Origin of the sequence: Parafilimonas sp. (genome assembly GCF_047606085.1) — a bacterium.
Lineage (GTDB): Bacteria > Bacteroidota > Bacteroidia > Chitinophagales > Chitinophagaceae > Parafilimonas.
Window position 1 is genome coordinate 1 of the sequence record NZ_JASGEX010000220.1, and the last position, 55,585, is coordinate 55,585.

Annotated in this window: 49 protein-coding genes, 1 tRNA gene and 2 pseudogenes; 44 read left to right on the forward strand and 8 right to left on the reverse strand. The window is 41.7% G+C overall.

All coding sequences use genetic code 11. From position 1 onward, the window contains the following. The first annotated feature begins 167 nt into the window (after positions 1-167). The 6 genes from QM629_RS19360 to QM629_RS19385 all read left to right on the forward strand — a co-directional run bounded on the left by QM629_RS19360 (position 168) and on the right by QM629_RS19385 (position 6,406). Entirely contained in the window at positions 168-767 is a 600-nt protein-coding gene (locus QM629_RS19360) for a hypothetical protein (protein WP_415161557.1), read from the forward strand. A gap of 191 nt (positions 768-958) precedes the next feature. Next, positions 959-1,639 (forward strand): hypothetical protein, encoded by a 681-nt coding sequence (locus tag QM629_RS19365; protein ID WP_415161558.1) that lies wholly within the window; start codon positions 959-961, stop codon positions 1,637-1,639. A 114-nt stretch (positions 1,640-1,753) separates the two neighbouring features. After that, positions 1,754-2,593, forward strand: coding sequence for a neutral zinc metallopeptidase (locus tag QM629_RS19370; protein ID WP_415161559.1), 840 nt, complete (start codon positions 1,754-1,756; stop codon positions 2,591-2,593). Between the two features lie 112 nt (positions 2,594-2,705). Next, on the forward strand, positions 2,706-4,082 hold the full coding sequence (locus tag QM629_RS19375; protein WP_415161560.1) for a Mur ligase family protein: 1,377 nt from the start codon (positions 2,706-2,708) through the stop codon (positions 4,080-4,082). A 122-nt stretch (positions 4,083-4,204) separates the two neighbouring features. Then, complete coding sequence (locus QM629_RS19380) at positions 4,205-5,338, forward strand: lactonase family protein (protein WP_415161561.1); 1,134 nt, start codon at positions 4,205-4,207, stop codon at positions 5,336-5,338. A 189-nt stretch (positions 5,339-5,527) separates the two neighbouring features. Continuing rightward, positions 5,528-6,406, forward strand: a complete 879-nt coding sequence (locus QM629_RS19385) for an inositol oxygenase family protein (RefSeq protein WP_415161562.1) — start codon at positions 5,528-5,530, stop codon at positions 6,404-6,406. Between the two features lie 72 nt (positions 6,407-6,478). Here the strand turns inward: QM629_RS19385 and QM629_RS19390 are convergent, their stop codons facing one another. Both QM629_RS19390 and QM629_RS19395 read right to left on the reverse strand, forming a co-directional pair. Continuing rightward, positions 6,479-6,673, reverse strand: coding sequence for a hypothetical protein (locus QM629_RS19390; protein ID WP_415161563.1), 195 nt, complete (start codon positions 6,671-6,673; stop codon positions 6,479-6,481). Positions 6,674-6,704: 31 nt separating this feature from the next. Then, positions 6,705-6,893, reverse strand: coding sequence for a hypothetical protein (locus QM629_RS19395; protein ID WP_415161564.1), 189 nt, complete (start codon positions 6,891-6,893; stop codon positions 6,705-6,707). Positions 6,894-7,301: 408 nt separating this feature from the next. Here QM629_RS19395 and QM629_RS19400 point away from each other — a divergent pair, with 408 nt between their 5' ends. The 3 genes from QM629_RS19400 to QM629_RS19410 all read left to right on the forward strand — a co-directional run bounded on the left by QM629_RS19400 (position 7,302) and on the right by QM629_RS19410 (position 9,989). Beyond that, positions 7,302-7,724: an FKBP-type peptidyl-prolyl cis-trans isomerase gene (locus tag QM629_RS19400; RefSeq protein WP_415161565.1), complete on the forward strand. Its 423-nt coding sequence runs from the start codon at positions 7,302-7,304 to the stop codon at positions 7,722-7,724. Positions 7,725-7,782: 58 nt separating this feature from the next. Further along, positions 7,783-9,096 carry a D-alanyl-D-alanine carboxypeptidase/D-alanyl-D-alanine-endopeptidase gene (locus tag QM629_RS19405; protein WP_415161566.1) on the forward strand — a complete coding sequence of 438 codons (1,314 nt, stop codon included), beginning with the start codon at positions 7,783-7,785 and terminating at the stop codon, positions 9,094-9,096. A gap of 203 nt (positions 9,097-9,299) precedes the next feature. Beyond that, complete coding sequence (locus tag QM629_RS19410; protein WP_415161567.1) at positions 9,300-9,989, forward strand: hypothetical protein; 690 nt, start codon at positions 9,300-9,302, stop codon at positions 9,987-9,989. Between the two features lie 7 nt (positions 9,990-9,996). On the opposite strand, the gene QM629_RS19415 is transcribed toward QM629_RS19410, so the two are convergent. Further along, entirely contained in the window at positions 9,997-11,025 is a 1,029-nt protein-coding gene (locus tag QM629_RS19415) for a 6-bladed beta-propeller (protein WP_415161568.1), read from the reverse strand. A gap of 191 nt (positions 11,026-11,216) precedes the next feature. Next, the gene (locus QM629_RS19420) at positions 11,217-11,381 is read right to left on the reverse strand and encodes a hypothetical protein (protein ID WP_415161569.1); all 165 of its coding nucleotides are present in this window, start codon (positions 11,379-11,381) and stop codon (positions 11,217-11,219) included. Positions 11,382-11,711: 330 nt separating this feature from the next. Here QM629_RS19420 and QM629_RS19425 point away from each other — a divergent pair, with 330 nt between their 5' ends. Beyond that, a complete protein-coding gene (locus QM629_RS19425) occupies positions 11,712-13,619 on the forward strand; it encodes an OmpA family protein (RefSeq protein ID WP_415161570.1) in 1,908 nt (635 codons plus the stop codon). A gap of 105 nt (positions 13,620-13,724) precedes the next feature. After that, on the forward strand, positions 13,725-13,964 hold the full coding sequence (locus QM629_RS19430; RefSeq protein ID WP_415161571.1) for a hypothetical protein: 240 nt from the start codon (positions 13,725-13,727) through the stop codon (positions 13,962-13,964). On the opposite strand, the gene QM629_RS19435 is transcribed toward QM629_RS19430, so the two are convergent. Then, a complete protein-coding gene (locus QM629_RS19435) occupies positions 13,957-15,522 on the reverse strand; it encodes a hypothetical protein (protein ID WP_415161572.1) in 1,566 nt (521 codons plus the stop codon). The two genes, QM629_RS19430 and QM629_RS19435, sit on opposite strands and share 8 nt — an antisense overlap. A 185-nt stretch (positions 15,523-15,707) precedes the next feature. Here QM629_RS19435 and QM629_RS19440 point away from each other — a divergent pair, with 185 nt between their 5' ends. The 25 genes and pseudogenes from QM629_RS19440 to QM629_RS19560 all read left to right on the forward strand — a co-directional run bounded on the left by QM629_RS19440 (position 15,708) and on the right by QM629_RS19560 (position 40,526). Continuing rightward, the gene (locus QM629_RS19440) at positions 15,708-16,889 is read left to right on the forward strand and encodes a 2-isopropylmalate synthase (RefSeq protein ID WP_415161573.1); all 1,182 of its coding nucleotides are present in this window, start codon (positions 15,708-15,710) and stop codon (positions 16,887-16,889) included. A gap of 24 nt (positions 16,890-16,913) precedes the next feature. Continuing rightward, complete coding sequence (locus QM629_RS19445) at positions 16,914-17,111, forward strand: hypothetical protein (protein ID WP_415161574.1); 198 nt, start codon at positions 16,914-16,916, stop codon at positions 17,109-17,111. Positions 17,112-17,266: 155 nt separating this feature from the next. Then, complete coding sequence (gene leuC, locus QM629_RS19450; protein WP_415161603.1) at positions 17,267-18,673, forward strand: 3-isopropylmalate dehydratase large subunit; 1,407 nt, start codon at positions 17,267-17,269, stop codon at positions 18,671-18,673. 69 nt (positions 18,674-18,742) lie between these two features. Then, complete coding sequence (locus QM629_RS19455; RefSeq protein ID WP_415161575.1) at positions 18,743-19,546, forward strand: class I SAM-dependent methyltransferase; 804 nt, start codon at positions 18,743-18,745, stop codon at positions 19,544-19,546. A 92-nt stretch (positions 19,547-19,638) separates the two neighbouring features. After that, a complete protein-coding gene (gene leuD, locus QM629_RS19460) occupies positions 19,639-20,259 on the forward strand; it encodes a 3-isopropylmalate dehydratase small subunit (RefSeq protein WP_415161576.1) in 621 nt (206 codons plus the stop codon). A 118-nt stretch (positions 20,260-20,377) separates the two neighbouring features. Continuing rightward, entirely contained in the window at positions 20,378-21,844 is a 1,467-nt protein-coding gene (locus tag QM629_RS19465) for an ATP-binding cassette domain-containing protein (RefSeq protein ID WP_415161604.1), read from the forward strand. Next, entirely contained in the window at positions 21,832-22,251 is a 420-nt protein-coding gene (locus tag QM629_RS19470; RefSeq protein WP_415161577.1) for a GxxExxY protein, read from the forward strand. The genes QM629_RS19465 and QM629_RS19470 overlap by 13 nt, the downstream gene beginning before the upstream one ends. 81 nt (positions 22,252-22,332) lie before the next feature. Then, positions 22,333-23,454: a 3-isopropylmalate dehydrogenase gene (leuB, locus tag QM629_RS19475; protein WP_415161578.1), complete on the forward strand. Its 1,122-nt coding sequence runs from the start codon at positions 22,333-22,335 to the stop codon at positions 23,452-23,454. A gap of 287 nt (positions 23,455-23,741) precedes the next feature. Then, positions 23,742-24,638: a branched-chain amino acid transaminase gene (locus tag QM629_RS19480; RefSeq protein WP_415161579.1), complete on the forward strand. Its 897-nt coding sequence runs from the start codon at positions 23,742-23,744 to the stop codon at positions 24,636-24,638. A 55-nt stretch (positions 24,639-24,693) separates the two neighbouring features. Beyond that, complete coding sequence (ilvD, locus tag QM629_RS19485) at positions 24,694-26,436, forward strand: dihydroxy-acid dehydratase (protein WP_415161580.1); 1,743 nt, start codon at positions 24,694-24,696, stop codon at positions 26,434-26,436. A 190-nt stretch (positions 26,437-26,626) separates the two neighbouring features. Further along, positions 26,627-27,202 (forward strand): ORF6N domain-containing protein, encoded by a 576-nt coding sequence (locus QM629_RS19490; protein ID WP_415161581.1) that lies wholly within the window; start codon positions 26,627-26,629, stop codon positions 27,200-27,202. A 66-nt stretch (positions 27,203-27,268) separates the two neighbouring features. After that, positions 27,269-27,757, forward strand: coding sequence for a DinB family protein (locus QM629_RS19495; protein ID WP_415161582.1), 489 nt, complete (start codon positions 27,269-27,271; stop codon positions 27,755-27,757). A 106-nt stretch (positions 27,758-27,863) separates the two neighbouring features. Continuing rightward, positions 27,864-29,600: a biosynthetic-type acetolactate synthase large subunit gene (ilvB, locus tag QM629_RS19500; protein WP_415161583.1), complete on the forward strand. Its 1,737-nt coding sequence runs from the start codon at positions 27,864-27,866 to the stop codon at positions 29,598-29,600. 93 nt (positions 29,601-29,693) lie between these two features. Beyond that, the gene (locus QM629_RS19505; RefSeq protein ID WP_415161584.1) at positions 29,694-30,251 is read left to right on the forward strand and encodes an REP-associated tyrosine transposase; all 558 of its coding nucleotides are present in this window, start codon (positions 29,694-29,696) and stop codon (positions 30,249-30,251) included. A 100-nt stretch (positions 30,252-30,351) separates the two neighbouring features. Then, positions 30,352-30,993, forward strand: a complete 642-nt coding sequence (gene ilvN, locus QM629_RS19510) for an acetolactate synthase small subunit (RefSeq protein ID WP_415161585.1) — start codon at positions 30,352-30,354, stop codon at positions 30,991-30,993. Between the two features lie 65 nt (positions 30,994-31,058). After that, on the forward strand, positions 31,059-31,577 hold the full coding sequence (locus QM629_RS19515; protein ID WP_415161586.1) for a DinB family protein: 519 nt from the start codon (positions 31,059-31,061) through the stop codon (positions 31,575-31,577). 6 nt (positions 31,578-31,583) lie between these two features. Beyond that, positions 31,584-31,751: a glyoxalase superfamily protein gene (locus tag QM629_RS19520; protein ID WP_415161587.1), complete on the forward strand. Its 168-nt coding sequence runs from the start codon at positions 31,584-31,586 to the stop codon at positions 31,749-31,751. After that, on the forward strand, positions 31,744-33,921 hold the full coding sequence (locus tag QM629_RS19525) for an alpha-galactosidase (protein ID WP_415161588.1): 2,178 nt from the start codon (positions 31,744-31,746) through the stop codon (positions 33,919-33,921). Before QM629_RS19520 ends, QM629_RS19525 begins: the two co-directional genes overlap by 8 nt. 115 nt (positions 33,922-34,036) lie before the next feature. Beyond that, a complete protein-coding gene (gene ilvC, locus QM629_RS19530) occupies positions 34,037-35,089 on the forward strand; it encodes a ketol-acid reductoisomerase (RefSeq protein WP_415161589.1) in 1,053 nt (350 codons plus the stop codon). A gap of 82 nt (positions 35,090-35,171) precedes the next feature. Further along, positions 35,172-35,414, forward strand: coding sequence for a hypothetical protein (locus QM629_RS19535; RefSeq protein ID WP_415161590.1), 243 nt, complete (start codon positions 35,172-35,174; stop codon positions 35,412-35,414). Between the two features lie 201 nt (positions 35,415-35,615). Further along, a pseudogene (locus QM629_RS19540) lies at positions 35,616-35,828 on the forward strand (type II toxin-antitoxin system RelE/ParE family toxin); the annotation flags it as partial. A 15-nt stretch (positions 35,829-35,843) separates the two neighbouring features. Further along, positions 35,844-36,545, forward strand: a complete 702-nt coding sequence (locus QM629_RS19545) for a hypothetical protein (RefSeq protein ID WP_415161591.1) — start codon at positions 35,844-35,846, stop codon at positions 36,543-36,545. A 20-nt stretch (positions 36,546-36,565) separates the two neighbouring features. Next, the gene (gene ilvA, locus QM629_RS19550) at positions 36,566-37,843 is read left to right on the forward strand and encodes a threonine ammonia-lyase IlvA (protein ID WP_415161605.1); all 1,278 of its coding nucleotides are present in this window, start codon (positions 36,566-36,568) and stop codon (positions 37,841-37,843) included. 214 nt (positions 37,844-38,057) lie between these two features. Then, positions 38,058-39,545 (forward strand): trypsin-like peptidase domain-containing protein, encoded by a 1,488-nt coding sequence (locus tag QM629_RS19555; protein WP_415161592.1) that lies wholly within the window; start codon positions 38,058-38,060, stop codon positions 39,543-39,545. Between the two features lie 198 nt (positions 39,546-39,743). After that, on the forward strand, positions 39,744-40,526 hold the full coding sequence (locus tag QM629_RS19560) for an SDR family oxidoreductase (protein WP_415161593.1): 783 nt from the start codon (positions 39,744-39,746) through the stop codon (positions 40,524-40,526). Here the strand turns inward: QM629_RS19560 and QM629_RS19565 are convergent. From QM629_RS19565 to QM629_RS19575, 3 genes are all read right to left on the reverse strand, one after another. Further along, complete coding sequence (locus tag QM629_RS19565) at positions 40,523-43,918, reverse strand: VCBS repeat-containing protein (RefSeq protein ID WP_415161594.1); 3,396 nt, start codon at positions 43,916-43,918, stop codon at positions 40,523-40,525. The two genes, QM629_RS19560 and QM629_RS19565, sit on opposite strands and share 4 nt — an antisense overlap. 90 nt (positions 43,919-44,008) lie before the next feature. Beyond that, a complete protein-coding gene (locus QM629_RS19570; RefSeq protein WP_415161595.1) occupies positions 44,009-45,886 on the reverse strand; it encodes a RagB/SusD family nutrient uptake outer membrane protein in 1,878 nt (625 codons plus the stop codon). A gap of 10 nt (positions 45,887-45,896) precedes the next feature. After that, a complete protein-coding gene (locus tag QM629_RS19575) occupies positions 45,897-49,130 on the reverse strand; it encodes a SusC/RagA family TonB-linked outer membrane protein (protein WP_415161596.1) in 3,234 nt (1,077 codons plus the stop codon). Positions 49,131-49,593: 463 nt separating this feature from the next. Here QM629_RS19575 and QM629_RS19580 point away from each other — a divergent pair, with 463 nt between their 5' ends. From QM629_RS19580 to QM629_RS19615, 8 genes and pseudogenes are all read left to right on the forward strand, one after another. Further along, entirely contained in the window at positions 49,594-50,541 is a 948-nt protein-coding gene (locus QM629_RS19580; RefSeq protein WP_415161597.1) for a formylglycine-generating enzyme family protein, read from the forward strand. Between the two features lie 11 nt (positions 50,542-50,552). Further along, a complete protein-coding gene (locus QM629_RS19585; RefSeq protein ID WP_415161598.1) occupies positions 50,553-51,884 on the forward strand; it encodes a Gfo/Idh/MocA family protein in 1,332 nt (443 codons plus the stop codon). 56 nt (positions 51,885-51,940) lie between these two features. Beyond that, positions 51,941-52,465, forward strand: a complete 525-nt coding sequence (locus QM629_RS19590; RefSeq protein WP_415161599.1) for a GNAT family N-acetyltransferase — start codon at positions 51,941-51,943, stop codon at positions 52,463-52,465. 164 nt (positions 52,466-52,629) lie between these two features. Beyond that, positions 52,630-53,541: a hydroxypyruvate isomerase family protein gene (locus tag QM629_RS19595; RefSeq protein ID WP_415161600.1), complete on the forward strand. Its 912-nt coding sequence runs from the start codon at positions 52,630-52,632 to the stop codon at positions 53,539-53,541. Positions 53,542-53,668: 127 nt separating this feature from the next. Then, positions 53,669-53,757, forward strand: a tRNA-Ser gene (locus QM629_RS19600). 322 nt (positions 53,758-54,079) lie between these two features. After that, positions 54,080-54,721: pseudogene (locus QM629_RS19605) on the forward strand (phage integrase SAM-like domain and Arm DNA-binding domain-containing protein); the annotation flags it as partial. Positions 54,722-54,760: 39 nt separating this feature from the next. Continuing rightward, entirely contained in the window at positions 54,761-55,249 is a 489-nt protein-coding gene (locus QM629_RS19610) for a site-specific integrase (RefSeq protein ID WP_415161601.1), read from the forward strand. 124 nt (positions 55,250-55,373) lie between these two features. Next, on the forward strand, positions 55,374-55,487 hold the full coding sequence (locus QM629_RS19615; protein ID WP_415161602.1) for a DUF4172 domain-containing protein: 114 nt from the start codon (positions 55,374-55,376) through the stop codon (positions 55,485-55,487). Positions 55,488-55,585: the final 98 nt, after the last annotated feature.

A 55,585-nucleotide genomic window follows, 5' to 3' on the forward strand; every position in this document is an offset into this window, starting at 1 on the left:
GCACACACCCACTAAAAAAACATTCAGAGAAACTGTAGAAGACACCATGAAAGAAATTCAAAGAAAAATAACACTTGTGAAAGCCTTTTTTAATGAACCAAATGTCGCCTATCCTAAGTAATAGTTAATATCATGCTGCACACATCAAATCATTTTATGTTTGCAGCATGATATTATCCGGCAAAATTTCGTTTAAAGACCTGCAACTCACAGATACAAAAACCTTATTCGTTTTCGCATTGGCTTCAGAAGCAGCGGAAGAATTTGAGCATGTAAACAAGCTTATCTGCGGTATTGGAAAGGCCGCCGCTGCCTATGAACTAACCAGGGCCATTTATACAAATAAACCTTCGCTTATCATTAATCTTGGTTCTGCGGGCAGCAATGTTTTTCCTACGGGCGAAGTTGTTTGCTGCACACAATTTATCCAGCGTGATATGGATGTTCAGGCCTTGGGTTTTGCACAATACGAAACACCGCTCGCCGGCATCCCCCCTTTATTGAATTATGGAATGGACATAGAAGGACTGCCTCAGGGCATTTGCGGCTCTGGCGATAATTTCGAAGTCAATCATTCAAACACCCATTACAATGTGATAGATATGGAAGCCTATCCACTCGCTTTAATTGCCATGAAAGAAAAAATACCTTTTCTCTGCTTAAAATACATTTCTGATGGAGCCGATGGAGCAGCGGCAGAAAGCTGGACAGTGCAAGTGCACAGGGCGGCCGAAGCCTTTAAAAAAATATTATTCCGTTACGAGTAACAATTGTTTTTAACCCTGTACAAACCCGGCAAGCCAATGGCTCATCATCAGTTTACTGGCTTCCCTGCGTTTTTTCTTTGAATAACACCAGGCGGGGCTTCGCGCAAGACTGCACCAGATTTTCAAACATGGCACAGGCATTAATTGAATTGGGAATGATGTTTGAATAAAACAATATATTTTCTGTCTATATGAAATATCTTTTATTTATAACCGCATTGGTTTTTTCAGGTGCATGTAACCGGCAAAACCATGCAGAAGAACAGGCAACCGGCACTCCCGGTGAAGCGAATAATATACCAAATGAAAGAGATAGCGCCGCATTAAACAATAAAATGAATAATGACACTGTTAAAAACGAAATATCTGCCAATAAATTAATCATTCCGGGCAAAAGTTTGGGCAATATTGAAATAGGCATGGATAACAGCAGGCTTGAAGCGTTTGGAAACCCGGATATGAGTGATGCCGCAATGGGTAAGGCCTGGCTTACCTGGTATGGCAAAAAGCCCGATGAGCATAACAATAAAACACAGCTCAATGTTTATACCGCATATAAAGACACAGCTATGCTTGCCAAAACAGTGCAGCAGATTCGCAGCACATCATCTTTTTTCGAAACAGCTGGCGGGTTGCATGTTTATACTTCTTTGAATGATATACAGCAACAGTTTCCCGGCTTGAAAAAGGTTGCTGCCTATACAGATGACGGAAGAAAAGTTGATATATACGATGCGCAGCGGCAAGGTATTGCATTCGAAATTGCAACCGCAGATGCGCAGCAAATATGCACAGGCATTATCGTGCACAAAAGTGGCATTAAAGTAACGCAGGTTTATATGTCGCTGCATCCCGGCATGCACATTTTATAATTGAGAAATTTTATTCATACAATGATTATTTACAAGAATAACAATGCCCTGAAAAATTCTGCAACATTTAATATTTACCAATTTTCAAATAACTTCATTTAAAAAATTTTTTCTATGCAATGGAGAGGCCGCCGCGAAAGCGGCAATATAGAAGACCGTCGCGGCATGTCGGGTGGCACTTTAGCTTTTGGCGGGATTGGCGGTTTAATTATAGCTGCCATAGTTTATTTTTTGGGCGGAGACCCAAGCCAGATAACCCAGCAGGACACTGCCCAGCAAACACAAAGCGGCTACCAGGATCCGGATGATCCTAATGACACACTAAAACAATACATGGATGTGGTGTTAACTTCTGCCAATGAAGTGTGGGCGGATCAATTCAATAAAATGGGCAGGCAATATACTGACCCAACGCTTGTTTTATTTACAGGCCAAACACAGGCCGGTTGCGGTATGGCCAGTTCGGCAACCGGGCCTTTTTATTGCCCTGCCGACCAGAAAGTATATATTGACCTTTCTTTTTTTAATGAATTAACCAATCGCTTCGGCGCAGAAAAAGGCGATTTTGCCATGGCTTACGTTTTGGCGCATGAATTAGGCCATCACGTTCAGCACCTGCTGGGCATTACTGATAAAGTTGATGCCATGCGGCAGCGTTTAAGCGAAACAGGTTATAATAAGCTAAGTGTGAAGCTTGAATTACAGGCCGATTTTCTTGCAGGCGTTTGGGCCCATTATAATCAGTCTTATCTTGAGCGGGGAGATATAGAAGAAGCTTTAAGCGCAGCCAGTGCCGTGGGCGACGACCGTTTGCAAAAAGCAGCGCAGGGCCGTGTGGTGCCCGACGCTTTCACGCATGGCACATCACAGCAAAGAATGTATTGGTTTAAAAAAGGCTATCAAACAGGCGATATAAGCCAGGGCGACACGTTTAACGATCCTTCACTTAATTAGCGGCAGCAAGGTTTTTATCTCTCTGTCATCATAATAGCTGTATCTTATTGCAGTCATACTTATCAGCAGTAATCATACCTAATGTTGTTATATTGCCGCGCTTAAATAAATTATGATCACTTCCATAAACGATTTTCAAAACATTTTCTTTATAGGCATTGCAGGCACAGGCATGAGCGCTTTGGCACAGTATTTAAAGGCAGTCAATAAAAATGTAAGCGGCAGCGACCGCTTTTTTAAGCCGGGAGAATTTAATGAAACAAAAAGCAAATTAGAAGCCGAAGGCATTACCTGTTTTCTTCAAAATGGGGAAGGTATTAACAGCAATGTTGAGCTTGTAATTGTTTCAGCAGCCGTTGAAGATACCGTTCCGGAACTGCAAAAAGCAAGGGAATTACATATTCCTGTTATCAGGCGCAGCGAACTGCTGGCTTTAATCACCAAAACAAAAAGAACAATTGCCGTAGGCGGTACATCCGGCAAAAGCACAACGGTGGCCATGCTGTTTGAAATACTGGAATATGCAGGCCTGCAGCCGGGCCTTATAAGCGGCGCAGGTTTAACACGGCTGATAAAGCAGGGCAGCATAGGCAATGCAAAAGCCGGCCATGGCGAATGGCTTATTATAGAAGCAGATGAAAGCGATGGCAGCATTGTGCAGTATCATCCATCCATTGGCATATTGCTGAATATTGATAAAGACCATAAAGATTATCCTGAACTGGTAAAGCTTTTTACACAGTTTAAAAATAACAGCGAAACATTTATTGTTAATCAGAATAACAGGCTTGCGGCAGAACTGTCTCAAAACATTGAATATGATTTTTCTGCGGATGAAAAGATGAAGGCCGGTTATACCGCAATAAATTTTCAGCAGCAGGGTTTTGAAATAAATTTTGATCTTCATCAAACATCATTCAGCCTGCATGCGATTGGAAAGCATAATGCAGAAAATGCATTGGCAGCTATTGCAGCCGCTAACATAGCGGGTGTTGAATTAAATGTTTGTGCTGGGGCATTGCAGCGTTATGAAGGCATTTATCGCCGCCACCAGGTTATAGGCCATAAGCGTGGTGTGTGGCTGGTGGATGATTATGCGCATAACCCCACCAAGTGCGCTGCCAGCATTAAAGCCTGCCAGCCGGTGGCAGAAAAATTAATTGCCTGGTTTCAGCCGCATGGCTATGCACCCACGAAATTTTTACGGGCAGATTATGTAAAAGAAATTGCTGCTGCCCTGCGGCCACAGGATGAGATATGGATGAGTGAGATTTTTTATGCAGGCGGCGCTGCAGTAAAAGATATTTCAGCCAATGACTTAATTAATGGTATAAAAATTTTACATAAAAATGCATTCTTTATTGAACACAGAAATGATTTTCCTGCTGCCATTCAATCGCATTTAACTGATGACTGCATAGTGCTGCTGATGGGCGCCAGAGATCCATCGCTGGAAACATTTGCCAACTTTGTGTGGAATAATATTTAAGGGAAGAGACTGGCTCAGTCTTTTTAGACTGAGCCAGTCTTATAACGCATTCTTCTAAATTAACAACTCAATTTTCTGATCTTCTTTTACATTTACAATCATTAAAAATTTATAGTTATTATATGAAAAAGTTGTTGTTAATACTAATTGCTGCATTTGCCATGATGAATGTAAAAGCGCAAAACCCAATCCAGTATTTATTTGTGGGCACTTATACGGATGGCGGTGCAAACGATGGTATTTACGTTTATAAATTTAACCCGAACAAAGGTGAGGCAACGCTGGTGAGCAAAACAAGCGGCGTGCAAAACCCTTCATGGCTATGCGTTACAAAAGACGCCAGATTTGTATATGCAGTAAACGAGAATGGAGGCGATAAACCCGGTGAACTGAGTGCTTTTTCCTTTGATAAAAAAACCGGGCAGCTTACTTTTTTAAATAAGCAACCTACTGCTGGTTATGCGCCCTGTTATGTAACGGTGGATGAATCAGGCAAAAATGTAATTACAGCCAATTATGCCGGCGGTAATATAACAGTGTTTAAAACAAATGATGATGGTTCGCTTAAACCGTATGTGCAGCTGGTGGCGCACGAAGGATATGGCGTAAATGTTACCCGCCAGGAAATGCCGCACCCGCACCAGGTTATTTTCTCTCCTGATCAGAAATTTGTTTTTTGTCCCGATCTTGGCACAGACAGGATATATCAATACAATTTTAATGGCAGTGAGGAAAAGAATGTGCTTACGCCGGCAAATGATCCCGGGTATATTACGGTGGATGATGGCACCGGCCCCAGGCATATAACATTCAGCCCGGATGGCAAAACCGCTTATTTAATAAACGAATTAGCAGGCAATGTGATTGTATTCAGCTATGCGGATGGCAGGTTCACGCCAAAGCAAACCATTGTTTCCACAACTGCCGGCGATAAGAACGAACGTGGCAGCGGCGAAATCGTTATTACGCCTAATGGAAAATTCCTCTACACATCCAACCGCCTTGCAGCCAACGATGTGGCTTTATTTAAGGTACAAACAGATGGCAGTTTGCTCGAAAATGGCAAACAACCTGTAAATGCAAATCCGCGCGGTATGATGGTGGATCCTTCCGGGCGGTTTTTATTGGTTGCCAGCCAGAACAACAATACCATCCAGATATTCGTCATCAATAAAAACTTTGGCCTGCTGCAGGACACGAATGTGAAGATAGATGTGCAGAAACCGGTTTGCCTGGTAATGACGCCGGTGAATTAATACACGGTATTCAGGCATACAATCATTGGCCGCATTTTATGAATGAGATGCGGCTTTTTATTTGCCGCAACTGGTCGGTGTCTCACCGAACGGAAAGGTGTATATGGAGCGAAAAATTGAAATACACCCATTAATCATCAGGGCATTTTTTAAAAAAAGCTATTTTTATGCAACTAAAAACATCAAATAATGAATGCTGCCACTTTCACAAAAGAAGAAATTAACCCATTGCACAGCATAGAACAATGGGAGGATGATGTGCTTGAACGTTATCCCCAAACTGATGCGCCGGCAAAGGCAAAAGAAGAATTTCGCAATTACGATAATCCCGGCAGGGATACCGTGCGGGAGTTTTACCGCCTGAACCATACCTACCAGACGTATGATTTTGTGATGGAAAAGCGAAAGGATTTTTTGCAGTTCAACCGTAAGAGGCTGAAAGTATGGGAAGCCATGGAATTTTTAAATACACTGGTTGATGATTCAGACCCTGATATTGAGCTTGACCAGTTGCAGCATTTGCTGCAAACAGCAGAAGCCATAAGGGCAGACGGCCATCCCGACTGGTTTATACTAACCGGATTTATTCACGACATGGGCAAGGTGCTTTGCCTGTTTGGCGAGCCGCAATGGGCTGTGGTTGGCGACACGTTCCCGGTGGGTTGTGCACACTCTGATAAAATTGTTTATCCTGAATTTTTTAATGCTAATCCCGACAGCAAAGATGAGCGTTATAACACCAGGTACGGCGTTTATGAACATGGCTGCGGCCTGGATAATGTGCACATGAGCTGGGGTCACGATGAATATTTATACCAGGTTGTAAAAGATTATATGCCAGAACCGTCTTTATACATGATCCGTTATCATTCTTTCTATTCCCAGCACCGCGAAAATGCATACAACCATTTGCTGAATGACCACGACCGGAAAATGTTTGACTGGGTACGAAAATTTAATCCTTATGACCTGTATTCAAAAAGCCCAAAACCGCCAGTGGTTTCAGAATTAAGGCCTTATTACGAGGAGCTCATTGCCAGGTATCTTCCTGAAGAAGTTTGCCTTTAATATAATCATTTTAAAAAATAAAACGGCGCGGTACTGTTTACTGCGCCGTTTGTTTACTGCCTGCTTTAATAACTATGCCACAAACATTCTCCCTGTAATCCTCATCCTTCTTTTATTATGAATATTCCACAGGTTAGCCGCAGTAAATACCGGCCTGGCATTTTCAGTATATCCTTCAACAGTAACGGTTTCCCTTGCTGCCCTGATTGAAGTTTCCAGCTCCATAGCGTTTAATTCGGCAAACTGGCTGATGAATTTGTTTCGCATATAATTTGTTTTACGTGGTTGGTTAATTTGATTACATAAATCTTCTTGAAGTTCTTGTACGCTTCATATTATGGATGCTCCAGAGGTTGGCCGCAGTAAAAACAGGCTTTTTATTCTGAACCGGTGCATCTGCAGTAATGGTTTCTCTTGTTTCCCCGATTAAGCTTTCAAGTTCTGTGGCGTTTAGCGCTGCAAACAGGCTGATGAATTCGTTTCGCATATAATTTGTTTTTATTGTTTTTAATTTATTGACATCACAAAGATAACGGCATTTTTAAGTACTATGCAAAACATAATACTATTTTATTTTAAGTAACTTGGAATAAATAGTATTCTTTATTTTATTAAAGTATTGATATTCAACTAATTTAAAAACCGCTCAATATATAATTTGATGATAAACGGCAAAATAAATTGACGAAATAAGAGTTGCAAGCAATGATTTGGAGGGAATTAAAAGATAAATTGTATGTTCACCGGCTTATTCCTGATGCTTCTTTGGGCCTTTTCAGGTTAAGTTTCTGAATTGCTTAAGCGCAATAAAATTTGGATATTCCACTCAAAACAAACAAAGCATATTTTCGTATGGTGATATTGCCAACCGATTACATTTGCTTATAATTCCATTATGAATCTACAGGAAAAATTTAAAGCTATGCTACAGAAAAACACCCGGGAACAGGAGCAGTTCCTGCAGGATAACGCCGCGAAAGAAGGCGTGGTTACATTACCATCTGGCCTTCAATATACAGTTGTTACAAAAGGAAAGGGTGATAAGCCCGGCCCATGCACAGTTGTAACGGTGCATTATGAAGGCAGCCTTATAAACGGTAAAGTTTTCGACAGTTCTTACAAGCGCGGCCAGCCTGCCAGTTTTGGCGTGCACCAGGTAATACCCGGCTGGACGGAAGCTTTGCAGCTAATGCCGGTAGGCAGCAAATGGAAATTATTTATTCCATCTGCATTAGGCTATGGCGCCAGGGGCGCCGGTGGCGCTATACCACCACACGCTACATTAGTTTTCGATGTAGAATTATTAAACATGCGTTAGACAATATGGTACTGCCTTAAAAAAATATTTTCATGGCAGTTATTTTTTATTTTGCCACATGCCAAAAAATCGCCTCCTCTTCTGCTGCACATTATTTATTTTTTTTACAGCCTGTTCGCCTTCAAAAAAAGTCGCCGGCAACGGGCAAACCTTTTTACAAAACGCCGCCATCAAAAATGCGCATGCCGGCGTATGTATCTTCGATGCTTCAGCTAACCGGTATATTTATAATTACCAGGGCGATCATTATTTTATGCCGGCAAGCAATACCAAACTGTTTAGCTGCTATGCTGCATTAAAACACCTTGATGACAGTATTATTGGATTGAGGTATTATGAAACGCCCGATAGTTTATTCCTGCTTCCTTCCGGCGATCCAACCTTATTGTACAGGGATTTTACCGTTAACCCTGTTTTGGATTTTTTGAAAACGAATGCGAAACCTGTTTCTGTTTCGGATGCTTTTTGGAAAGAAAATGCCTGGGGCCTGGGCTGGAGCTGGGACGATTACCCATATTATTATATGGCCGAGCGCAGCCCCATGCCGATATATGGAAATGTAGCGCATACAATATTTACGTATGACAGCATTACGCAACAAATCCATTTTGTACAAACGCCTGATGTTACAGGCGGTACATCATACAAACTCAATACAGAATTAAAAAGTCCTTCCGTTATAAGAATGATCAATGCTGATTCATTTAATATTGAATACCCTTTGCAAAACAGCAATTGGACAGACGAGGTGCCTTTTATAACCAATGGCCTTAGCACTGCCGCAAAGCTTCTGGGCAATAAAAGCTGGACGATACATAATATTCTGCCAACATCATATTCAAACTATAAAAAACTGCATTCGCAGCCGCTCGATTCCATGCTGAAGCCGATGATGTATCGCAGCGATAATTTTTATGCCGAACAAACATTGCTGATGGTGAGCAATGAATTGCTTGGTTATATGAATGACGCTGCCATTATTGATACTTTATTAAAAACGGATTATAAAGACCTGCCTCAAAAACCAGATTGGATTGACGGCAGCGGCCTGAGCCATTATAATTTATTTACGCCGGAAGATTTTATTACGTTGCTGATAAAGATGAAAAATGAATTTGGCCTGGAGCGCATACATAATATTTTGCCCAAAGGCAATACCGGCACGCTTGAAGGTTTATACGTTAAAATTGGCGACCGCATTTTTGGTAAAACAGGCACGATAAACGGTGTGGTGGCATTAAGCGGTTATCTTACATGCAAAAGCGGAAGGCTGCTTATTTTTTCTGTGCTGGTAAATAACCATACAGGCCGCGCCCAGGCTGTACGGAAAGCGATTGAGCAAATGCTGATGAGTGTGTGGGAGAAATATTGACGTGAATCGCCAATCCTGAAACGTGCACGCAGGCCGCGAAACCAGGAGCGCCACTACAGTTATTTAAATTTCAAAAATTTTTATGCTGCCGTTTTATAAACAGTTCTGAAGTTTTCACGTTTTACGATATAAATTTAATTTCATATAATTGCATTAATAATAACCTAATGCTGATCTTTCTTTAAGAATTCTAAACCGAAATTATGCTAACCGTTATACGTTTAAACTTAATGATGCCTTGCTTTGCATGTGTTTCCGTATTATGTTTTTCCGGCTGCCTTGGGCCGAAAAAAATTAATAAATGGGTTGCTCAAAATTATGTTGATGCAACGCCAACAAAGAAAAAGAGCGATATAATAACAATTACTTCCAGCGTTAATGGCATGGGGGATGCCTTATCTGAAACAGAAAAGAAAACAAGCAATGTTTTGCCCCTGTTGTTCTATTGGCAATATGATTATAAAAACACCTGCAGGCTCAATCCCCAGATAGCAATTAACAATTTTACTGCCACGGTTTTGTCTTATTCAAATAAAGCGTTGAAGCAGAAGCTTAACGGCAGGAAGCTGGAATTAAATATACGGAAGATACCCACCAGCTTTGCCATTGATGATAAAGGTCATATTGTTTGGGTGATCGTATATGCCTTTTCGTGGGAGGTACTAACCGTGCAGCCTGAAGATAACCAAATGGAAATTTCTTATAAAATACTTAACCAGGATAATTCAGAATACAAATCAGGCATTGTTGATATTTCAAACACCGACAAAGGCATCAGATTAGGCATGTTCCAGTCGCTTAAAAAGAAGACCTTTCAATACCTTGATCAATACGATGCTGCTATAACATCTATGAGCAAAATGGTTGCAGATAAGATCTCAGCCGAATTATAAGCTGCGGTTATACCCGCTTCAGTTTATAGGGATACACTTTGCCCGAAGCCCATTGCGCCACATACAAATTATGGTCGCGGTCAACGCATACATCATGCGGATGCACAAAAATTTTATCGGCCTGGTTCATTGGCTGCAATATGCCATCAACATACATTGGTTCGCTGCCCCCTATGTTGCTTATTACTCTATTGTGCTTATCCAGTATAGTTACAAAGCCTGAGCCTTCCTTATTCATGTCTGGCGAACGCAATACAGCCGCGTATAAATAATCGCCCTGGATCACTGGCCTGCACACGCAGGCGCCGGGCAGTTTTATCACTTCCAGCAGTTTGCCATTTTTTAAAAAACGCTTAAAGCAGTTGCGTGTTCTGTCTGTTATTAATAAAGTATTACCATCAATCCTTGTATCAAAACAAATGCCATGGGCATTGTCAAAATGTTCATCACCATTACCGCGGCCGCCAAAATAATTTTTCAGCCTGCCCTGGTTATCGTACTGCAAAATATATTGTGCACCATAGCCATCGGCAATAAAAATATCCCCGTTGCTGTCAATAATGGTTTCCGTAGGCACAAACTCTTCCGCTTTTTTATAAATGCCGTTGGCATCGAGCGGTGTATCAATCGTCAGCAAAATTCTTCCATCCATTGTGGCTTTATACACCTGGTGCTTTACAATATCGGTAATGTATAAGTATTCCGTACCGTTCTCATTATGCAGCGTTAGCCCATGCCCCCCGGGAAATTCATGCCCCCATACATCCAGCAGCTTCCCTCTTGTGTCATACATTAAAATATTATTCCTTGTTTCATTTGTGAGCAGGATGATGCGCCCCCGTTTATTCTGCACCATTTCATGGCAATCATTCACAGGGTATTTTGATGCATCGGCCTGGCTCCAGTGTGTGTCAAGCGTATATAACATATTATTATAGCCATACACTTTTTCTTTGTTTTCCGCAAAAAGGCCGTGCATAATCAGCAGGCTGCCTGCAGCCAGCGATGAGTGTTGTACAAATTTTCTCCGGTTCATATTGCAATCGTTTATTTTATAAAAGCAATCATTTAGTAACGTTGCTCTAATGTTAAGTTAATCCTGATTGTAAGTAGTAAATGATGGATCCAGAATAAGGCATGACATTATTCATCCGTAATTGGCAACTCATAATTCACTTAAAAATACGGCAACTTCCAATTAACATAACAATAGTAATTAATAAAGCACTATTTAAGCGTTTTTTTCAGTACAGATAATTTGCCGTCAATCTTTTCAGTATACGTAAGGCCTAAAATTTCAGCAACAAGCGGATACACATGCACGTTTTCAAATGCATTGATCTTTTTCCCCGTTTTAAATGCAGGCCCCCACGCTAAAAATGTTGCATGCATATCTTGAATTTCCGGGTCGAAACCATGCTTACCAGGCGTAATTTCTTTTTTAGTGATATTAAACGCTTTGGGCAAATGCGGTGTAAGAATAATATCGCCCAGCCTGTGGTAACGATCATCCTTTTTGCTGTAATGCCAGTGTTTAGGTGTATGGGCGGTTAAATAAACATCATAATCCTTTGCATAAAAACTGAATTTCGCATTATTTGAGATTAATAATTATGTGGATGCAAATTTCGCTTCAAAATACAGAACTATGTCGAAAGTTAAGGCTTGCAGTTTTAACTTTTAGTGAAGTTTATTTAAACAACTTGTTTGCATCTTTACTTAATGAAATACCTGTTGGTTTGTTTATGCTGTACAACAATTATTGCAAAGGCACAGCATTATAATCCTGAAGCGGTTAATAAACAGGCAATGGACACTTACACAAAAGCCATGGATATTTTACAGAACGACATAGATGTAAAAAATGCCATTCCTGTTTTAAATAAAGCCATTGAATACGATGCAAAATTTGTGGATGCTTATTTATCGCTGGCTGGCGTGTATGGTGAATTAAAAGATTATAACAACAGCATGCTTAATTACCAGGAGGCGTTTGCTATTGACAGCGCTTATTCAAAATTTTATCTGCTGCCCTATTCCATCAACCTTGCCGGCACCGGAAAATTTAATGAAGCATTGAACGCCGTGAATAACTTTCTTACTATACCCAACCTGAATGAAAAGAGCAGGAAAAGCGCTTTGTACAGAAAAAGTTGTTATGAATTTGCAGTACAGTATGCCGCTTTGCATCCTTCTGCCGATTATGAATTTGCGCCGGTGAATCTGGGCGATAATGTAAACTCGCCTCGGCCTGAATATTATCCGTCTATAACCATTGATGACAGCATTCTTGTGTTTACCCGCCGTGGCCAGGGCATACAGGAAGATTTTATTGAAAGCAGGCTCACACCCGATGGTTATTCCAAAGCCGAAGTAATTAAAGGCGATATAAATGCTGAGCCATCCAAAGGCGCCATCAATATTTCGCAGGATGGCGAGTGGCTTTTGTTTGCAGGCAATTTTGCAGGAAAAGGTTATGGCAATTTCGACCTGTATATGTCATACAATACACCAGCCGGCTGGAGCGAACCGGTAAACCTCGGCGCGAATATTAATACGGAGTTTTGGGAGAGCTCGCCTTCGTTAAGCCCGGATAAAAATGCATTGTATTTCAGCAGCGACAGGCCGGGCGGTTATGGCGGTAAAGATCTGTATGTAAGTTACCGCATTAATGGAAAATGGCAGCCTGCTGTAAATATGGGCGCTGATGTAAATACGGTTGGCGATGAAATTGCACCGTTCATTCATGCCGATAATCAAACATTATATTATACTTCCAATGGTTTGCCCGGTTATGGCGGTACGGATATTTATATGTTGCGAAGAATAAGTGATAAACAATGGAGCAAGCCTGAAAATTTGGGTTATCCCATCAACACCATAGAAAATGAAGGCAGTTTATTTGTTGCTTCCGATGGTTTAACGGCTTATTACGCCAGCGACCGCGCTGACACCAAAGGCTTGCTCGATTTGTATAAATTTAAACTAAGGCCTGACGTCAGCCCTGTAAAAACCTTGTATATAAAAGGCTATGTTACCGATGCAAAAACCGATAAAGGCCTGCCTTGTTCGGTTGAGCTGAGCATTGACAGCAGCCAGCAGGTTTTAAGCAATGTGCAAACGGATGAAACGGGCTATTATTTTATTACGCTGCCGGTAAACAAGAATTACACTTTCACGGTAAACCGCAAAGGCTATTTATTTTACAGCGATGTTTTTAACCTCGCCGATAAGCCTTCAGATAGTGTATATGTAAAAGATATTGCGCTGGAACCGGTTGAACTGAATGCAACCGTTCGTTTAAAAAATATTCAGTTCGGTTCAAAATCTTTTACGCTGGAACCGGTAAGCATGATTGAATTGAAAAAGCTCATTCAGTTAATGAATGATAATCCATCTGTCAGAATACAGATAAACGGTTATACGGATAATATAGGCAGCGATGCTGATAATCTTCTGCTTTCTCAAAACCGGTCAAAAGCCGTAGTCGATTATTTGATAAGCAAAGGCATTGATGCAAAACGATTAACTGCAAAAGGCTTCGGCGAAACCAGGCCGGTTGCCGATAATTCTACAGAAGAAGGCCGGTCCTTAAACCGCCGCACCGAATTTATTGTTACAGGTTTGTAAATTCTGTTTCCCATTTTGTGGATTAAGATCGTTGCCCGTATCTTTTTAGTAAAGATGCATAATTCGGAACCATCTTTGCCGTTGAATAATTATAAGATTGATTTTATGGAAAGAGAATTACTGATAACAGTTAAAACAGATGAAGCTGACAGGAAAAAAATAAACAGGGAAATAGAAAATATAAAAAAGTTATTTCCGTACCTGGAATCTTTTGACACTTTTAATTTAAGCCATGAAGTGCTGGATCTGAAAAACCACGCCATTGTGAGCGCAAGGCCGAAGCTGCAGGTTATTTTCAAAAAAGGCATTCAAAAGAACAGCAGCTTTATTATAAGCCTTAATTAAGCATATCTGCTGCCTGCCGGTTCTTCTTGGCTTTAAGGTATTTAGTATGTATTATATCCTGCACCGGCACGTTCTCAATCTTGCTTTCCAGCCAGCCGATAATATCAAGATACATAAATGACCGCGTAGCCAGCGGGTTTCCTTTCAGCGCTTCCAGCTTATTTTTCAGCGGTTCAAATTCAGCTATAATTTTTGAAGGCGTTGAGTTGAAAGACTTCCGCAGAAACTTAAATATCTCTTCCTCCACCATATTCAGGTTATTCATTTTTGCCATAAACCTGTAAACCGATTTAATAAGATATTCCACCAGATCATAATTGCCCAGTTCAAAATGTGCTATCAGGTGGAGCAGCCTTGAATAACAGTGAAGGTCAGTCCTCAAATCCGGCCTGCGGTTAATGATAAGGTTGAGGTAGTCAATCGCCTTTTCGTTATCGCCGCTTCCAAAATACAGGCAGGCAATCTTATAATAAAAGATAAGGATACGGTGCGTATCAATATGCAGCCTGTATGCTTCCATCTTTTCTTCAAGATAAGGCACCAGCGAAAGGCCTTTTGTAAACGTGCCATGCATAAAATGCCTGTTCAGCATGGCAATCTGCAGGTAAATAAAGGTTTGAATTTGGGTGTTTGTATCTTTTTGCCCGGCTTTGGATGCAGCAAACGATTCAAACAAATGCAATACCTCATCAAACTTTTTATAATTCGATAAAACAAAATGCGCTGTTGAAAGATTGTGCAGTCCCTTCACATATTGAATAGATTCCGTGTCCTTCATTTCCCTGTTTTCCTCAAACAGGGAAATCCATTTTTGCGAGTAGCGGTAAAACCCTAAAAGATCCTGCAGTATAAAAGTGTACCAGGTGTAAGCCTGGTAATAATAAAGCCTTTCGTAAAAATCCAAATCAAAAACCTGGCAGGCCGGTAAATGCGCATAAAAGAAATCATGCAGCGCTTTCTCATCTTTTTCGTCTCTTGCATGCCCGTTCTGAATATACCAGCTATACAATTGCAGTGCAAAACTGGCCAGCTTGCTTAATCGTGATACCCGCTGATTTACTTCATCCGATTCTTTTGCCAGCTCCTCAGCCTTGCCGGCCATGCTCCTCGTTATATGCATCGCCTCGATCTTTTTTTCAAAAATTAAAGCCTGCAGGCGATGCGTTGACTGGTTATGCGCTTTGGCGGCGGCTTTCACCTTTTCCAGTATTTTCAGCGATTGCATATAAAGCCCTTTGTTATACAGCAACCTGGCATACATTAGCTGTTCGCTCAATATGGTTTCTATGTCGGGTGAAGAATGGGTAAGGCTGGAAAGTAATTGTTTGTACAGGTATGCTTTCATGTTAGAAAGCTGCTGTTTATGGATGGAGGGATTTTTGCGCAGCAACCTGTCTTCATCATATTCCGCCATCATGTCAAGCGCATCGAACAAGGCAAGGATTTTAAGATCGTCTGTGCCCGACATACGCTTTACATGCAGCTTAAACAATCTTTTTTCTGACTTATCAAGTGATTTTATCAACTGGAACAATTCGTCTGTACTCCTGTTAGGCATCGTAAATAAAATTAGCGCAAATACTTACCTGTAAAGGCTTTCAGCAAATTTACAGCTTATTTATAACCGTAAAAGCATCTTAAAATTCGTTTTAAAGAGAAATGTAACATCTTTAACTTTACCTGCTGTTTATACAACTAACGATCGTTCATAAAACAGTACACCGCAAAATCAAAAAAAAATCTATGCAAACAAAAAAGATTAACATTTTCGACACTACTTTGAGGGATGGCGAACAGGTGCCCGGTTGTAAACTCAATACAAAAGAAAAAATACAGCTTGCGCTCGCGCTTGAAGATTTGGGTGTTGATATAATTGAGGCGGGTTTTCCTATCTCCAGCCCCGGTGATTTTGCTTCGGTGGAAGAAATTTCAAAGGTTATTAAACATGCCACGGTTTGCGGGCTTAGCCGTGCTGTTGAAAAAGATATCAATGCTGCCGGCGAAGCGCTGAAATATGCGAAGCGTCCGCGCATACATACCGGCATTGGCACTTCCGATTCACATATCAAATCCAAATTCAATGCCACCCGCGAGGAAATTGTGCAGCGCGCCGTACAGGCAGTTAAATGGGCAAAAAAATGGGTGGATGATGTGGAGTTTTATGCAGAAGATGCAGGCCGTACCGAAAACGGTTTTCTTGCAAAGGTTGTAGAAGCCGTTATTGCTGCCGGTGCAACGGTGGTAAATATCCCTGACACAACCGGTTATTGTTTGCCAAACCAATATGGCGAAAAGATTGCCTACCTTATTAATAATGTGCCCAACGTTGATAAAGCCACGCTTTCCTGTCATTGCCACAACGATCTGGGTTTGGCCACCGCCAACTCCATTGCCGGCGTAATGAATGGCGCCGGGCAGATTGAATGCACGATCAACGGTTTGGGCGAACGCGCCGGCAATACTTCGCTGGAAGAAGTGGTAATGGTAATGAAACAGCACGCTTACCTTGGCTTTTATACCGATATAAAAACAGAAAAGCTGAACCCGCTTAGCCGTTTGGTGAGCGAAACCATGCGTATGCCGGTGCAGCCGAATAAAGCCATTGTGGGCAGCAATGCGTTTGCACATTCAAGCGGCATTCACCAGGATGGGTTCTTAAAAGATAATAGTACGTATGAAATCATCAGACCGGAGGAAGTAGGCGCCGGTGGCAGCAGGATCGTACTTACAGCACGCAGCGGCAGGAGCGCTTTGGCGCATCGCTTCCAGAAAATTGGTTACAACTTTAACCGCAATGATATTGATGTGCTGTACCAGCAGTTCTTAGTCGTCGCTGACAGGAAGAAGGAAGTGAAAGATGAGGACCTGCATGAACTGGCGAAAGCGTATCAAAGCGAAGAAACCGTTGCGGCAACACATTCGTAAATTTGATGATTAAAATTATTTTTTATGGCAACAATACAAACAATGACGCCGGAAGAAAAGAGGCAGCACCTGCATAAAATAATAATGGAGTCTAAAAAGTATAAAGAAGAAGCGCAGGCTGAATTTGAAAAAAGGTGCGACGCTGAAGAATATAAAAAGATTTTTGAGCAGTTAAGAGAAGATAATGCAAAAAAAGGGATAATTCTTCCAGGTAAGGCTTGAAATAGAAGTTTAATTTTTGATTAAGCCGTACAATAATCTGTTAGGTATATATCAATCACTGCCCATGTCATCAAAATAAAATAATTCAACTATAAATAATAATGGCTTCAGAAAACAATAATGTTAGTAATAACACCCCTTTAGGGGATGGGGGTATTGGGCGTACTTTATTCGAAAAAATCTGGGAAAAACATGTTGTAAAACAAATTGAAGGCGGCCCTTCCGTATTTTATATTGATAAGCATTTTATTCACGAAGTAACCAGCCCGCAGGCTTTTGCAGGACTGGAAAAACGCGGCCTGCCGGTTTTTCGCCCGCAGCAGGTAGTGGCAACAGCCGATCACAACGTGCCAACATTAAACCAGCATTTGCCCATCCGCGAAGAATTATCAAGAAAGCAGGTGGAGAAGCTGAAAGAGAACTGCGCAAAATTCGGCATTGAATTATACGGCCTTGGCCATCCTTACCAGGGCATCGTGCACATTATCGGCCCTGAGCTTGGCATTACCCAACCCGGCATGACCATCGTTTGCGGCGATAGCCATACTTCAACGCACGGCGCATTTGGCACCATTGCATTTGGCATTGGTACGAGTGAAGTGGAAATGGTGCTGGCAACACAATGCTTAATGCAGAGCAAGCCTAAACTTATGCGCATAAATGTGGAAGGCACTTTGAACAAAGGCGTGGTTTCAAAAGATATTATACTTTATATCATCTCTTTGATATCTGCCAGCGGCGCTACCGGCTATGCTGTGGAATATGCAGGTTCGGCTATCCGCAGCTTATCAATGGAAGCCCGTATGACCATCTGTAATATGAGCATTGAAATGGGCGCCCGCTGTGGTATTATCGCCCCTGATGAAACTACTTTTAATTATGTAAAAGGCCGCAGGTTTGCCCCGCAGGGCGAAGATTGGAATAAGGCATTAGCTTACTGGAAAACTTTATACAGCGATGCTGATGCAAAGTTTGATACCGAGCTAAACATCAAGGCAGAAGATATAGAACCGATGATCACTTACGGCACTAATCCCGGCATGGGCATTGGCATTACCGGCCATGTGCCGGATTTAACGGAGATTGATGTAAAAGACAAACCTTCTTTCGAAAAATCTTTGCATTACATGGGCCTTGAGCCCGGCGCTTCAATGAAAGGTAAAAAGGTAGATTATGTTTTCATTGGCAGTTGCACCAATGCCCGCATTGAAGACCTGCGTATGGTTGCCAGTTTTGTAAAAGGCAAACAGAAAGCAAAAGATGTGGAAGTATGGATCGTTCCCGGCAGCAAGCAGGTTGAACAACAGGCTTTGGAAGAAGGCATTAATACGATTTTTGAAGAAGCAGGTTTCATGCTGCGCCAGCCGGGTTGTTCAGCCTGCCTGGGCATGAATGAAGATAAAATTCCTGCAGGCAAATATTGCATCTCCACTTCAAACAGAAATTTTGAGGGAAGGCAGGGGCCAAATGCAAGAACATTCCTGGCAAGCCCTTTAACTGCCGCGGCAGCAGCCATTACAGGCGAAGTAACAGATGTGAGAGAAATGCTGCCCCAGCCCTGAAGGGAGTTGTTACGTTCGTGAAATTTTAGGCGAGCTGATGTTTTTTCAAAAACCTTTTAAAGATTTGGAATGATAACTGATAATTTAAATGATGGTGCTCGAATAACTCCCTTTAGGGCCGGGGCATGGGATGCTGTATTATATGATAACAAACACAGTTTCGTTGCCAAATACGGCGAAGATGTAATGGGCTGGCTGGCGCCGAAAAAGAACGAACATATTTTAGATGTTGGCTGCGGCACCGGAACATTAACGTATAAAATTGCAGAAAGCGGCGCTGTTATTACCGGCATTGATGCGTCACCGGAAATGATTGCAAAGGCAAAACAGGCATACAGCAATATTGAATTTCTTGTAAAAGATGCCAGCAATTTTTATTTCGCTAAAAAATTTGATGCGGCTTTTTCCAACGCAACTTTTCATTGGATAAAAGACCAGCAAAATGCTTTGCAATGTGTATATGATAGCCTGAAAGACGGTGGCCGATTTGTGTATGAAATGGGCGCAAAGCATAATATTGAAAGTATTCACGAAGCCATAAGAGAAGCGTTAAATGAAGAAGGTTTTGAGTTGAATACCACCATACAGGTAAACTATTTTTCTTCTGCCGGCGAGCAGGCAACTATGCTGGAAAAAGTGGGCTTCACTGTATTAAACATCATTCAATTTGACAGGCCTACAGAACTGGTTGGTGAAGATGGCATGAAGAACTGGATTGTTCAGTTTTGCCAGGCTTTTTTCAAACTCATCCCAACAGAAAGAGTTGAAACAATTATTAATAATGCTGTTGCCATTCTTAAAGAAACCAACTATGAAAATGGCAAATGGCGGGCAGATTATAAAAGGTTAAGGATAAAGGCCGTGAGAGTCTGAACCTGGATTTGCATGATTTAATATAGCTCTGCGAAGTCTCCGGACTTCGCAGCAATTATGCGCCAAGTCTCCGACTTGTAAAAAATAAAACGATGAGCAAACAAATAAATATCATTAGGTCAACAGCAGTTCCGCTGAACATTGAAAACGTTGATACCGACCAGATAATTCCTGCACGTTTTTTAAAAGCAACCAGCCGCGATGGTTTTGGTAAAAACCTTTTCCGCGACTGGCGTTTTGAAAACGATGATGAAAACCAGCCTAAGAAAGACTTTGTTTTAAATGAGCCTTTATATAAAGGAAAGATATTGGTAGCAGCAAAAAATTTTGGTTGCGGTTCATCAAGGGAGCATGCTGCCTGGGCTATTAAAGACTATGGTTTTGATGTGGTGGTGAGCAGCTTCTTTGCCGATATTTTTAAGAACAATGCGCTCAATAATTTTTTGCTGCCGGTAGTTGTAAGTGAAGATTTTTTGCAGAAGATTTTTACTGCAGTTTTGTTTGATAAAACCACAGAACTGGAAGTAAACCTGCCCGATCAAACTATAACCATACGCAACAACACTTCAACACTTCCGTTTGCAGAAAACCCGATGGAAAGTTTTGAAATAAACAACTATAAAAAAACATGCTTACTGAATGGTTATGATGATATTGATTATTTATTAAGCATGAAAAGTGAAATAGAAGTATTTGAACATCCCCAGCCATAAAGCCTGCCTGGCGGCAGACAGGGGGCGTTATTTATAGAACGTAAACAAATTGGAAAACATAAAATCACATATAATAAACGAAGCTAAGAACACCTCTTTAGGGGAAGGGGGCTTAGTTGTGAGGAGCATATCCACTCTTTTAAGGAATGGGGCTCTGAACGATATTTCATTTGAATTGAAAGAAGGCCAACATTTATTAATCAGCGGTGTTTCCGGCAGCGGCAAAACAATGCTGGCTAAAGCGCTGGCCGGCAAAATTTTTTATAAAGGCGCTGTTGAGTTTAGCAGCAAGTCTGAAATAATTTTTGTTGAACAACACTACTTCTTCAAAACACTTTCCAACACCAGCGACTTTTATTACCAGCAACGTTACAACAGCAGTGATAACAATGATGCATTAACAGTTAGTGAAGAACTGCTTAAAATTTCGATTGACAAGAACAAAATTGATGCGTTGCTGAACCAGCTTCAGTTAAATCATCGCCGGAATGATTCTCTGCTGCATCTTTCAAGCGGCGAGCATAAACGTTTTCAGCTTATAAAAGCTTTTTTACAGGAGGCTGATGTTTTTATCTTTGATACACCTTTTATTGGCCTGGATATTAACAGCCGCAGGGTTTTAAAGGATACTATTGATGCAAAGGCAAAAAACTCAACCATCATTGTTATTGCAGATGTTGAAGATGCGCCATCATGTATAACGCACGTGGCAGCACTGGAAAATGGCAGCCTGAAGTATTTCGGAAAAATTGAAGGGGCTCACAGCTCACTGCTCATAGCTCACTGCTCACCACTCAACGGCACAGTTCCGTTACAAAAAAACAATGCTGAATTTAACGTTGCTGTTCGTTTGGAAAATGTTTCTGTGGCTTATGGTGAAAAGAAAATCATCAGCAATATAAACTGGCAGATAAACCGCGGTGAACGATGGTTATTAAAGGGCGTAAATGGCGCCGGTAAATCAACATTAATAAGCTTAATAACCGGCGACCATCCGCAGGCATACTCCAACAAGGTTTTTTTATTTGATAAGAAACGCGGCAGCGGCGAAAGCATCTGGGATATTAAAAAGAAGATAGGTTTTGTATCGCCTGAACTGCATTGGTATTACGATAAAACTATTTCAGTTTACAACACCATCGCATCAGGTTTTTTTGATACTATCGGTGTATATAAAAAGCTTAGTGAAGAACAAAAAAACATTGTTGAAGAATGGCTGCAGTTCTTAAACATCCAGGCAAAAGCACAGCAACAATTGCATACTATTTCAACAAGCCAGCAGCGTTTGGCTTTGCTGGCAAGGGCTCTGGTAAAAAATCCGCCGCTGTTAATCCTGGATGAACCTTGCCAGGGTTTGGATGAGCAGCAGGTGAAAGATTTTGTAGCGCTGGTTGATAACTTATGCAGCCAGTCAGATAAAACATTGATCTATGTAAGCCATTATGAAAATGAAATCCCACAGTGTGTTGATAATTGTCTGAACCTGGATTTGTTGGATTATAGGATTGGCAGGAGAATTTTAAAAGATGAACATGAGACGGTAACTTATTTTAACTCTGAAATTGCGGTTGCATGCCAGAGTTAAAATATAAAGACATAACGGAAAAGATTATTGGCGCTGCAATGAAAGTGCATGCATCACTTGGAAATGGCTTTCAGGAAGTAATTTATCAGAGAGCACTGGCAATCGAGATGCGGTATGGCGGACTTTTGTTTGAAAGAGAGCATAACATGAAGATTTATTACCGGAATGAAGAAATTGGAGAAAGGAGAGTTGATTTTTTTGTTGAAGGAAAAATAATGGTTGAATTAAAAGCAATTGTACAATTAGAAGATGTACATCTGGCGCAAGCGAAAAATTATTTAGAAGCATATAATATGGAAATTGGATTATTGATAAATTTTGGAAACACAAGCCTTCAATTCAAAAGGCTTATCAATCAAAAGTATGAACCACGATTTGTGGGATTAAAAGATTGGCAGGAAAATTAAAAATAACATGATGAAACAAAGAATTAAAACAACAACTATAAAGTTTATAATTAATCCAATAATCCATAAATCCTAAAAATCATGGTTCGGACAATTACAGTCATCGAAGGCGACGGCATTGGCCCGGAAGTAACAAGGCAATCAGTAAAAGTATTGAATGCCATTGCTTCGCAATTCAATCACACATTTAATTATACGTATCATTTAATGGGCGCTGTTGCCATAGATAAAACGGGCAACCCATTACCTGACGAAACCATTGAAAGCTGCCTTAACAGCGATGCCGTTTTATTTGGCGCTATCGGCCATCCAAAATACGATAACGACCCAACAGCAAAGGTTCGTCCTGAGCAAGGCTTGCTTAAACTAAGAAAATCATTACAGTTGTTTGCTAATATCCGCCCGGTAAATACGTACCCGGCACTGCAACATTTGGCGCCATTGAAAGCAGAAAAGCTGGAAGACGTTGACTTCATCATCTTCCGTGAACTAACAGGCGGTATTTATTTCGGTAAGAAAGAATTAAGCGAAGATGGCACAAAGGCGAGCGACGATTGCGTTTATACTGTCCCCGAGATAGAGCGCATTGCGCATCTTGCTTTTCAATATGCGCAAAAACCGGAACGCAGGAAAAAATTAACGCTGGTAGATAAAGCGAATGTGCTGGAAACATCAAGATTATGGAGAAAAGTGGTGCAGGAAATCTCAAAACAATATCCTGACGTTGCAGTGGATTACATGTTTGTTGATAATGCTTCCATGCAGATAATGCTAAACCCTAAGCAATTTGATATCGTATTAACGGAAAACATGTTTGGCGATATTATCAGCGATGAAGCCAGCGTGTTAAGCGGTTCGCTTGGATTATTGCCTTCTGCATCTGCTGGAACAGGAACGGTTTTGTTTGAACCCATACACGGTTCCTATCCGCAGGCGGCCGGAAAAGATATTGCCAATCCTCTGGGCTCTATTTTATCTGCTGCCATGATGCTGGAACATTTTGGTTTATCAACAGAAGCCGCATTGGTGCGTGAAGCCGTGAAATGGACGTTGGAGAATGGGTTTGTATCAAAAGATATTGAACCGGTGAATTTTTATTTCACATCCACCATCGGCGATCTTATCAGTGATTATGTAAAGTCGAACGACCACGAAAGGATCAATGTTGAAAATGTGCAGTTAAGAAAGTCAACCATAATATAAGCCGGAAAATTTCGGCACAAGTTCTTTGGATTATTGAAAGGCGGTTATATATTTGCTTAACATCATCACATAATGTTGAACAGAATAATCAATAGCATCATCTTCAACAACGCAATAATTATTGTCGTTGTCATTATTATTTCTGTTGCAGGAGGTGGTGTTTAATTAAGCAATAATAAATTGATTATAAAACCCGCCTCCGCACAGAGGCGGGTTTTTTGTTTGGTTGAATTTGGCTTTACATCAATTAAACAAAAATCAAATCCAGGGAACTAAAAAAATAATATATGGCATCTTATTACAACAAAGAAACTATCCTTTACTTAAACGGGGAGTACATTAAGGCATCAGAAGCAAAGATGGATTTTTACAGCCAGTCTTTGCATTATGGCTATGCAGTGTTTGAAGGCATCCGTTCTTACAAAACAACAGATGGCGAAACAAAAATTTTTAAGGCAGTTGAACATTACGAGCGTTTAAAACATTCTGCCCTCGCCATGAATATGCCTTATCACTGGAGCGCTGAAGAACTGATTGAAATAACGTATGAAGTATTAAGCAAAAACAATTTGCAAAACGCTTATATACGCCCGCTGGTATATGCGCCTGCGAACATGAGTTTCGTAATAAATGAAGCTTCATTTATTGTAATAGAAGTTTGGGAAATGGGTTTGTTTTTGGGCGAAAATTTATTAAGGGTAATGACCTCTTCTTTTCAGCGTCCTAATCCCAAAGGCTTTAATATAACAGCCAAAGCCGCCGGCCACTACGTAAACTCAATACTCGCCAGCCAGGAAGCAAAAGCAAAAGGCTACGATGAAGCCTTGCTTACAGATATGAATGGCTTTGTTGCGGAAGGCCCCGGCGCTAATATGTTTTGCGAAAAAGACGGCAAATTATTTACACCTGCATTGGGCAATATCCTGCCCGGCATAACAAGGGCGACAGTTTTTGAAATATGTGATGAAGCCGGTATTGAGGTGGAAGAAAAACAAATAACGCTTGAAGAATTAAAAGGCGCCGATGCAGCTTTCTTCTGCGGCACCGCAGCAGAGATTGTAGGCTGGGAAAGCCTCGACGATGTAAAATTCACAAAGAACTGGAACGATACCGTAAGCAAAAAAATTCAGTCAATATATAAAGAAAAAGTTACAGAAGCAGTATTCAATACACAGGAAGTGTAAGCGGCAGGTTTATTTAAAATGAATAAAGCCAACAACCAGAAAGTATAAAAACATCATGACAAAAGAGAACTCAGCATCAGTAAACGACTTACAGAACTCCCCTTTAGGGGATGGGGGCATCAATCGGTATTCCAAAACGTTAACGCAAGACCCCACACAGCCTGCTGCACAGGCAATGTATTATGCCATTGGGTTTAAGGAAGAAGATTTTAAGAAAGCACAGGTGGGTGTGGTAAGCATGGGCTGGGATGGCAACCCCTGCAACATGCATTTGAACGATTTTGCAACCAGGGTAAAAGAAAGCGTCAACAGGGTTGATGGCTTACTGGGTTTGCGTTTTTATACAATCGGTGTAAGCGATGGCATAAGCATGGGCACCGACGGTATGCGTTATAGTTTGGTAAGCCGGGACCTGATTGCAGATAGTATTGAAACCAATGCAGGTGCTCAGTATTACGATGCCATTGTTGCCATCCCCGGTTGTGATAAAAACATGCCGGGTTGTATAATGGCGATGGGAAGGCTGAACCGCCCGGGAATTATGTTATATGGCGGAACAATTGAGCCGGGCCATTACAAAGGACAAAATAATTTAAACATCGTTTCTGCTTTTGAGGCATTAGGCCAGAAGATTGCAGGCAATTTAAGCGAAGAAGATTTTAAAGGTATTGTTCGCCATGCATGCCCCGGTGCAGGCGCCTGTGGCGGCATGTACACAGCCAACACCATGGCAAGCGCTATCGAAGCAATGGGCATGAGTTTGCCTTATTCATCCAGCAACCCTGCATTGAGTGAAGACAAGCAAAAAGAATGTGATGCGGTAGGCAAAGCCATTAAGTTATTGCTTGAAAAAGACATCAAGCCCAAAGATATTATGACGCGCAAGGCATTTGAAAATGCTATAACAGTTGTTATGGTTTTAGGTGGCAGCACGAATGCCGTATTGCATTTACTGGCTATGGCAAGAAGTGTTGGTGTTGATTTAACAATTGATGATTTTCAGGCTATCAGCAACAGGGTTCCAATGCTGGCCGATTTTAAGCCAAGCGGCAAGTATATGATGGCTGATCTGCATCAACATGGCGGTGTGCCTGCGGTGATGAAATATTTATTGAGCAAAGGCCTGATACACGGTGATTGTTTAACGGTAACCGGCAAAACAGTTGCAGAGAATTTAAAAAATGCACCTGATCTTGATTTTGAAAAGCAGGATATTTTGATGCCGCTGGAAAAACCATTAAAGCCAACAGGCCATCTGCAGATATTATATGGCAACCTCGCCGAAGGCGGCAGCGTTGCAAAAATCACCGGAAAAGAAGGCGAACGTTTTGAAGGCACAGCCCGCGTGTTTGAAGGCGAAGCGCATTTGATTCAGGGTTTGCAAAGCGGCCGTGTTCATGCAGGCGATGTGGTGGTTATTCGCAGCATTGGCCCCAAAGGTGCGCCGGGCATGCCTGAAATGCTGAAACCAACCGGCGCAATCATTGGTGCAGGTTTAGGCAAAAGTGTTGCTTTAATTACCGATGGCAGGTTCAGCGGCGGCACACATGGTTTTGTGGTTGGTCATATTACGCCGGAAGCGTATGAAGGCGGTTTGATTGGCCTGGTGGAAGACAATGATATAATTGAAATAGATGCCATCAATAATACCATCACACTAAAAGTAAGTGAAGCAGAAATTGCAAAGCGCAAAGCAGCCTGGAAACAGCCTGCGCCAAAAGCAACCAGCGGTGTTCTTTATAAATATGCCAGGTTTGTTAAAAATGCAAGTGAGGGTTGTGTAACGGATGAAGATTAGTCTGAACCACGATTTTTTGGATTTTAAGATTAAAGGATTATGAAGAAAATATTTATGTTATCAGCAGCAGTACTTCGTGGCATCTTCGTTGTGTCACTCCCTTGTACTGTTGTGCAGATGGCGGCAATAAAGCACCATCGCAGGAAAAATCATACAAATCATATAATCCTATAAATCCAGGTTCAGACAAATGCAAATCATTCGAAGCATACAAAACAGGATTTATGAATTACGCGGAGAACGTGTGATGCTTGATTTTGATTTGGCTGCCTTGTATGAAGTGGAAACGCGAATATTGAACCAGGCAGTAAAACGAAACATAAAACGCTTTCCAAAAGATTTTATGTTTCAGCTTACCAGAAAAGAATGGAGTGATATGTCATCACAAATTGTGATGACATACTCGCAAGTTGTTGATAATAAGGAAAGTAACCCGTCACAAATTGTGACCGCATATCCTGCAAAACGCCCGGGAACTGCATTGCCGTATGCTTTTACCGAACAAGGCGTTGCCATGTTAAGCGGCGTATTAAACAGCGATAAAGCCATCAATATGAACATTGCAATAATGAGGGCTTTTGTTGAAATAAGAAAAATATTACTGCAGCAAAACGATTTAAAAGAACAGTTAAAACAAATAAAAGACAGGTTGGGAGAACACGATGTTCAGTTAAGCCAGATTTATGATGCCATGGAAAATCTGCTGGATGAAAAAGCCTCAGAACGTAAATGGGAAGAAAGACAAAGAATAGGGTTTAAAACGTAAGCGCTCTGCGAAGTCTCCGGACTTCGCAGGCTTATGCGCCAAGTCTCAGACTTGTAAAAAATAACAATGAACAAGCAATATTTCATAGAATTAGCCGAATACAATATCCGGGCAAATAACATTGTTTGTGGCTGGCTTGAACAAATTTCTGAAGAACAATGGAATAGAACAATCATCAGCAGCTTTAACAGCATACAGGAAACGGTTTTACATATTATCAGTGCAGAAAATACATGGCTGCGGCGGTTCAGGAAAGAAGCTGTTGAATGGTTGCAGTCAACATACAAAGGAACAAAAGAAGAACATATTGCACTTTGGAAGAAAACGTCAGAAGCTTTCAAATTATTTGTTGAAAATTTTAATGAAATGGATCTTACTAAAAACCTTGATTTTAAAAGATTGAACGGCACTGCGTATTCAATGCCTTTTTACCAGTTGTTTGCCCACGTCGTCAATCATGCAACATATCACCGCGGCCAACTGGTGACTATGTTGCGGCAATCAGGATTTGTAAATGTTGGCTCAACAGATTTGCTGGGCTATTACAGGAAATAGTTAGATGAAAAATTATTGCTGAATAAAAATATACAGTACAAGGGAGTGACACAACGAAGCTTAATGCATGTTCTGTCGCTGGTTACAAAAAATAAAAATTGTTTTTATGGAAACACTTGAATTAATAAAGGAAGAAACGGCTAAACCAAAAGTTGAAAATATCAGTGGCAGTGAAGCCGTAATGAGGGTATTGATGGCTGAAGGTGTGGAAACAATATTTGGTTACCCGGGCGGTGCTATCATGCCTATTTATGATGCACTGTTTGATCATGACGATACACTAAAACACATACTTGTGCGCCACGAGCAGGGCGCTATACACGCAGCGCAGGGCTTTGCGCGCACAAGCGGTAAAACGGGCGTTGTATTTGCAACCAGCGGCCCGGGCGCAACGAATCTTGTGACAGGCCTTGCTGATGCACAGATTGATTCCACCCCTGTTGTTTGTATTACAGGCCAGGTATTCGCGCACCTGCTCGGAACCGATGCTTTCCAGGAAACAGATGTGATAAACATTACCACGCCTATTACCAAGTGGAATTACCAGGTTACCGATGCAAATGAGATCCCGTCCGCATTGGCAAAGGCTTTTTATATCGCATCCAGCGGAAGGCCGGGCCCGGTTCTGATTGATATTACCAAGAATGCTCAGGTACAGAAATTTGATTTTGCGGGATATAAAAAATGCGATCACATACGCAGCTATCGCCCGAAACCAATTGTTCGCAAAGAATATATTGAAGAAGCCGCGAAGCTTATTAATGAAGCTAAGAAACCTTTTGTTTTGTTTGGACAAGGTGTTATTCTTGGAAAAACGGAAGACGAATTCAAAGCCTTTATTGAAAAAGCAGGCATTCCATCTGCATGGACGATATTGGGCTTAAGCGCTTTGCCAACAGATCATCCTTTGAATGTAGGCATGTTAGGCATGCACGGCAATTATGGCCCGAATGTATTAACCAATGAATGTGATGTGCTGATTGCCATTGGTATGCGTTTCGATGACCGCGTTACAGGCCGTTTGGATAAATATGCAAAGCAGGCTAAAATCATTCATCTGGATATTGATCCTGCCGAGATTGATAAAAATGTAAAAACCACTGTGCCTGTTTGGGGCGATTGCAAGGAGACATTGCCTCTACTCACAGAACTGGTTGACAGGAAAGAACACAGGGAATGGCTTGCGAAGTTTAAGGAATATACAAAGCAGGAAGAAGAAATTGTTATTGAAAAAGAAATGCATCCTTCCGGCGAAGAAATGAGCATGGCTGAAGTGCTTGATGTATTGAACGAATTAACCAAAGGAGATGCCGTTATTGTAACAGATGTTGGCCAGCACCAAATGGTGGCTTGCCGCTATGCAAAATTTAACCAGTCGAAAAGCAATATAACATCCGGTGGCCTGGGCACCATGGGTTTTGGTTTGCCGGCTGCCATCGGGGCCAAATATGGCGCGCCCGAAAGACAGGTTGTTGCTATTATAGGCGATGGCGGTTTTCAGATGACGTTGCAGGAAATGGGAACCATCATGCAATATGGCGCAGCAGTAAAAATCCTTATTCTGAATAATAATTTCCTGGGTATGGTGCGTCAGTGGCAGGAGCTTTTTAATGCAAAAAGATATTCTTTCGTTGATATTCAAAGCCCTGATTTTGTAACTATAGCAAAAGGTTATGGCATTGAAGGTAAATCCATCAATGACAGGAAAGAGCTTAAAGCAGCTTTGCAGCAAATGCTTGATTACAAAGATTCTTATTTGCTCGAAGTAATGGTGGGAAAAGAGAATAATGTATTCCCGATGGTACCACAGGGCTGCAGCGTGGCAGAAATAAGGTTGAAATAGTGCTGTGTGAAGCGTCTTCGCTTCACACGCCCGGTTTATCGCCTCCGGCGATTTAAAATAATGTTCATTAGAATATAAATAAAATCAATCCGGTTGAGTTACGAATTTGTTGATGGATATAAAATAAGAAACCAGTATGGTTTGCATTTTATGACCTTTACCATAGTAGATTGGATTGATTTATTCAGCAGAAAATTATACAGGGATATTTTAATTAAGAACATGCAATATTGCCGGAAAAAGAAGGATCTGCTAATAGGTGCTTATGTAATTATGACCAATCACATTCATGTAATATGGCAATCTAAAAACGGAAAGCTAAGCGGTACCTTAAGAGATTTTAAATCGTTTTGTACTAAAGAGCTTATTGATGCTATAATAAATGAGCCTGAAAACAGGAAAGACTGGTTACTGCATAAATTTAATTTTCATGCAAACACAACAAATCAAAATAAGGATTTCAAAATATGGACAGGCAATAATCATCCGGAAGAAATTTTTTCAGATGATTTTATGCGGACTAAGGTTGATTACATTCATCAAAATCCTGTACGTGCAGGATGGATTGAAAAGCCTGAAGACTATTTGTATTCAAGTGCATCCAATTATATTAAAGGAAAGGGATTGATGGAAATTGACTATCTGTATTAAAAAATAATTACACCGCCGGAGGCGATAAACCAATGGTGCGTGGCGAGGACGCCACGCACAGCAAAAGAATTTAAAGATTAACAGGATTAAATAATTTATCATGAATGATTTAAAAAATAATCAAGGTGTTAAGCACTCCCCTTTAGGGGTTGGAGGCAAACAGGAATTCACCATAACCGTTTACACAGAAAACCAGATTGGTTTGCTGAACAGGATTGCTATCATTTTTACAAGAAGAAAAATAAATATTGATAGTTTAAATACCTCGCCTACCGAAGTAGATACCGTACATCGTTTCACCATTGTAATTAATGAAACGGAAGATGTAGTACGCAAACTTTGCCGCCAGATTGAAAAGCAGGTGGAAGTTTTAAAAGCCTATTACAATACCAGTGATGAGATTATATGGCAGGAAATGGCTTTATATAAAGTGCCGACAGATGTAATCGCTGAAAAAGCAAAAGTGGAAAGGTTGCTGCGTGAAAGGGGCGCCCGCGTTGTGGCAATACGCCAGGATTATACGGTGTTTGAAACCAGCGGCCATCGCGAAGAGATTGATGGCCTGATGAAAGCGCTGGAGCCTTATGGATTAATTGAATTTGTGCGCACTGCCCGTATTGCCATTATTAAAGACAGCAAAGGTTTTCATGAAAAGCTGAAAGAATTTGAAAGGGAACAACCGGCAGAAGAATTGGTAGAGAATGAATATTTAAGCCAGCAGGATAAAGTGTTTAGTATGTAATGCGTAACCCCGGCCCTAAAGCCTGCCGGGCGGCAGACAGGGGTGTTATTTAAGAGTTTGATTTTATGAAAAATAATTTTATAAATGCATTTCAATACACCCCTTTAGGGGATGGGGGCAAGATGGAATTTATTTTTAAATATATACGAAGAAACAGGGAATTATTTTTAGAATTGGTGAATGGCTTAAGCATTGAACAACTCAATACAATCTCGGAAGGTTTTAATAACAACATCGCCTGGAATTTCGGCCATATTGTTGTGAGTACGCAGCTTTTATGCTATGTGCGCCCGGAAGTAAAACCGGATATTGATATTCTTTTCAAAACGAAATATCAAAAAGGCTCAAAGCCGGAAGGCTTTATACCACAGGAAGAAATTGATACATTAAAACAATTGCTTGTGTTAACCATCAATGCCATTGAAGAAGATGCGAAGAATAACGTGTTTAAAAAAATTACACCATATTCAACCGCAACTTATGGGTATGAAATGAATACGACCGAAGAAATTCTTACCTGTACATTGGCACATGATTCACTGCATTATGGTTATGCACTGGCGCAAAAAAAACTTGTTAGATAAGTAAAAATGAAAATTAATTTTTTACGCAACGTGCAATACCCCCCTTCAGGGGATGGGGGTAACAGGCCCGGCCTCGAAGAAACATTTTACGGGGCATTGGCCTTTACGGTGAATGATCCCTTCAACAACAAAATTGTATTTAACCAAAAGCTTGCTGATAAAACCAATGAATAAATTTCTTGCCAATATTGCATCTATCTCCTTTATTTTTTTATTTGCTGTTGCTGTTAATGCGCAAACCATTGTTATCCGAACACAAAACACTTCACTTGCGTTGCGTGTGGGTAATAATAAACAGTTGCAGCAATTGTATTTTGGAAATAGTTTTTCTGATACTTCAGGTTATTCATCTTTTAATATGGCGATGACACCTGCTTTTCCAACAGCAGGTATCAATTACAACAACGAACCTGCCATGCAGGTACAACATGCTGACGGCAATATTTCTTTGCAATTGAATTATGCATATCATTCAATAGAAAAACCAAATGATGATGTAACCATTACGCATGTCAATTTAAAAGATCCGGTTTATCCTTTTTATGTAACCCTCAATTTTGCAGCTTACAATAAAGAAAATATAATTGAAGAATGGACAAGCATTCATCACGAAGAAAAAGCTGCGGTTACTTTAATGCGTTATGCATCTTCATTCATAAGTTTAAACGATAACGATTTTTACCTCACGCATTTTTATGGCGACTGGGCCAGTGAAATGCAGTTTGAAGAAACAAAACTGCCCGGTGGCATTTTTAATATTCAGTCTAAATTGGGTACAAGGGCAACCAACTCTGAACTGCCATCATTTATGCTGTCGCCCGGCAAACCTGCCGAAGAAAATGATGGCGATGTGTTTGCTGGCTCGCTTGCATGGAGCGGCAATTTCAACCTGCAATTCGAGAATATTCAGTATGGGCGCAACGGTGGCTCTTTGAAAATTATTCCCGGCATCAATGCTTATGCTTCCAATTATTTATTAAAGCCGAAAGAAACTTTTAATACACCTCATTTCATCTTTACCTATACATCAAATGGTAAAGGACAGGCCAGCCGAAACCTGCATACATGGGCTTTGAAATATGGTGTGTGGAACGGTTATCAAACAAGGCAAACTTTACTCAACAACTGGGAGGCAACTTATTTCAACTTTACACAAGACACGCTGGTGAACTTGTTTGATGGCACCAAAAAAATAGGCGTTGATTTATTCTTGTTGGATGATGGATGGTTTGGCAACAATCATCCCCGTCATGCAGACACAGCAGGCCTCGGCGACTGGCGGGCTAATAAAAAAATATTGCCTGATGGCATTGGGTATCTGGTGCAACATGCGGAAGCAAAGGGCATTCATTTTGGTATATGGATCGAGCCTGAAATGGTAAATCCCAAAAGCGATTTATATGAACAGCACCCTGACTGGATTTTAAAATTGCCCAACCGTCCTGAAGACTTATCGCGCAACCAACTGGTGCTCGATCTTACTAATCCCAAAGTGCAGGATTTTGTGTATGGCGTGCTGCACAACCTGCTTACAGAAAATCCCGGCATTGCGTATATAAAATGGGATTGCAACCGCCCGATGACCAATGCATACAGTCAGTATCTTGGTGCGAATCAGCAGGCATTATATGTTGATTATGCACATGGTTTGTATAATGTTTTACAACGGGTGCGCCAGGAATTTCCAAAGCTTGAGATGATGTTGTGCTCCGGTGGTGGCGGCCGTGCAGAATATGGCGCATTGAAATATTTCAATGAATTTTGGGCCAGCGACAATACCGATGCTGTTGAAAGGATTTTTATGCAATGGGGCTACTCTTACTTTTTTCCGGCAGCTACTATATGTGCGCATGTTACCAACTGGGGAAAGCAAAGCTTGAAATATAAAATTGATGTGGCCATACAGGGCAAGCTTGGCTTCGATATAAAAGTGAATGATCTGAGCGATAAGGAAATTACCTTCTGCAAAACGGCCGTTGACAATTATAAACGCTTGCAAAGCGTAATTAACTATGGAAGTTTATATCGTTTAATCGCACCTTATAACAACAATGCGGCATCGTTAATGTATGTTGACAGCAGCAAACAAAAGGCAGTTGTATTTGCCTACAACATGTACACAAAAATGGGCGACAATTTTCAAAACATAAAAATGAATGGCCTTGATGCGGCAAAGCAATATTTGGTGAAGGAAATAAATCTTGAAGATGAGAGCCGGCCTGCATTCAGGCAAAGCGGTAAAACGTTCAGCGGCGAATTTTTAATGAAGGAAGGGTTAGACTGGTATTTACGCGGCTCATTGCAAAGTTCAATTCTGGAATTAACTGAAGCCCCCAACCCCTGAAGGGGAGTATAGGAGGTTTCAAGCTATTTATAATTTTATTGCATAACATTCCCTGTGTTATTGCAAATTTTGAATAAACTAAAAACACCCCTTTAGGGGAAGGGGGCATTAAATTATGGCAAAACTAAATTTTGGCGGAGTTGAAGAAAACGTTGTAACACGTGAAGAATTTCCGCTCATTAAAGCACAGGAAATTTTAAAAAATGAAACTGTTGCAGTAATAGGTTACGGCGTGCAAGGCCCGGGCCAGGCATTGAACCAGCGCGATAATGGCATTAACGTAATTGTGGGCCAGCGCAAAAATTCCAAAACATGGGATAAAGCTGTTGCCGATGGCTTTGTGCCCGGCGAAACTTTATTTGAAATTGAAGAAGCGCTGGAAAAAGGCACTATTATTTGTTACCTGCTGAGCGATGCTGCACAGATTGAATTGTGGCCAACCGTAAAGAAGCATTTAACAGCAGGCAAAGCATTATATTTTTCTCATGGCTTCGGCATAACTTTTAATGAACAAACCGGCATCATTCCTCCCAAAGATGTGGATGTGTTTTTGGTGGCGCCAAAAGGTTCAGGTACATCATTAAGAAGAATGTTTTTGCAGGGCCGCGGCCTGAACAGCTCTTATGCTATTTACCAGGATGCAACCGGCAAAGCAAAAGACCGTGTAATTGCATTAGGCATTGCAGTAGGTAGCGGTTATTTGTTTGAAACTGATTTCAGGAAGGAAGTATTCAGCGACCTTACCGGTGAGCGCGGCACGCTGATGGGCGCTATACAGGGCATCTTTGCTGCACAATACCAGGTATTGCGCGATAAAGGCCATTCACCTTCCGAAGCGTTTAATGAAACCGTTGAAGAGCTTACACAATCATTGATGCCATTGGTTGCAGAAAACGGTATGGACTGGATGTATGCCAACTGTTCCACCACAGCGCAGCGCGGTGCATTGGACTGGTGGAAAAAGTTCCGTGATGCCACAGCGCCTGTATTTAAAGAATTGTATGAAAGCGTTGCAACCGGTAAAGAAAGCCAGCGTTCAATAGACAGTAATTCGCAACCGGATTACCGCGAAAAATTAAATGAAGAATTGAAGGAATTACGCGAAAGCGAAATGTGGCAGGCAGGTAAAACGGTTAGAAGCTTAAGGCCGGAAAACCAGAATGTGTAAGAAATCATAAAGCGGGTAATAGCAACAGCTATTATCCGCTATTCATTGGGAACTTTTGCAAATTTGGTAAAACTGTAATCAAATGCCTTCAACATTAAAGCAGGAATTAATTGAAAAAATAACGGCTACTGATAATGAAGATTTGTTTCATATACTGAAAGCAGACTATGATTACTTTACCGGCAATGACAATAAAGATGTGTTGGATGAATTGTCTGTAAAAGACAGGGATGAGCTATTAAATATGCTGAATGAGCCTTTTGGAACGGATGCACATTCTTATGAAGATTTCAAAAAGGCGACAGAGAAATGGCGTACAAAATAATCGTTAAGAAACGCTTTACCAATAAAGTTGTAAAGCTTCTGGATTATCTTGAAACTATGTGGAATGAAGATGTTGCAAAGGGGTGCATTTCAAATTTTCGCAGGCGGGTGGTGACACCCGCCTGTAGAGCCCGATACCGGTCGGTGTCTTACCGACCGGAAATTTATGAATGGAGCGAAAATTTGAAATGCGCCCGTTGCAAAGAGTTTTCTGAAGAAGCTGGATAAGAGAATCAATACAATTCCTCAACAACCATATACGGGTATAGAAATGAAGAACCATAAAAACGTTCGCTCTGTTTTAATCACTAAGCATAACCGGCTTTATTACCGCATTCAGGAAAATACAATCGAAATAATTAATTTATACGATACACGAATGAACCCTGCTAAAAACCCATATAATATTAAGTGATTAAAGTTGCATGCAATGGATTTTGATAAACAATTGTCAGAGGAACAATGCCAATATCTTTTTGCAAAAATGTTTGGAAACATCTGGACTTGCCCGGAATTGGAAAAAATAGTTTTTCCGGGCGGGTTTAAAAATTCAAAAGCATTTGACAACTTTCAAAGCAGAAATCTTATAAGCCTGCAAAATGAATCTTGTGCAGTTACAGAATTTCAATTTATAGCTGAATATTTTGGAAACAGCCTGTGGGAAATTTTTAGTAATAACCACACTGTTTTTTCAATTGAAAACAATACTGAATTTTCCATTGGCAGTTGGCGTGGTTCTGGTTCTTTTATTGCAGGTTTTATTGAAAAGCAAAATAAAGAATTACAGTTTGATTACATGGCTTTTTACATGGGACATTTTCATGAAGATGCAGAAGCAAAAAACAGTTATGAATTTATTTTTTCAAAATTATCAGAACATGGCTTTGACTGGAATTATGAATATCCATCTATAGGTATGGTTGACTTTTCACCAAACAAGCCAGATAATCATGCTGACTATAATGCAAACCAATCTTTGGAAAATGAAATCAGTAAAAATAATTTTCTTGATTTGATAAATAAAATTAACGAAGAACAAAAAGACAAAATCAATAAAGCCCCCACGCCTGCAATAATTATTGCGTATGCGAATATTTATAAAAAATATCCCGAGGGATGGGAAGATATTTAAAAGAACAATTGATAATTAAAATGAGCACAATAACCGGTACAAAGCCAGCCTTCGATTTCCAGGCGGCAGCCCTGCGATTAAAAAATGTGGCGATAAAAACGCCATTGCAATACAACCGCAATCTTTCTAAAAAATATCAATGCAATGTGTATTTAAAGCGCGAAGACCTGCAGGTAGTGCGTTCTTACAAACTGCGTGGCGCTTATAATATGATGAAGAGCCTTTCTGCAGAACAACTCGCAAGCGGTGTGGTATGCGCCAGCGCCGGAAATCATGCGCAGGGTTTTGCCTACAGTTGTAAAAAACTGAATGTAAAAGGCATTGTGTTTATGCCGGTGATCACGCCCAATCAAAAGATCAACCAGACAAAAATGTTTGGTGAAGACAATGTTGAAATAAAGCTGGTGGGCGATAATTACGACGAATGCGCAGCAGCAGCCAAAGAGTTTACCAAAGCCAATAATATGACGTTCATTCATCCCTTTGATGAGCCGCGTGTTATGGAAGGCCAGGCAACTGTCGGAATGGAAATACTGGAACAATTTGATTCATCTTCTTCAGGCGACGGGGGCATTGATTATTTATTTTTGCCTGTTGGCGGAGGCGGCCTCGCTTCCGGCGTTGGCACTTATTTTAAAGCCTGGTCGCCCAAAACAAAAATTATCGGCGTTGAGCCCGAAGGTTCGCCTTCCATGTACAAAGCCTTTCAGGAAGGCGGCCCTGTTACATTAACAACCATAGATACCTTTGTTGACGGGGCGGCCGTAAAGCGTTCCGGCGATCTTACCTATAAAATTTGCAGGGAAGTATTGGATGGCCTGCATCTTTCCCCCGAAGGAAAAGTTTGCTCTGTTATTCTGCAATTATATACACAGGATGCTATCGTTGCCGAGCCTGCCGGTGCATTAGCGGTAAGCGCATTGAGTGATTATGCTGGTGAAATAAAAGGAAAAAATGTTGTGTGCGTGGTAAGCGGCGGTAACAATGATATTGACCGCATGAACGAGATAAAAGAACGATCATTACAATACGAAGGCCTTAAGCATTATTTTCTCATCCGCTTTGCACAAAGGCCCGGCGCTTTAAAAGAATTTGTAAACAATGTGCTTGGTCCGGATGATGATATTACCCGCTTTGAATACATGCAAAAGCATAATAAAGAAACCGGGCCGGCGCTGGTGGGTATTGAACTGAAAAGAAAAGAAGATTACGGCGTACTTTTGTCCAATCTTAAAAAATTTAATATTAATTACACCGAGCTGAAGAAAGATGACAATATGTTTGGCTATGTTGTATAATTTACATCACGGTTTTCTTTTTTCTGCATATCTGCAAACAGCAGGCGCCAGGGACAGGTCTTCCGGGAGTAAAATAATTCTACGACAACCTTCGTCAAATCTTTGTTAAATGGATTTTTGTTGTGACCTGACTTTTAAACAGGTTTGTTATTTTGCTATCAGAAAGGCACATTTATTGAATACCTTTCAGGCGTTAATTTAAAATTTTACTACAATGAAATTAAAGAATGTTTTCCTGGTAATTGCCATCAGCATTGCTACTTCATTATTAAGCATTTGGGGCTATGGCAAATGGATGAGCAGCCATGCTACTACAATACAGAACGACGGGAAAATACCTGTAAACTATGCCGGTTTTTTTGATAAAAATGCACCAACCGGCATCCCCGATTTTACGGATGCAGCCACTTCTGCCACACCGGCGGTAGTGCACATAAAAACGAAAATTAAAGGCAAAACGGTTTCTTCTAAAAGCAGGAACCCTTTTGGCGATATGTTTGGCGATGATGATCCTTTCTATCAGTTCTTTGGCGGCCCGCGCAGTTATTCTACACCCGACCAGCAGGCAAGCGGTAGCGGCGTTATCATGAGCAAGGATGGGTATATCATTACCAATAACCATGTTGTGGATGGCGCAAGCGAGATTAATGTAACGCTAAGCAACCGCAAATCGTATAAAGCCACCGTAGTGGGCACAGACCCCAATACGGATATTGCTGTAATTAAAATTGATGCTGATAACCTTCCTTACATGATGCTGGGAAACAGCGACGATGTAAAGCTTGGGCAATGGGTGATGGCAGTAGGTTATCCCCTTAATCTTGATGTTACCGTTACAGCCGGTATTGTAAGCGCAAAAGCAAGAAGCATAGGTATAAACCAGAGCGACCGCGCTATTGAATCTTTCATTCAAACAGATGCTGCCGTTAACCCCGGCAACAGCGGCGGCGCTTTAATTAATACAAGCGGTGAATTAATTGGCATCAACTCTGCCATTGCTTCCCCCACAGGTTCGTATGCCGGTTATTCTTACGCCATACCCGTAAACATTGTAAAAAAAGCAGTGAACGACCTCATTAAATTTGGTGCTGTGCAAAGGGCTTATGTGGGCATACAAATGGGCGATAAAGATGGCCCGGGCGTTTATGTTAACAGTGTTGCCGATGGCGGTTCTGCCCAGGCAGCCGGTATTAAACCGGGCGACTTTATAACGAAAGTGAATGGCGTTGGTGTAAACAGCGCCCCTGAAATACAGGACCAGGTTTCCCGTTATAAACCCGGCGACAAAGTAACAATCACTTATATAAGAAGCGGCAAAGAAAACACGGTTTCCCTTACCCTGAAGAATAAATCAGGTAATTACGATGTGGTTAAAAACAGCAGCACCTTCGATGCGCTTGGCGGCAGTTTGGTTACGATTGATAAGGAAACAGCAAAAAAGAATGATATTTCCGGCGGCGTTCAGGTGCAGAAATTAGGAAATGGCGTATTGAAGAATACACGCATTCAGGAAGGGTTTATTATCACCAGTATTGACGGCCAGGAAATAAATTCTGTTGATGATCTTAAAGCCGTGCTGAATAATTCCAACGGTACCGTAAGGCTGGAAGGTGTTTATCCCGGTTACGACGGAACGTATGGTTACCCGCTTACACTTAATTCTGACAGCAGCAGTAATAACAATAATGGCAGCAATCCTTAATGTAAAAGGATATGTTGCATTGAATAAAAAAACCGCCGTTTCAGGGCGGTTTTTTATTGTTATATGTAATGCCATTGATTTAAGAAGTAAAAGATATTGTTGTTATATGGATAAAAAAATATCTTAGTGCCTTATAGCAGGAACGGGTATTAAATGCCTGAAAACTTTTGCTGCTTGTAATCTTAATATTTCCTGTTTATGGATCTTAATTTAAAAGATAAAATAATTATTGTTTCGGGCGGGGCTAAAGGTATTGGAGAAGGCATTGTAAAAGTGCTGGCGGCTGAAGGCGCCATACCTGTGATTATTGGCCGTAATGAAGCCGATAATTTGAAAACAGTTGAAGCCGTTGGTGCAGGCGGCGGCAGGTGTTTGCAGGTGGTGGCCGAGCTTACACAACCGGAAGCATGCAGAGAAGCGATCCGGGAAATAATGCGCAAAACAGGGCGCATTGACGGGCTGGTAAATAATGCCGGCGTTAATGATGGCGTGGGTTTGGAAAACGGCGATTACGATACATTTATGGCATCGCTGCATAAAAGCCTTATTCATTATTATCTGCTTGCGCATTATGCATTGCCCGCCTTAAAAATTTCCAAAGGCGCTATTGTAAATATATCTTCAAAAACGGCTGAAACCGGCCAGGGCGGCACTTCTGCTTATGCCGCATCCAATGGCGGCCGCAATGCATTAACGAGGGAATGGGCCGTAGAACTATTACATTACAGCATTCGCGTAAATGCCGTGGTAGTGGCAGAAAGCTGGACACCCTTGTATGCCAGTTGGATAAACAGCCTGCCCGATCCTGAAAAAAAATTAAAGGAGATTACATCTAAAATACCGTTGGAAAACCGCATGACTACCACAGAGGAGATAGCCAATATGGTAGCCTTCCTGTTATCTGACAGGTCAAGCCATACAACCGGACAGATCATCCATGTGGATGGCGGTTATGTGCATTTGGACAGGGCGCTTGGCTAATGCGCCGGCCAGGTAATAGCATATGCTTTTACTGCACCCTGGTTCAGGGCAAAGATTAAGGTATTATTTATTGCTGTTACACTACGCACATCGCCCCGGATGTTAAACCCTGAAACATTTTGCGGCACATAAGTAAAATTTCCTTTGCCATTATTATGCAGCAATACGCCATAATTGGCATCAAACTTTCCAAACCGGAGCCTTGCATGATTTATATTGCCGCAAAGCAAAATATCTTCATTCCCGTCTTTATCATAATCAAATGCCGTTATTGTAAATACCGGTGAATACTGTGCCTGCAAAGGCAGCTCCCTTTCTCTAAATCTTCCGCCGGCACTGCTTTCAAATAAAACGGTTTTTAAATAATTCACTTTCAAATGGCCTGCATTTTTCAACTCACTCTTTGTAAAAAGGTCATTTATGGTAGCATCCGCATAAGTTTTATAATCCGGGAACTTCTTTTGCATACCGGGCATCTGTGTTATTAATTCATCTCTTGACATGTAAGGATAGCTTTTGCCCTGTATATAGAAGCAAAGCATGGGATCAACGGCGCCATTACCGTCAAAGTCTTTATAGTAAAGCGCAGCAGGCGCTTTATCTGTTGCCTTGCATTGGCTGTTTAATCCCTGGTTTGCAATAATGATATCCGGTTTGCCATCCTTATTAAAATCACCAACAAGCAGTTTATTCCATAAGCCGCTATACTCTTTTTCAAAATAATCTTTTGTTTTGTTTACAAGCTTTCCATTATCATTTATAAATATGGTAACGGGCATCCATTCGCCAATTACAATAAGGTCATTTCTGCTGTCATTATTAAGGTCCGCCCATGCGGCATCGGTTATCATTCCTGCTTTCTGAAGGCCCGGTGCAAGTGAGGCCGTCTCATCTTTAAAATGCCCTTTCCCATCATTTATAAGCAGGTAGCTTTTCGGTGTTTCCGGGTAATTGCCAGGCATAACCCTTCCCCCCACAAAAATGTCCGGATGGCCGTCGCCATTAACGTCCGCAACACGTGCACAGCTTTTGCTTACACGCATTTCAGGCAGGGCATCAGCAGCTTTTATAAAATTGCCCTTGCCATCATTCATATATAACCTGTCCAGCAATAAAATATCATCCGGGGTGAAATCGTTATAGCCGCCGCCTGCCACATACAGGTCTGTAAAACCATCTCCGTTGGCATCAAAAAATACAGCGTCTGCATCTGTGCTTTGTTTATCTGCATCCAAAGCCGGCTGGGATGTTTTATTAAAAGTTCCATTTGGCTGTTGCATAAATATGGCGCCGGCCTGGCCGTTTCCACCGCCTATATACACATCTTCAAGGCCATCATTATTTATATCGGCCTTTGCCATGCAGGGGCCTGCAAAAGATAGCGGGTTTGTAAGTAAAGGCTGCCGTTTAAAATCATTAATGCCTGGCGTTGCATCCGTGTAATCAATTGGTGGTTTTACTTCGGTAAATACAGTTTTTACAGCAGGCGGGGGGTGATACATATCTTTTGCATCTTTCTCGTTTATTGTTATTGCCTGGTTGTATCTGATATTAGTTAGCACCTGCTGCTTACCGCTTTGCCATACTATGCGCAATGAATCAACAGTAGTATCTGCGCCTAACCCAAAATGCAAAACAGGCGACACGCTTGATTGGTAGCCGTATGATGGCTGTTGTTCCATGTATTGTTTTTTTCCCTTGCACCAGGTTGTCAGCTTTGCGCCAATGCCGGCAGTATTTTTACCTGAACCATTAAGTTTTATTGCGAGGTAATGGTTGTTTGGATCATTGTTTTGTGTATTGCTGTAAATAAATGCGGGCTGGTTTATATTATTCACTATAAGGTCAAGATCGCCGTCATTATCAAGATCGGCATACGCTGCGCCATTACTGTTTGATGGGATATTGATGCCCCATGCTTTACTAACATCTGAAAAAATAAGCCCATCGTTTCTAAAAAGATAATTCACTACGCTGGATGAAGGCATTTTACCTATCATATTTAAAAGGTCTTCCCTGCTTAATCTCGTACCGGATTGTTCCACCTGGTTGAGATAAGTGATAAAATCAAGGTCTGTATAATCGCGCAGAAAGCCATTGGTAACGAATAAATCTTTCCAGCCATCGTTATCAAAATCTGCAAACAGCGGCGCCCAGCTCCAGTCAGTATTGGATATGCCTGCAATCTGGCCTGTTTCGCTGAAACTAACCTCACCCCGGCCCTCTCCAAAAGGAGAGGGAGCAATGCCGTTATTCACCTGCAGCATATTGCGCATGTACTGGTAATAAAAACCAGATTGCAGCAACACTTCAAATTTTTCATAATTATCAGGCATAAATAACAGCTTTTGGCGGCGGTTGTCTTCGGGCAGCATATCAAGCGTGAAAATATCAGGCAGGGCATCATTGTTAATATCGGCAACTGCATTGCCCATTGAAAACTGCGAGATATGCCCAAAGCAATTTTGCAGTTCGTTGGTAAACGTTCCATTTTTATTGTTGATATATAAAAAATCGGGCACGCCATAATCGTTGGAAATATACATGTCGGGCCACCCATCGCCATTAATATCGGCAATGCCGGCGCCAAGCCCGTAGCTCAATGCGCTGCTGTTAAGTTTTGCTGCAGCCGTAACATCGGTAAAATGGTTGTTATCATTTTTATACAGCTTCAGCCCTATGGCATCATTCGGCTGGTTGAATAGCACATTCGTTTCATCGGGATTTAATACCGGCAGGTTTTTTGGATTGTGGTGTAATAATAACATGTCAAGGTCTCCATCCCTGTCATAATCAAAAAAGAAAGCCTGCGTGCTGAAACCCGTATCAGCTAACCCATATTTCGCAGCCTGCTCGCTAAAATGCGGGATGCCCGCCGCGTCATTGCCATCATTAATAAAAAGTTCATCTGTTCTTTTTACGCCGGGCAGCATTCCTGAATGGCAGCCATACATATCGAGCCTTCCATCGCCGTTTATATCAGCCATGCATACGCCGGTTTTCCAGGGGCCCGGCCTTCCGGCAACATTGGCGGCTGCCGTTATATCCTGAAACTGCATATTGCCTTTATTTAAATACAGCCGGTTATCAACCACATTGCCTGAAAAATAAATGTCATCCAGCCCATCGCCATTTATATCGCCCACCGCCACACCACCGCCGTTATAGTAGTATTCGTACATAAGCAGGTTCATGTTCAGCGTTTCTTCAATGCGGTTATTAAAGATTATCTGCGTTTTTTCAGCGGGCAACAATTCAAATAATGGTTTTTCTGTTTTTGAACCGGGAGTGTGATCGCCATCCGGTGAACCGGAAGAGCAGCCGGTGAAAAGAATGGCTATCAGTACCGGCAATAATAAGGCAGCAAATAATTGGCTATAAGAATATCGCATGCAAAAGATTAGAAGGGGGAAGATATGTAACTACAATCAATGCCGGCATGTACCGGCATTGATTGTATAAAGATTGGTAACAACCGGGTTTTAGTAGCCCGGGTTTTGAACAAGCTGATCATTCTTATTCATTTCATCCCTCGTTATGGGCCTGAAGTACATTTTATCAACCCATGTGCGGTTTTCAAGCGCATTCACTTCTGTAGGGGTATAAGTATAATCATACCTTGTTTCATCGTGCTGATATGTTGAAAGAGCGGTTTGCCCGCTTTTTAGTTTTCCTACCACATTTATGTAAACAACTTTTCTTCCCAGTGTTGTTGAGGCTATCATCCATCTTCGTGCATCGTGGTACCGTTGTTCTTCATACGCCATCTCTATTCTCCGCTCATTTCTGTACCGCTCTTTTAAAGCATCGCCGGTTTCGGTAATGGCGGGCATGCCGGCGCGGAACCGTATTTTATTCAGCCAGGTTTTGGCTTCATCATCTTCGCCTAATTCAATACAGGCTTCCGCATAATTAAACACGGCTTCCGTATATCTGAAGAATGGCCAGGGTATGTATGCCCGTGTGGTATTATCAACTATGCTGTTGTCGGGGTCAATAAATTTTCTCATGTAATATCCTGTCCAGCTTCCGTTCCAGTCCTCAATAGAGCTTTGCCTTGTGTCTAAGCCGGAAAGATAACCGCTGGCTACCTGGTACTGGCCTGTTTGTATCTGGTTAGCAGGATCTACATTGCCGGATATTAAATCTCTTGGCTTCCAGTCCGCCCCGTCATATAGAATTGTAGCGTAAAAGCGGGGATCGCGGTTATTATAAGGATGCGCCTTTTCTTCGGAATTGCTCCAGCTGAATGCTGAGCCATCCATCATTTCATAATCATCCACCAGTTCCTGTATAGGCGTATTGCCAGCCCAGCAATGGTAGCCGTTCGGCCCATTGTCAAGGCCAATATAAATACCGCCTTCATCCTTTTCAGCCACAAAATATCTTCCGAATAAAATTTCCACTTCTGCGGATGCGTCAACGCCTGAAGCGCTGCTGCCGCCACCCATGGCTATAGACATGTAATTTTGCGTGCCTTCTTCCGCAGTAACAGGTGCAGTATAAGTTAATTTATAGCCGCCTCCACCCTCGTCTAACACGGCTTTGGCAGCTTCCTTTGCCGCCTCCCAGCGGGCTGTGCGGTCGCCGCTCGTATAGCCTAATAATTCAGGATTGGAATAGGAGGAGATAACGGAGGAATTTGCCTTGGCTGTAGGCATATCGTGCAGGTCGCTTGCAGCATACAACAATACCCTTGATTTAAGCGCCAATGCGGCAATTTTTGATGCACGCCCTTTTTCCATATCCCTGCCATCCAGCAATATGGCTGCACTGTCACAATCTGCAAGAATAAAATTCACACAATCTTCATAGCTGCTTCTTGCGATGGCATAATCGTCTTCCAGGGTATATGTATAATCAATAATGGGCACGCCGCCATAATACCGCAGCAACTGCTGGTAAAAATAAGCGCGCAAAAAATAACATTCTCCCCGTAAGCGGTTATTTAGGTCTGCATCATCAAAAGTGGCAATGAACAGGTTTTCCAACCCCAGGTTAGCGGCCCTTATTTTTTTATACATTACGCTCCAGTCGTAAGTACCGGATACCCAGCCTACATTATCGGGGCTTAATAAGCCTTCATTTATAATATTGATGCTACGGCCAGAGTGCGTGAATATAGCTTCGTCGCTTAAGGAAGCAAGCATTTGCTCATCAAAACCACCATTGCCCAGCCCATAGGTATTATTATCGTTATACACCCCGTTTACATAGGCGGTTGCAAGTGCAGCATCTGTCCACACAACGCTGGAAGATATCCTGTCCTGCGGCGTTGTGTTAAGAAAATCTTTGTTACAGGATGCCATTGCTGTTGCAAGAATTATAATCAATAAAAAAGCATTTAATTTTCCTGACATGATAAATAATTTAAAATGTTACTCTTACACCTGTGTTAATTATTCTTGACTGCGGGTAATACTGGCCGCTGCTGCTGGTTGATTCCGGGTCGTAAATTTTCATTTTATCCCATGTAAAAAGGTTAAACCCGTTTACATATACCCTCATCTTGCTGATACCTGCTTTTTGGCCGAAGGAGGAAGGCAGGGTATATCCTAATTCAAGGTTTTTCAGGCGCAGGTAATTGCTGCTTCTTAACCAGTAAGTGTTCACGCCGTAACTGCCGCCGGCATAATAGGTATTGCCCCTGTTTGCCAGGCGGGGGTCCACACTGCTTGGATTATCAATGCTCCAGCGGTGCTCCCAACTGTATTCCAGGTAGTTGCCAATGTCGCCGGACTCTGTACCTATAAACAGCAGGCCGCCCGTTGCACCCTGCAATAAAATAGTAAGGTCAAACCCTTTATAGCCGAGATTGACATTAATACCGCCTGTAAACCTGGGATCCCTGTTCTTGTCAAGCCTTATCTGGTCATAGCCATCTATTTTGCCATCCGGTTTTAAAACAGGGTTCCCGTCTGCATCTACACCACCAATATCTTTGAGCTTCATATCCCCGGGCTTTAACGCATTGGTTACACCGCTGTAGTCAATTGTGTTTTTATCAATATCGGCCTGGTCTTTAAATACACCATCGTACAGATACGACAGGAAATTGGCGCCGCTGGTGCCAAAACCTTTACCAGTAGCATATTGCCAGTAAGGAGCGCCCTGCGATTCATCGTAATAAACAATTTTGTTTTTGGCATATCCGCCGTTTACACTAATTGAATAGGTAAAATCTTTGGAAGAACCTGAATAACCAATTTTAAACTCCCATCCCTGGTTTGAAACTATACCGAAGTTTTCCGGAGGCAATGTAATGCCGGCGCTGGCAGGCGTTGAGCCGCTTCTCTGCCAGAGTATTTCAGTCCTTCTGTTATGAAAATAATCAAATTCAAAGCTTATCCTGCTGTTCAGCATAGAGCCTTCCAGGCCTACATCAAAATTTTTAGCCCTTTCCCAGGTAAAATTCGGATTGGCGAGAACAGATTCGTATAAAGTTTGCTGTACAGCATCGTTCAATACAGTGGTGGAAGCGCCATAGGTTGATAAATACTGATACTCCTGCAATACATCATTATAATATACCTGGTCGTTACCCATCTGGCCATACGATGCTCTTAACTTTAAGTAATTGATGAACTTCACGTTATCCTGGAAAAAGTTTTCCTGCGAAATATTCCAGCCAGCGAGTATGCCCGGGAAGAAGCCAAAGCGGGAATCGGGCGGGAAGATGTATGACCCATCATAGCGCCATAAGAATTCTGCCAGGTATTTCTCTTTATAGTTATAGGCTACGCGGCCAAAATAACTTAACCGCGCCCTTTCATAACCGCCCCCACTGTTATCTTTTAGGTCATCCCCGCCAAAGAAAAGCTGGTCAATTGCAGGTGATATATAATTCCTGCGGAAAGCCCAGAAATTGCTGCTGTTAATAGTTTCCTTTGTTACCGCTGCCAGTAAGTTAATGGTATGATTGCCTATTTTTTTATCATAATTAAGCATGCCGCCCAGCAAAATGCTCAAATCGGTTTCCGTTGACAGGGTGAGCCTTGGGTCAGTATAAGTTGACCTTATTGATTTTGTCAGCAATGGGGTTATTCCGTCATCTTCATAAGAACTGCCATCCCAGAAATATAAATACCAGGGTGTTTGCCATTCCTTTGTGTTATAAAATGTTTTATCAAGCGACGCGGTGCCGCTTAATTTCAAGCCTTCCACCCCGGGGATATTGATTTCAACTTTGCCGTTTGTTTGAAAATAATCGCGTTTATCGCGGTCATATCCTGTTTGATTGGTTGTAATTACAACAGGGTTTTGCCCGTTTTCAATATCAGGGCCCGGCAATCCATTTGGCCATATATCTATTGCAGTGGGTTTTCCTCTCATCAGCATCCTGAAAATAGAACCGGCGCTTTCTGTGGGAAAGAAGCGGTATTCTTCCCTGCCGCTTAAGCCCATCTGAAAATTGATATACCTGTTAACCTTAACATCAAGGTTTACACGCATATCATATTGTTTATAACCGGTGGCTGAATTTCTATAATAACCATCCTGGTTGGTGTAGCCTAATGAGGCAAGATATTTCACCGCATCTGTGCCGCCGCTTATTTGTATGCCATGTTTCGACTGTGGCGACCAGGTTTTTAAAACATCGTGAAACCAGTCTGTATTAGGATGCCCCCACGGATCTGATCCATCGGCATATTTCTGCATATCATCCGGGCTGTAAGATGCCGTTAATTCATCGCCACTGGAGCTTGTATATACACCTGTGGTTTGAAATGCCTCCCAGGCATCAGCCCATTCACCGGCAGATAAGTTGTCGAATATGTTCAATTCGTTAATGACGGTAGCATATTGTGTGGCGTTCATCATTTTCGGGATCACGGTTGGCTGCGCCCATCCCTGGTTAAATTCATAATAAAGTGATGGCTTTCCTGATTTGCCACGCTTGGTTGTAACAAGTATAACGCCATTGGCAGCCCGGGCGCCGTAAATGGCGGCAGATGCATCTTTTAGCACAGAAAAACTTTCAATATCAGCAGGGTTAAGCCTGTCAAAACCGCCCACACGGTCGGGTATGCCATCAATAACAATTAATGCCGAGCTATTGCCTAAAGTATTGGTGCCGCGTATGCGTATGGTTGAGCCGTCATAACCAGGCTCACCGCTTGATTGTATAGCAGTAATACCAGGCAGGCGGCCTGCCAGTGAATTGGAGAGGTTTGCCACACGCGACTTTTCCAGGTCAGCGCCCTTAACCTGCGCTACGGCGCCGGTAACGGTTACCTTTTTTTGCGTGCCATAACCCACCACCACCACTTCGCTCAGTTTGCCCGCTTCAGCCGTTTTCAGGGTAACGTTGATAGTAGCTTGCGCGCCCACTTTTATTTCCTGGGTTTCATACCCGATTGACGAAAAAACCAGTACGGCATTGCTATCGGGCACTTTTATCAAATAATTGCCGTTCTCATCTGTGGTAGTGCCGTTGGTTGAGCCTCTCACCAATATAGAAATATTAGGTATGGCTTCTGATTTTTCATTGATTATACGGCCCCTTACAGAAGAATTTTGCGCATGCAGGTGTGCTGCACAACAAATAAAAATAGTAAAAAAATACAGGACTGTCCTTGTCTTTCGCAGAATTAAATGTTTCATGATGGCGTGTGATTTTTGTTTGGATATATAATTCAATACCAGGATGGATAGCGGTTAGCTATCAAAATGATACAAGCTTATTTTTCTACAATTTTTTTGAAAACAGGTTTCGAAATTTTTCTGGTTAAATCAGCAAATAATTATGGCAATCGCAAATCGGTCAATCGTTCAGAATCATATCAAATATAAAGGAAGTGTTAAAACTAAAAAATTAATTATTAGGTAACATTTGTTTTTTAGAATTTTTTTACGGTAAGTACCCAGGCTTTATTTATAGGATTATTTGAGGCGTTTTGGATCTGTAAATAATTCATTTAATGGTATAAACTCTTTCGATCTAAAAAGAAAGAAAAGAAAAATGCGCTTCTTTTTAAAACTTCCTATTTTTGAAACGATAGTCATTCTGGCGTTTGTTGTCTTTGCTGAAGCCTCCGATAGAAAAATTCTTTAAAAGAACCTGCTGATGATAGCTGATTGTTTTATTGTATTGTTTAGCTTGTTATTGCGCCCTGTGAGCGATACCTCCTTCCTTCCTTATGAACAAGCCATTCCGGGAACGAATGTGTCTTTTAAGATGATGCCGGTGGCAGGCGGCAGTTTTATGATGGGCAGCAATGCCAATGAAAGAAACCGCAGCGCCGATGAAGGGCCTGCAGCAAAAGTTACAGTTGATTCATTCTGGATGGAAGAACATGAAGTTACCTACGATGAATATATTTTGTTTGCCGATGAGCAGGCAGACAGGAACCCTAAACCCGATGCCATTACCCGACCCAGCCCGCCTTATATTGATTTTACGCTGGGCATGGGAAAGGCCGGCGGCTTTCCGGCCAACAGTATGAGCCAGTATGCAGCAATAATGTATTGTAAATGGCTGTATAAAAAAACCGGTGTTTTTTACCGTTTGCCCACAGAGGCCGAATGGGAATATGCTGCCCGTGCCGGCGCTGAAACAAGCTATTTTTTTGGGGATGATGATAAGCGGCTTGGCGATTATGCCTGGTATGCCGCCAACAGTGAAAACAAATACCATAAAGTAATGGACAAAAAACCAAATGCCGTTGGTTTATACGATATGCTGGGCAATGTGGCGGAATGGACATTGGATCAATACAAGGAAAATTATTTTGAAGAGATTAAGACAAATGCCAGTGATCCATGGCTTACACCCACGAGCAGGCATCCCATCACTTTAAAGGGCGGCACATTTAAAGATGAGGCAGGCAAACTGCGCTGTGCAGCACGTTTAAAATCTGATCTGAAATGGAATGCCCGCGACCCGCAAATCCCGCGCAGCAAATGGTGGAATGCCGATGCACCGTTCATCGGGTTTCGCATAGTGCGCCCGGTAAAACAGCCAACGCCAGAGGCGGCAGAACAATTCTTTGCACAACTTCTTTCATTAAAATAAAAAATACAACAATGACTAACGATGTAAACCAGAAACAAACCGGCAGAAGGGATTTTTTAAAAACAACCTCACTTATAGCCGGTGGTTTAATGGCCACCCCACTTATGTCTGGCGCCAATTATTTTTCCGGTGCAGACGATGTTATAAAGATTGCCTTAATTGGTTGCGGCGGCCGCGGCACAGGCGCTGCCACACAGGCTTTAAGCACCAAACAAAATGTGCAACTGGTGGCTATGGCCGATGCTTTTAAAAACAGGCTGGATGACAGCTACAACAATATTCTCGAAGCGTTGGAAGACAAGAAAAGCCGCGTGCAGGTGAAAGAAGAAAATAAGTTTATTGGATTTGATGCTTATAAAAAAGCTATGGCTTTGGCCGATGTAGTAATTCTTGCCACGCCGCCGGGCTTCAGGCCCATACATTTTGAAGAAGCCATTAACCAGAACAAACATGTGTTTATGGAAAAGCCGGTGGCTACGGACCCCGCCGGTATTCAAAGGGTATTGGCTGCTGCCGAAAAGGCTAAGGCGCAAAAAAGAAATGTGGTGGTGGGTTTACAGCGCCGTTATCAAACCTCCTACCGGGAATTAATGAAACGGGTGCAGGACGGCGCCATTGGCGATATAACTTCTGCCCAGGCATGGTGGAACAATGATGGTGTTTGGGTGCACCCGCGCCAGGCCGGGTGGACGGAGATGGAATACCAGATGCGTAACTGGTACTATTTTGTATGGCTTTGTGGCGATCATATTACCGAGCAGCACATTCATAATTTAGATGTAATTAACTGGGCCAAGAACGCTTATCCTGTAAGAGCGCAGGGCATGGGCGGAAGGGAAGTAAGGGTTGGAAAAGATTACGGTGAAATATTTGACCATCATTTTGTTGAATTTCATTATGCTGACGGCACCATCTTAAACAGCCAGTGCCGCCACCAGAAAGGAACCATGAGCAAGGTGGATGAACTGCTGATTGGCACCAAAGGAAAAGTATTTTGCGATGCTGCCAGTATTAAAGACAATAAAGGCGGGTTGATTTACCAGTTTGATAAAAAGAACGAAAACCAGCCTTACCAGAATGAGCATGATGAATTGTTTGATGCCATTGCAAAAGGCGAGTATAAATTCTGGGATGCAGAACGCGGCGCCAAAAGCACGATGACCTCTATCTTAGGCCGCATGGCCACTTATTCAGGCCAGATGATTGAATGGGATAAAGCCATTAATTCAGGCATTAGCATTATGCCTTCCACGTTTTCGTTTGATGCAATGCCACCGGTGCAGCCGGATACGAATGGTATGTATGCAGCGGCAATACCGGGCGTAACAAAATATTTTGCATAACCTCAGTGGAAGGTAAGTTGTAAGTATTTCCGGTTCAAACGTTCACATGTTCGATTATGACTTATTTGCTGGATGGACAGGAAACTTCAAGACTCTTATTCAGGTTGATAAGCCCGGATGATTTTGACGATTGGCTTGAATTTTTTAAAGACCCTGAAACTTCAAGGCACTGGAAATCTGAAAAAGAAGATGCTGCCGTAACATGCAGAAAATGGTACGAAAAACAACTGGAACGATATGCCAGTAATGATGGCGGCATGAATGCCCTGGTTGAAAAAACAAGCGGCATGCTGGTTGGCCATTGTGGTTTATTGAAACAAAAGGTTGATGATATGGCAGAGCTTGAAATAGCGTATTCTTTATTGCCGGCTTTCCGGAACAAGGGTTATGCCACCGAAGCGGCCCTGCAGTGCAGGGATTGGGCATTTAGTAATAACCTTTCGCCATCGCTGATTTCTATTATCAGTTTAACCAACAAACCGTCGGAAAAAGTGGCGCTTAAAGTGGGAATGCTGTTGGATAAGCAAACTGTTTATAAAAATAATGCAGTAAATATTTTCAGGATTTGGAACAAAGGCTGATTGCCTGCAGGCAACGAACTGCAGCATCAACCTCCAGCTGATTGAAAATATGCAGTTGAAGTGTTGCGACGCAAGGAACGATGCCATCTGTTCAATTGCCGGTACCATAATAAAAATCAAAAAAAACAGCTTGCTGTTTTATACTTCATATCAAAAAAATACAAATGCAACGCAGACATTTTATGCAGCAATCGGCACTTGCCGGGGCCGCTTTAATAGCCGGAACTGCCGCTACAGCACAATCGAAAAACAAGATGGCCGGTGCGCCTTTTCATTTAAATTATGGCATACACGATGGCATGTTTAAAAACAGCGCGGGCAATGATTTTATTGACCAGATAAAATATGCTTACAGCCTTGGCTTCAGGTCTATTGAAGATAATGGCTTAACGGGCCGTTCCGTTGATATGCAGCAAAAAATTGGCGATACGCTTGCCAAACTGGGAATGAAGATGGGTGTGTTTGTAGTGGATAAAGGCGGCAATGGCGCCAACACGCTGGCAGCAGGCAAACAGGAGTATATAGATATCTTTCTGAAGGGATGCCGGCAGGCGGTTGAAGTGGCCAAACGGGTGAATGCCACCTGGGTTACGGTAGTGCCGGGCGATTTTGACAGGCACAAATCAGTTGACATGCAAACCGCCAATGTAATTGAGGCTTTGCGTAAAGGCGCAGAAATTTTGGAGCCGGCGGGGTTAATAATGGTGCTGGAGTCTTTAAGTGATACGCCTGATTTGTTTTTGCGCGATATTGAACAAACCTATATGATCTGCAAAAGCGTGAACAGCCCTTCGTGCAAAATATTGTATGACATGTACCATATTCAGCGCAACCGCGGCGACATCATCCGCCAGATGGATGATTGCTGGGAAGAGATCGCGTATTTCCAGGTGGGCGATAACCCCGGCCGCAAAGAGCCCGGTACCGGCGAAATGAATTACAAAAATATTTTCAAGCACATTTACGACAAGGGTTATAAAGGTGTAGTGGGCATGGAACATGGTATTTCAAAACCCGGCAAAGAGGGCGAAGCTGCGCTGGTAAAAGCATATAGGGATGCGGATGATTTTGTGTAAGCAGCCTAACTTAATGCTGTACAATATAGTCCCGGCTTTTTATTAGACAAACTTTAATACCTGCAGCATCAATTGAATTTGGTTATTTGGGTTTAACGCTTATTTTTGCCGTCCTTTTTAAGGAAGTGGTGAGGTGGATGAGTGGCTGAAATCAGTAGTTTGCTAAACTGCCGTACGGGTAACTCTGTACCGAGGGTTCGAATCCCTCCCTCACCGCTGGAAACAGTTTATTTATCTTCAATTAATTAAAGAAAGCTCGTGAAACGTAAGTGGGACGGGCTTTTTTCATTTTTAGCACTTTCTTAGTTTACACGGTTTTACCTCATTTTACGGATATTTTGCGTGAGCAATTCGTGTACCTAACCCAGATTTACAAAACGCTCACGGAATTTAACACAAAGCACTTAAAGTTAACAAGTTATGCAAATCTAACTCTCGATTTGAGTTTGATTAATAACCAATTTTATAACTATAAAAAGTGCGACTCATGGAAAAAAATTTCGGGTGCCTTTTCTTTCTTTAGAAAAAAGGTAAAAATGATGCAAACAGCGAGATAGACATTTATCTGCGCATTACAGTGGATTCCATTTCAGCTGAATTAAGTACGAAAAGAAAAAGTTTTAGGACCAACTGGAATGTAAAGGCTGGCAGAGTTGAAGGCAAAACAGATCATGCGAAAAACGTAAACATGTATCTGGATACACTTCAACAAAAAGTATTTGAAGCAAAAAGAAAGCTGATCGAATTAGATATCGAAGTAACACCTCAAGCCATTAAGGATTTGATGTTAGGCAACAATATCAATAAGCAAAAGCACATGCTCATTGAATTATTCAAGCGTCATAACGAGCAAATAAAAGCGTTGGTTGGCAAGGAATATGCCCAAGGCACTTACCAGATATTTAACCGAACGCTTAACCACACAATTGATTTTCTAAATCATTACCTGAAGGCTTCTGATATTGACATTCATAAACTCGATTATGATTTTATTAAAGAATTTGAGTTTTGGTTTAAGAGTGTAAGAAATGGTGATCACAACACCACGATGAAATACCTGAGTTGTTTCAAGAAGATAATTGTTCATTGTGTTAAAAGCGGCAAACTGCAGCGTGACCCATTCTTAGGTTTTAGCATGGCGCGGCGTGAAGTAGAAAAACAAGCGCTTACAGAATCTTAGTTACAATCTATAGCGAAGGAAAACTTCGGGCCACCGCGTTTGAGGCTTGTACGCGATATATTTTTATTCTGCTGCTTTACCGGTCTTGCTTACGCTGATGTGCAGAAGTTGAAACGGTCAGAAATTATTCAAGGAACAAACGATGAATTGTGGATCATCACAAAAAGGCAAAAAACAGATACAACATCACGCATACCATTATTGCCGCCAGCACTTGAAATTGTTGAGCGCTATAAAGACAATATGGAGTGCCAGATCAAAGGAAAAGTGTTGCCTGTTTTAGGTAATCAAAAAATGAATTCTTACTTAAAAGAAATAGCAGACAGATGCGATATTCACTTCAACCTTACATTCCATATTGCCCGCCACACTTTTGCTACAACAGTAACATTGAGTAATGGCGTACCAATAGAAACTGTGGCGAAGATGTTAGGGCACCGGAATCTTAAAACCACGCAGCACTATGCAAAAATTTTAGATAAAAAGATAAGTGATGACATGAAAAGGCTGGAGGATTATAGATTGTGAGAGGCCACGATTTAACTGCACAGCAAGGATTGATTTTGCGGTGAATAAATACGATAATCACCGCATAGCCAACCGAAACATCCTGATGATATGCGGCGAATAAATGGTACATTCACCGCATATTATGCGGAGAATAGCAACATATATCCATCAGTTAACAAAATGGCCTGACTTTCATTGGGAAGAAAAGGAGGTGGCAAACCTGCTGGCGGTAGTGTTTATTTCTTTGTGTAAATAGCTTATTAGTAGCTGTATAGAGAGTTAACCCGCGGGCAGGTGAAGTGAAGTGAGGCGTAGCGGAGCCGAACGAAGCGAACCTGCCCGGTTTGCGGCCGA

Coding starts and splice junctions, on each gene's coding strand:
- QM629_RS19360 (WP_415161557.1), top strand. CDS start 168: ATGATATTATCCGGCAAAATTTCGTTTAAAGACCTGCAACTCACAGAT.
- QM629_RS19365 (WP_415161558.1), top strand. CDS start 959: ATGAAATATCTTTTATTTATAACCGCATTGGTTTTTTCAGGTGCATGT.
- QM629_RS19370 (WP_415161559.1), top strand. CDS start 1,754: ATGCAATGGAGAGGCCGCCGCGAAAGCGGCAATATAGAAGACCGTCGC.
- QM629_RS19375 (WP_415161560.1), top strand. CDS start 2,706: ATGATCACTTCCATAAACGATTTTCAAAACATTTTCTTTATAGGCATT.
- QM629_RS19380 (WP_415161561.1), top strand. CDS start 4,205: ATGAAAAAGTTGTTGTTAATACTAATTGCTGCATTTGCCATGATGAAT.
- QM629_RS19385 (WP_415161562.1), top strand. CDS start 5,528: ATGAATGCTGCCACTTTCACAAAAGAAGAAATTAACCCATTGCACAGC.
- QM629_RS19390 (WP_415161563.1), bottom strand. CDS start 6,673: ATGCGAAACAAATTCATCAGCCAGTTTGCCGAATTAAACGCTATGGAG.
- QM629_RS19395 (WP_415161564.1), bottom strand. CDS start 6,893: ATGCGAAACGAATTCATCAGCCTGTTTGCAGCGCTAAACGCCACAGAA.
- QM629_RS19400 (WP_415161565.1), top strand. CDS start 7,302: ATGAATCTACAGGAAAAATTTAAAGCTATGCTACAGAAAAACACCCGG.
- QM629_RS19405 (WP_415161566.1), top strand. CDS start 7,783: ATGCCAAAAAATCGCCTCCTCTTCTGCTGCACATTATTTATTTTTTTT.
- QM629_RS19410 (WP_415161567.1), top strand. CDS start 9,300: ATGCTAACCGTTATACGTTTAAACTTAATGATGCCTTGCTTTGCATGT.
- QM629_RS19415 (WP_415161568.1), bottom strand. CDS start 11,025: ATGAACCGGAGAAAATTTGTACAACACTCATCGCTGGCTGCAGGCAGC.
- QM629_RS19420 (WP_415161569.1), bottom strand. CDS start 11,381: ATGCATGCAACATTTTTAGCGTGGGGGCCTGCATTTAAAACGGGGAAA.
- QM629_RS19425 (WP_415161570.1), top strand. CDS start 11,712: ATGAAATACCTGTTGGTTTGTTTATGCTGTACAACAATTATTGCAAAG.
- QM629_RS19430 (WP_415161571.1), top strand. CDS start 13,725: ATGGAAAGAGAATTACTGATAACAGTTAAAACAGATGAAGCTGACAGG.
- QM629_RS19435 (WP_415161572.1), bottom strand. CDS start 15,522: ATGCCTAACAGGAGTACAGACGAATTGTTCCAGTTGATAAAATCACTT.
- QM629_RS19440 (WP_415161573.1), top strand. CDS start 15,708: ATGCAAACAAAAAAGATTAACATTTTCGACACTACTTTGAGGGATGGC.
- QM629_RS19445 (WP_415161574.1), top strand. CDS start 16,914: ATGGCAACAATACAAACAATGACGCCGGAAGAAAAGAGGCAGCACCTG.
- QM629_RS19455 (WP_415161575.1), top strand. CDS start 18,743: ATGATAACTGATAATTTAAATGATGGTGCTCGAATAACTCCCTTTAGG.
- leuD (WP_415161576.1), top strand. CDS start 19,639: ATGAGCAAACAAATAAATATCATTAGGTCAACAGCAGTTCCGCTGAAC.
- QM629_RS19470 (WP_415161577.1), top strand. CDS start 21,832: ATGCCAGAGTTAAAATATAAAGACATAACGGAAAAGATTATTGGCGCT.
- leuB (WP_415161578.1), top strand. CDS start 22,333: ATGGTTCGGACAATTACAGTCATCGAAGGCGACGGCATTGGCCCGGAA.
- QM629_RS19480 (WP_415161579.1), top strand. CDS start 23,742: ATGGCATCTTATTACAACAAAGAAACTATCCTTTACTTAAACGGGGAG.
- ilvD (WP_415161580.1), top strand. CDS start 24,694: ATGACAAAAGAGAACTCAGCATCAGTAAACGACTTACAGAACTCCCCT.
- QM629_RS19490 (WP_415161581.1), top strand. CDS start 26,627: ATGCAAATCATTCGAAGCATACAAAACAGGATTTATGAATTACGCGGA.
- QM629_RS19495 (WP_415161582.1), top strand. CDS start 27,269: ATGAACAAGCAATATTTCATAGAATTAGCCGAATACAATATCCGGGCA.
- ilvB (WP_415161583.1), top strand. CDS start 27,864: ATGGAAACACTTGAATTAATAAAGGAAGAAACGGCTAAACCAAAAGTT.
- ilvN (WP_415161585.1), top strand. CDS start 30,352: ATGAATGATTTAAAAAATAATCAAGGTGTTAAGCACTCCCCTTTAGGG.
- QM629_RS19515 (WP_415161586.1), top strand. CDS start 31,059: ATGAAAAATAATTTTATAAATGCATTTCAATACACCCCTTTAGGGGAT.
- QM629_RS19520 (WP_415161587.1), top strand. CDS start 31,584: ATGAAAATTAATTTTTTACGCAACGTGCAATACCCCCCTTCAGGGGAT.
- QM629_RS19525 (WP_415161588.1), top strand. CDS start 31,744: ATGAATAAATTTCTTGCCAATATTGCATCTATCTCCTTTATTTTTTTA.
- ilvC (WP_415161589.1), top strand. CDS start 34,037: ATGGCAAAACTAAATTTTGGCGGAGTTGAAGAAAACGTTGTAACACGT.
- QM629_RS19535 (WP_415161590.1), top strand. CDS start 35,172: ATGCCTTCAACATTAAAGCAGGAATTAATTGAAAAAATAACGGCTACT.
- QM629_RS19545 (WP_415161591.1), top strand. CDS start 35,844: ATGGATTTTGATAAACAATTGTCAGAGGAACAATGCCAATATCTTTTT.
- ilvA (WP_415161605.1), top strand. CDS start 36,566: ATGAGCACAATAACCGGTACAAAGCCAGCCTTCGATTTCCAGGCGGCA.
- QM629_RS19555 (WP_415161592.1), top strand. CDS start 38,058: ATGAAATTAAAGAATGTTTTCCTGGTAATTGCCATCAGCATTGCTACT.
- QM629_RS19560 (WP_415161593.1), top strand. CDS start 39,744: ATGGATCTTAATTTAAAAGATAAAATAATTATTGTTTCGGGCGGGGCT.
- QM629_RS19565 (WP_415161594.1), bottom strand. CDS start 43,918: ATGCGATATTCTTATAGCCAATTATTTGCTGCCTTATTATTGCCGGTA.
- QM629_RS19570 (WP_415161595.1), bottom strand. CDS start 45,886: ATGTCAGGAAAATTAAATGCTTTTTTATTGATTATAATTCTTGCAACA.
- QM629_RS19575 (WP_415161596.1), bottom strand. CDS start 49,130: ATGAAACATTTAATTCTGCGAAAGACAAGGACAGTCCTGTATTTTTTT.
- QM629_RS19580 (WP_415161597.1), top strand. CDS start 49,594: ATGATAGCTGATTGTTTTATTGTATTGTTTAGCTTGTTATTGCGCCCT.
- QM629_RS19585 (WP_415161598.1), top strand. CDS start 50,553: ATGACTAACGATGTAAACCAGAAACAAACCGGCAGAAGGGATTTTTTA.
- QM629_RS19590 (WP_415161599.1), top strand. CDS start 51,941: ATGACTTATTTGCTGGATGGACAGGAAACTTCAAGACTCTTATTCAGG.
- QM629_RS19595 (WP_415161600.1), top strand. CDS start 52,630: ATGCAACGCAGACATTTTATGCAGCAATCGGCACTTGCCGGGGCCGCT.
- QM629_RS19615 (WP_415161602.1), top strand. CDS start 55,374: ATGCGGAGAATAGCAACATATATCCATCAGTTAACAAAATGGCCTGAC.